The 40,696-nt window shown below is 61.9% G+C and carries 33 protein-coding genes and 2 pseudogenes; 12 read left to right on the top strand and 23 right to left on the bottom strand.

Translation table 11 applies throughout. The features are described from left to right. The first annotated feature begins 287 nt into the window (after positions 1–287). Positions 288–1,175, top strand: coding sequence for a restriction endonuclease (locus tag J8I35_RS32445; protein WP_209929092.1), 888 nt, complete (start codon positions 288–290; stop codon positions 1,173–1,175). Between the two features lie 465 nt (positions 1,176–1,640). Next, a complete protein-coding gene (locus J8I35_RS32440) occupies positions 1,641–2,594 on the top strand; it encodes a tyrosine-type recombinase/integrase (RefSeq protein ID WP_124617256.1) in 954 nt (317 codons plus the stop codon). A gap of 13 nt (positions 2,595–2,607) precedes the next feature. Here the strand turns inward: J8I35_RS32440 and J8I35_RS32435 are convergent, their stop codons facing one another. The 8 genes and pseudogenes from J8I35_RS32435 to J8I35_RS32400 all read right to left on the bottom strand — a co-directional run bounded on the left by J8I35_RS32435 (position 2,608) and on the right by J8I35_RS32400 (position 12,966). Continuing rightward, on the bottom strand, positions 2,608–3,525 hold the full coding sequence (locus tag J8I35_RS32435) for a hypothetical protein (RefSeq protein ID WP_209929090.1): 918 nt from the start codon (positions 3,523–3,525) through the stop codon (positions 2,608–2,610). A 227-nt stretch (positions 3,526–3,752) separates the two neighbouring features. Continuing rightward, positions 3,753–5,012 carry a hypothetical protein gene (locus J8I35_RS32430; protein WP_209929088.1) on the bottom strand — a complete coding sequence of 420 codons (1,260 nt, stop codon included), beginning with the start codon at positions 5,010–5,012 and terminating at the stop codon, positions 3,753–3,755. Between the two features lie 115 nt (positions 5,013–5,127). Beyond that, a pseudogene (locus tag J8I35_RS32425) lies at positions 5,128–5,627 on the bottom strand (transposase); the annotation flags it as partial. A gap of 546 nt (positions 5,628–6,173) precedes the next feature. Then, positions 6,174–6,836, bottom strand: coding sequence for a hypothetical protein (locus J8I35_RS32420; RefSeq protein ID WP_124617262.1), 663 nt, complete (start codon positions 6,834–6,836; stop codon positions 6,174–6,176). A gap of 136 nt (positions 6,837–6,972) precedes the next feature. Then, the gene (locus tag J8I35_RS32415) at positions 6,973–10,821 is read right to left on the bottom strand and encodes a hypothetical protein (protein ID WP_209929086.1); all 3,849 of its coding nucleotides are present in this window, start codon (positions 10,819–10,821) and stop codon (positions 6,973–6,975) included. Positions 10,822–11,462: 641 nt separating this feature from the next. Next, positions 11,463–11,687, bottom strand: coding sequence for a transcriptional regulator (locus tag J8I35_RS32410; protein WP_209929085.1), 225 nt, complete (start codon positions 11,685–11,687; stop codon positions 11,463–11,465). Positions 11,688–11,765: 78 nt separating this feature from the next. Continuing rightward, on the bottom strand, positions 11,766–12,272 hold the full coding sequence (locus tag J8I35_RS32405; RefSeq protein ID WP_209929083.1) for a hypothetical protein: 507 nt from the start codon (positions 12,270–12,272) through the stop codon (positions 11,766–11,768). Positions 12,273–12,381: 109 nt separating this feature from the next. After that, on the bottom strand, positions 12,382–12,966 hold the full coding sequence (locus J8I35_RS32400) for a recombinase family protein (RefSeq protein WP_209929079.1): 585 nt from the start codon (positions 12,964–12,966) through the stop codon (positions 12,382–12,384). A 203-nt stretch (positions 12,967–13,169) separates the two neighbouring features. On the opposite strand from J8I35_RS32400, the gene J8I35_RS32395 reads away from it, so the two are divergent. Then, the gene (locus J8I35_RS32395) at positions 13,170–13,721 is read left to right on the top strand and encodes a DUF4145 domain-containing protein (RefSeq protein ID WP_245170524.1); all 552 of its coding nucleotides are present in this window, start codon (positions 13,170–13,172) and stop codon (positions 13,719–13,721) included. A 633-nt stretch (positions 13,722–14,354) separates the two neighbouring features. After that, positions 14,355–15,626 (top strand): antiviral reverse transcriptase Drt2, encoded by a 1,272-nt coding sequence (gene drt2 / locus J8I35_RS32390; RefSeq protein WP_209929074.1) that lies wholly within the window; start codon positions 14,355–14,357, stop codon positions 15,624–15,626. Between the two features lie 292 nt (positions 15,627–15,918). On the opposite strand, the gene J8I35_RS32385 is transcribed toward drt2, so the two are convergent. Then, complete coding sequence (locus J8I35_RS32385; protein WP_050015532.1) at positions 15,919–17,511, bottom strand: ABC-F family ATPase; 1,593 nt, start codon at positions 17,509–17,511, stop codon at positions 15,919–15,921. A 170-nt stretch (positions 17,512–17,681) separates the two neighbouring features. Between J8I35_RS32385 and J8I35_RS32380 the strand changes: the two genes are divergently transcribed. Further along, a complete protein-coding gene (locus J8I35_RS32380) occupies positions 17,682–18,134 on the top strand; it encodes a lipocalin-like domain-containing protein (protein WP_050015533.1) in 453 nt (150 codons plus the stop codon). A gap of 93 nt (positions 18,135–18,227) precedes the next feature. Here the strand turns inward: J8I35_RS32380 and J8I35_RS32375 are convergent, their stop codons facing one another. Further along, positions 18,228–20,537: an AsmA family protein gene (locus J8I35_RS32375; RefSeq protein ID WP_209929072.1), complete on the bottom strand. Its 2,310-nt coding sequence runs from the start codon at positions 20,535–20,537 to the stop codon at positions 18,228–18,230. A 152-nt stretch (positions 20,538–20,689) separates the two neighbouring features. Here J8I35_RS32375 and J8I35_RS32370 point away from each other — a divergent pair, with 152 nt between their 5' ends. Next, the gene (locus J8I35_RS32370) at positions 20,690–21,391 is read left to right on the top strand and encodes an ATP-binding cassette domain-containing protein (protein WP_089488474.1); all 702 of its coding nucleotides are present in this window, start codon (positions 20,690–20,692) and stop codon (positions 21,389–21,391) included. Next, on the top strand, positions 21,388–22,191 hold the full coding sequence (gene fetB / locus J8I35_RS32365; protein ID WP_050015539.1) for an iron export ABC transporter permease subunit FetB: 804 nt from the start codon (positions 21,388–21,390) through the stop codon (positions 22,189–22,191). The genes J8I35_RS32370 and fetB overlap by 4 nt, the downstream gene beginning before the upstream one ends. Before the next feature lie 34 nt (positions 22,192–22,225). Here fetB and J8I35_RS32360 read toward each other — a convergent pair whose 3' ends face one another. The 3 genes from J8I35_RS32360 to J8I35_RS32350 form a co-directional block, all read right to left on the bottom strand. Further along, positions 22,226–22,699, bottom strand: coding sequence for a PliI family lysozyme inhibitor of I-type lysozyme (locus J8I35_RS32360; protein ID WP_209929070.1), 474 nt, complete (start codon positions 22,697–22,699; stop codon positions 22,226–22,228). A gap of 224 nt (positions 22,700–22,923) precedes the next feature. Beyond that, entirely contained in the window at positions 22,924–23,475 is a 552-nt protein-coding gene (locus J8I35_RS32355; protein WP_209929066.1) for a DUF6013 family protein, read from the bottom strand. Between the two features lie 159 nt (positions 23,476–23,634). Then, entirely contained in the window at positions 23,635–24,651 is a 1,017-nt protein-coding gene (locus J8I35_RS32350) for a zinc-binding alcohol dehydrogenase family protein (RefSeq protein ID WP_089488477.1), read from the bottom strand. A 124-nt stretch (positions 24,652–24,775) separates the two neighbouring features. Between J8I35_RS32350 and J8I35_RS32345 the strand changes: the two genes are divergently transcribed. Next, positions 24,776–25,726, top strand: coding sequence for a LysR family transcriptional regulator (locus J8I35_RS32345; protein WP_050015545.1), 951 nt, complete (start codon positions 24,776–24,778; stop codon positions 25,724–25,726). Positions 25,727–25,895: 169 nt separating this feature from the next. Then, positions 25,896–26,741 carry a phosphoserine phosphatase SerB gene (gene serB / locus J8I35_RS32340; protein WP_050015547.1) on the top strand — a complete coding sequence of 282 codons (846 nt, stop codon included), beginning with the start codon at positions 25,896–25,898 and terminating at the stop codon, positions 26,739–26,741. Positions 26,742–26,828: 87 nt separating this feature from the next. On the opposite strand, the gene J8I35_RS32335 is transcribed toward serB, so the two are convergent. From J8I35_RS32335 to rimO, 4 genes are all read right to left on the bottom strand, one after another. Continuing rightward, complete coding sequence (locus J8I35_RS32335; protein ID WP_209929065.1) at positions 26,829–28,010, bottom strand: cystathionine beta-lyase; 1,182 nt, start codon at positions 28,008–28,010, stop codon at positions 26,829–26,831. 113 nt (positions 28,011–28,123) lie between these two features. Then, positions 28,124–28,666 (bottom strand): hypothetical protein, encoded by a 543-nt coding sequence (locus J8I35_RS32330; RefSeq protein WP_209929064.1) that lies wholly within the window; start codon positions 28,664–28,666, stop codon positions 28,124–28,126. A 119-nt stretch (positions 28,667–28,785) separates the two neighbouring features. Further along, entirely contained in the window at positions 28,786–29,712 is a 927-nt protein-coding gene (locus J8I35_RS32325; RefSeq protein ID WP_050015553.1) for a sugar kinase, read from the bottom strand. 3 nt (positions 29,713–29,715) lie between these two features. After that, on the bottom strand, positions 29,716–31,077 hold the full coding sequence (rimO, locus tag J8I35_RS32320; protein WP_050015555.1) for a 30S ribosomal protein S12 methylthiotransferase RimO: 1,362 nt from the start codon (positions 31,075–31,077) through the stop codon (positions 29,716–29,718). Here rimO and J8I35_RS34760 point away from each other — a divergent pair. Further along, positions 31,004–31,345: pseudogene (locus J8I35_RS34760) on the top strand (hypothetical protein); the annotation flags it as partial. The gene rimO and the pseudogene J8I35_RS34760 sit on opposite strands and share 74 nt — an antisense overlap. A 243-nt stretch (positions 31,346–31,588) precedes the next feature. On the opposite strand, the gene J8I35_RS32315 reads toward J8I35_RS34760, so the two are convergent. Genes J8I35_RS32315 through J8I35_RS32305 form a run of 3 tightly spaced genes read right to left on the bottom strand, consistent with a single transcriptional unit; the run spans position 31,589 to position 36,955 of the window. After that, positions 31,589–32,614: a pentapeptide repeat-containing protein gene (locus tag J8I35_RS32315; protein WP_209929063.1), complete on the bottom strand. Its 1,026-nt coding sequence runs from the start codon at positions 32,612–32,614 to the stop codon at positions 31,589–31,591. 25 nt (positions 32,615–32,639) lie between these two features. Then, a complete protein-coding gene (locus J8I35_RS32310; protein ID WP_124680948.1) occupies positions 32,640–34,148 on the bottom strand; it encodes a hypothetical protein in 1,509 nt (502 codons plus the stop codon). Beyond that, positions 34,145–36,955 carry a type VI secretion system Vgr family protein gene (locus J8I35_RS32305; protein WP_209929062.1) on the bottom strand — a complete coding sequence of 937 codons (2,811 nt, stop codon included), beginning with the start codon at positions 36,953–36,955 and terminating at the stop codon, positions 34,145–34,147. The genes J8I35_RS32310 and J8I35_RS32305 overlap by 4 nt, the downstream gene beginning before the upstream one ends. A 432-nt stretch (positions 36,956–37,387) precedes the next feature. On the opposite strand from J8I35_RS32305, the gene J8I35_RS32300 reads away from it, so the two are divergent. Beyond that, on the top strand, positions 37,388–37,624 hold the full coding sequence (locus tag J8I35_RS32300) for a hypothetical protein (RefSeq protein WP_209929059.1): 237 nt from the start codon (positions 37,388–37,390) through the stop codon (positions 37,622–37,624). 163 nt (positions 37,625–37,787) lie between these two features. Here the strand turns inward: J8I35_RS32300 and J8I35_RS32295 are convergent, their stop codons facing one another. Further along, positions 37,788–38,171, bottom strand: a complete 384-nt coding sequence (locus J8I35_RS32295; protein WP_209929057.1) for a hypothetical protein — start codon at positions 38,169–38,171, stop codon at positions 37,788–37,790. Between the two features lie 340 nt (positions 38,172–38,511). On the opposite strand from J8I35_RS32295, the gene J8I35_RS32290 reads away from it, so the two are divergent. Then, positions 38,512–38,787 carry a hypothetical protein gene (locus J8I35_RS32290; RefSeq protein ID WP_050014909.1) on the top strand — a complete coding sequence of 92 codons (276 nt, stop codon included), beginning with the start codon at positions 38,512–38,514 and terminating at the stop codon, positions 38,785–38,787. Positions 38,788–39,051: 264 nt separating this feature from the next. On the opposite strand, the gene phaR is transcribed toward J8I35_RS32290, so the two are convergent. Next, a complete protein-coding gene (gene phaR, locus J8I35_RS32285; protein WP_011549704.1) occupies positions 39,052–39,618 on the bottom strand; it encodes a polyhydroxyalkanoate synthesis repressor PhaR in 567 nt (188 codons plus the stop codon). 119 nt (positions 39,619–39,737) lie between these two features. Then, on the bottom strand, positions 39,738–40,478 hold the full coding sequence (locus J8I35_RS32280) for a 3-ketoacyl-ACP reductase (protein WP_006491801.1): 741 nt from the start codon (positions 40,476–40,478) through the stop codon (positions 39,738–39,740). Positions 40,479–40,696 lie beyond the last annotated feature (218 nt).

Below are 40,696 nucleotides of genomic sequence, written 5' to 3'. Positions count from 1 at the left end.
CATCACTTGAAGTAACGGACATCACTTTGGACACCGGCTGCAGCTCTGTCCATGCGGCCACGAAATGACGCTTACGAACAAGTGAAAGCACTCGGCGCATGAGTCCCGGCATACGATGGCTGACCATCTACGTGACGTTGGATGCCCTACGGAGGTACGCCATTCGATTGATGGATGGGCAACCAAGAGTGAAGCTGTGGGGTACGGAAAGAGGTACAGCCTTCCCATCAAGCACGAGTAGCCAGGCAAGGCGGTAGCTCCAAACAATTCAGATTCGGGGACTACACATGGCTAAAAAGGAATGGCGAGAATTCGAACAGCTAGTGGCTCGGATTCAGCAAGGCCTAGCACCGGATGCGAGAGTGGAGCACGACGTAGTGCTTATGGGAGAGGTGACTGGTGAACGTCGTCAGGTGGATGTACTGCTGACCCAGAATATTGGTCAGTACACGATGCGGGTCGCCATCGACTGCAAGGACTACAAGACTCCGGTGGACGTGAAGGGAGTCGAAGAGTTCAGCGGACTCATAGACGATATAGGCGTCAACAAGGGAGTGCTAGTCTGCCCCGCCGGTTTCACGGCAACAGCGAAGAAGCGCGCGAAGGGTCTCCGGATAGCTCTATACCGCCCCTTGGACACTGGAGACCACAAATGGCGTTCGGTCATTGCCCTCCCCGCCGTGTGTGATTTCTTCAGCGCTGGCATCAGCATCTCGATTTCATCTATCGCAGCGAAGCCCTTCCGTATAGGTGAGCATCCCGGCAATATGCGAGTGCTGAGCCCCCAAGGGGATAAGCTACCAACCGCATTCCAAATGGCCATTGAAAAGTGGAACGCTGGAGAGTTTCCGGTGGCCCCGGGCGAGCATCACGACTTGCCCCTCTATGAGCATGCGACCGTTCAAGTCTCGAATGGCTACGATGATCTTATCGACGTTCAATTGACAGCCTCGATACTTGTCGAGCGCACACGGTACTTCGGCCAAGTAGGCATCAAGCAGCTAAGCGGCTTTGTGGATGAGCACACTGGCCTTGTCCACACGAACGCGTTTACTACCGGCGCCGTTGGGCCGGAAGAAATTCAAAACTCGTGGATTAAGCTTGCCGAAGGCGAAGAACCGCCCAGAAAACCTGTCTTGGCGATACAGGGCCTGGTGGGCTGGGAGTCTGCCTGATTGCCGTCCCAAACCGCGCTCGCGTACTGGACATCTGTTCCTGCCGTGTTTCACTAGGGAATCACAACCTGTAGTGGAGCGCTAACGGGCTAACGCTGCTTCTCCACTATACCCCACGGGCTTACGCAAGCCCCCGTCCCATTGTTACCGTGTGCCCGTTACCACCTACGGAAAGGGGCACCAGTGCCGAGCATTCGACAACTCCCTAGCGGGCGATTCCAAGCCCGCGTATGGCTTCCCAACGGGAAGTCGAAGCCTCGGACCTTTGACACTCAAGGGGAGGCAGAGCAATGGGCACAAGGTCACCTCCAGGTACGGCCAAGGCGGGATGCCCTTCTGAGACTCGCGGCCGGCCGGGTCGAGCTCGGTACATCTGCTGACCTGGATGCCGACGCAGCTAAGCATCTCGTAAATGCCGCTATCGACCTGCTCAGGGCTGCATCCAGTCGCTCACCCCGTGTCGCGATGTTGGACCTGCTCCATGTGGACGAATTGCCGGATACGGAACGCCTCAGCGATGTTCTGAAGTTCTACCTCCATGCAAATCCAAACCGCTACAACCGGCGCTTTCAATACCACGCAACGCGGGCATTCGATTACCTCATTGCGGTGACAGGCGATTTACCCGTGAGCCGCGTGGGGCGCAGCAATGCTCGCACATTCGTTGAACAGCTCCTTACGGTAGGTCTGCGGTCCTCCAGTATCAGGCGGATACTGAGTCAAATCGCGGCGGCCATGTCGCTCTACTTCACGGAGCATGAGGTCGAGCGGGCCAACCCGTTCCGTCGGGTGCGCATTCCTAACGAGAATGAAGACACAGCGCAGCGTGAGCCATTCACCCAGGCGGAACTTGGAAAACTCATGCACCTTTGCCGGGTCGTCGACGATGATATTCGTTGGCTTGTCGCCATGCTCGCTGACACCGGGGCGCGGCTCGCTGAGGTAGCGGGACTGACCTTAGAAGACATAAGGCTAGACGCGACCATTCCCTACATTAGCATCCGTCACCGCTCCTGCCGTTCAGTGAAGAATGGCAAGCGAAGCAGTAGCGAACGCGACATTCCGCTAACGGGATTCGCCTTCTGGGCGACAAAACGGATCAAGAACTCGGCCAAACCGGGGCAGCAGTACGCCTTCCCCCGCTACGCTTCAACTCTCGGATGTAACGCAAACTCGGCCTCAGCCGCCATCGGGAAATGGATGAGGGCCAGCGGCATCAACCACACAGCTCACGAGCTGCGACATACGATGGCCGACCGGCTACGCGACGCGCGCTGCCCCGATGAGGTACGTAAAGCAATTGGCGGATGGTCTATCGATGGCGAAGCGGCCAAATACGGTAACGGCTACTCACTAGCCGTTAAGTTCGAATGGCTCGATAGAGTTACTCGCGGTCAGGCCAGCGAGCCTGACTTGTAGCCCCTGATGAACGCTACAGATTCGCAAGGGGGTCTTCTCCCTCTTGCGGCAACGCGCGCCTGTCAGTCGGCATTCTGGCATCCACTGCTAACGCGTAGCGGGTGGCAAAAGCAACCGCAAAAATTGCATCGTCAGCGGTGGGCGCGGCGCTGCTGTGTGTTCGCTGATGCCGAACAAAGTTGCCACCGCACATTTTATGCACGCTCGGCACAAGCATCCTAAACCTAACCAAATCGTTCATGTTCAATGACAAAGCGAGCGTAAGGGACGCCCTATTTGCCCGCTCGAACTGATCCCCGATATATCGCTTGAATTCGGATTCCCCGTCCCACCCAAGGATATTCTTCAACGACTTTGGCAAGAATCCTGCCTCACGTGGCTGTAAACGGCTCAACAATGCAAGCGCAGAAAGTTCCACCGCTTCCGCAGACGCCCCCAGCGCTTCCGATATATCACCCTCCCTCTCAGCCAGCTCAGCAGCCTTCACCTTCTGCCGCACTTCTGGTGATGTAATCAAATCCGCTAGCGAAATGTTGGCGAACTCGCACTGAAAGAACTGAGGCGTGCCAGTCTCAAAGAACTGCGCAGCGTATCCAAGCAACCGAGCCGCGTCCACCTCGTTGGGAACCAGTCCGTAATGCTTGAAATTCACACGCGCTTTGTTCAGCTCGGACATCCGTGCTCGAAACGGAACACGGGATGCGTCCCTTCCAGAAGCAGCCATATCGATGTAGTCCATGCACTTAATGAACTCTTCCGGCGGCTTTTGACCGTTGCTAGGTAGTTGCTTGATAACCGCCCTCAGGAAGAGCTCTACAGCATCCTGCGCTACGGAAACAGCAAGCCCATATGCGACGCTTTCTTTCCTCGATAGGAAACCTTCTGCCTCGTTGTAGAGCTGCTTGCACAAAACAAGTTGGTTTAGTTCCATTGGCCGTATCCTCGCGTCTGTATTCCCACGCCCTTACGGACCCCTCTTATGGAGCCCCGGATCAATATACTTATGATGTATGAGTGCTAGGGTACCGCCGAGCATGAGATGAATCCCATGTACCCCCCCAACATCTGCGCCTGCTTGAGAATCCGTCAGCAGCGGAATCAGTAGCCTCATTGCGTGTGAACAGGTGTCTCACCGACAAACTCCCGCCTACTCGCTAACTATTCCTTGCTGATGGTCACGCTGCCGCCCGTGTGTTGCGTGAAGACTGAACACATGACATTCTCCGCCAATTCAGCCTCATCCTCCCTGACCAAGACAGCATCATGGATAGGAAGACCTACAATCCCAAGTGCCCTTAGTTGCAGCACGACGCCCACGATAATATCGCTCTCGGTCCTCATTGCCTCCATCCCCGACCGGCAATAGAAGCGATGAGCAATCGGAGCATGGTAAGCCTCGATGTCCCGACAGACCCGCGATAGGCTTGCTCCAGCAGGCAAGGCTCCGGCCTCCAGGTCATTGAGTCGATTGAACCTATTCCCCGTGTGGGTCATTGCACCAAAAACCTTCTTGATTCCCGCGCGGTGGAATTCATACCCTGGTACGGCATAGGCATCGCCAGAGAAAGGAATCCCCTCAAGACCATAGTGGATAGATGGCCCCATCTGCTTGTAGTCGAGAGTCACCGTAGGCCCCCCATCGAGATGGATGCCCTTGCGCTGCCTCTTGGTCATCTTCTGCCAAAAACCGCCGCTGAGCCGCCCGCCATGCGCAAATGTCCCGTTGTTGAAACTGCGGGTCATCTTCCGGTCATGGACAGAAACCCCGGATACATCGCACTCCAACTCGATGTCTGCGTCGCTCAGCCATTCATTGATGGTGTGAACCTGCTCGCGTAAACGTTGCGTTGCTTCATCGTCGGAGTATTGAATCCAGCCAGTCAGCCCCTTCTTCTTCGCCCCCTTGAGAAGGATGACCTCTTCAGCGTCACCTCTCCCGAAGTCAGCGTAGGACAACCCCAATCCAGATGCCCACCGAATTAGATGCTCGGTTGCCCGGAACGTAGTCTGAGGGCTCTCACCACCGAACGGATTGACCATCCCCAAAGAAACCTCCAGCAAGGCCATTTCCGGGCTGCTCAGCAGGTCCATAACATCAGGCAAGGTGTTCCCCATCACCTGAGACTGATAGCGATTTCGATGGCCCAGAATCCGCTTTGAGCGAGTGACGGTAACCCATCCTCCGCTCACATGCATCTCCCGATGCAGCGCCTCGCATACCAAGCATTCCACCTGACGCTCAAATACAATTTGATCATTCGGCCTCCGTTTCCGTTGCCTCAAACCAGATGCATTTTCATGCGCTTCGAGCGCCTGCACGATAGACCACACAAGGGCCTGAAGCCCTGCGCCCTGGGCCACGCGATGGCTGTTCAAATGCACATCCCGCGGCTCTCCGGCATTCTCGCCGCCATCCATTCTTTCCTCCTCCATAAAACAAAAGCCCCCACCCAAAGTGGAGGCCCCAAGCGCTGTCTTTCATTGCAGCTGCATCGCCCATCAAACCTTTCGCAGAATTGCCCCATTGCCTGTTACGACTGGCGCGGTGAATGGCGGCAACCTCGGCGTCCAGCGCGGTATTGGCCTGAGCTCGCCGACTCGGGCCCCGACTACGCCATTGGCAATAGCCGCTGCGTGATACCCCCAGAACCCGGCAAAGCCGGCTGACACTGTAGCGGTCGCGATGCTGATCGATCCATGCATACTTCATCGCGACCCCTTCGCGAAGTATGCCGTCGCCTTTCGAAGGATCTCGATGTCCAGCTTCGCGCTGGCCAGTTCCTTGCGCAGCCTGCTGACCTCGGCTTCCAGATCGTTGACCGGACGACGGCTGGACACCGGCGTGCTGGCAGCCGGTCCAGTTGCCGTGTCCGTGTTGCTGCTGCGCTGATCACGGCACCAGTTCCCCAGTGTGGCTACCGGCACGCCCAGCCTGCGAGCAGCCTCATGCTGACCGACGCTCTCGGCCAGCCGTACCGCTTCCATCTTGAATTCCGGCGTGTATTGCCTTCTCGGTACCCGTTTCTCTGACATGCTTCCCTCCGTACACACAAAAAGTTATCAAACTTCTTGCTGTACGTGGATTCGAGGCAGGGTCACCTAACGTCGCCGTCAGGCTTCCCCAGAGCTTGCCTCTTCGAATATTGCTGATGGTCATGGCCGATACGTCATAGCGGGCAGCAAGTGCCGCACCCGTGTCAGCAGACCTCCAGATTTCTGCCACCTGAACCTCAGTAAGCTTGGTTTTTCTCTCGCCCCTCATAGTTGCATTGCTGTGTCTACCAGCGGTTCGTTCCGCCTGAACGCGTGCGCCCCTCCTTGCATCTGCTCGCTTTACATTCTGGAGCCGCATGGGTAGTTCCCCCATCGGCGTCCGGATACCAGTCAAGACCCTAGCCAATACTTGCGTACATTCGGCTTCTACATCGGCCCACGTGCGCTCCCTGCGGTGCAACGGTGGCTTCGCGCGAACGTTGGGGCAGATGGCCCCGTGTGCTTCGCCTGCCTTACGTGCTGCCTCGCGCGCTTCAGCCAGCAAGTCAGGACCCTCGCAGGGCGGGACGCTTTGGAAGCCAGAGTTCATACCAATGCCCCGAGAGCATCATTCAGCTCCGCCGCCCGCGCGGCAGCCCGATCCATCGCCGCAGTTTCCAACCCGGCAATGTACAAACCTGCACGGCCATACACCTCGACCAACCAGCGCCCCACTAGCCGAGTTACTCGGGGCGGCAAATCGCGATAGACACGTACCGCCCGTCCAGTCATGGAGTTGTGCGAGACGCCGACATTGACATCCGTAAGACGCATCACGCGGCGCACGAGCTGAAACGTGAAAGCATCATCCGATGAGAAACGCATGGGGCGCTCATGCTGGAGCAGGTATAGGGCAAGAACCACGGTCGCAATCTCATCGGCCTTCACGTTGTCGGCCAGCTTAACGACCTCTTGATAGGCGCGAGCTTCGCTTCGGTTATACGGCTCGCCCTGATACATGCGCGCGTGAAACGCCCTGCTGTGGTCAACCAATGCCGACCAGTTTGCCGCGAGCATTCCCCATACGGGGCTTTGGAAATTCCGCTTGACGCAATTCGCGATGCGCTGACGATACGGCCTCAGCTCACCGGCTTCCACCCCCGTCATGAGCGGATGGCCGTGGCGCTGCTGAGCGCGCTTGTGCGAATTGCAGAGTGGCGAATAACCGCCCGCCTTCAGGCCGCAGCCCGATACAGAACATAACTTCATGATTGATTGAATTGGTCGAAAAGTAGTGCCCGTGGGCAAGGAGACAAGCGAACGCGCAAACGCGCGCAGCCGATACCAATAGGAAGCCCCCAGAACCCGCCAAGGGCTCCGGAGGTATGCATGGAAAGCTGACTGGTTACTGCTCTGGGCTTGCCCTGTACTTCGGGAAGTTGCTGCTGATGATGTCGTTGAGGTTACGCATGCCGTACAAATTGCCCCCCGGCAACGCATACAGGGCATCCCTCATGTCCTTCTGGGTCACCGTGTTGGTGCTCAGCGGATTGAGGTAGGACCCCGCGACTTGGCCGGCCGACATCACGCGCATCGCCCAATTCATGGAAGGCGTGATGAAGAGGTTGCGGTTGTCCGTGTTGGCCGTACCGTTCGTGAAGAGAGTCTGGCCACCGCTGATTGGGCTGTATGCGGTTTCCATGAGGCTCGGCAACAGACCCAGCACCGCCATGCGTGAGATGGCTCCCATAGCAATTGCGTCAGGCGAGAGCTTCTCCTTCAGTTTCTCCGGGTCGTGGGCGAAGTTGATCGCGTTCTGGAAGGAGTATTCCAGCGTCGCGCCCACAAACGAGAATGCCCACTGAACGAACGTCGTTTGGTCCCGGTAGTAGAGGCTCTTCAGGAATTTCTTCGCATGGCCTGCAATCACGAACGTCTTCAGCTCCGTGAAGATTTTCCCCACGGTCGTGTGCATGAACGGGATGGACTCCCCGATGTCGTGGTCCTGAATCGCGTCCCGCACTTCGCGAGACAGCAGGAGTTGGAACCGGCTGTAGTTCTCCGGCTGCTCCACGCTCCAGCGCTCCCAATCGATGGCCTGAGCTGCACCCGTCTTCGGGTCCATCGTGGTGTACTTCTTGAGCGCCGTGTGAAGGTCGAACTGGTCATCGTAGGAAACCCCCTGATGCACCATGCGCTCACGCTGCTTCTCCGACATCTTCGTTCGCTCAGTCGCGAAGTCCAGATGCTTCTGCACCATCAGCCGCGCGGTGAATGCGCGGGAGCCAGCGGTGATATGCGAGTTACCGGACATGTGGTCCACCGCGTGCGAGAGCGTGTTGCTGATGTTCTCGTACCGGGAGATTCCACGGTCGTAGGTGTAGTCCGTGATTTCGTGCTGACGCGAGTAGGACGCGACATGCTCGCGCCCGAAGCCGGTAATCATCTCCACGTCACGGACCAGACCGAGAGTCGGCCGGTGTCCGGCGCGGAAGCTGCGGATGATGCCCGCGAATGTCGGCATATGCAGACGAAGGGCACGCATGCTTGTGAGTGCTAGAGCATTCCCCATTTCAATAGTTGCCTGGATACCCAACTGGCCCAGCATCGCTGACCGAGTGATACCGCGCGTGGCGGTCAGGAAGCGGTCAGCGCGGTTGAAGCTCTGGGTGGACATCGGCCGGCCGGTGATGTTGTCGTAGAGGTCCTGAGCGAACTGCTTGTTGCGGTTGAACTTCTCCGCGCTCTGCGTCATCGCCGTGTTGTCCGCATGCCACTCCTCCGCGTCGCGCATTCGCTGCATGAACTCAGCACGGGACCGAATGCCGACCTCAGCGAGCGAGAGGTGTCCGCCCATCGAGTTCATGTAGCGGTCGATCAGCACGCGCGAGTCATTCTCGAAGAGGTCCGCGAGTTTGAACGTGGTGCCATCGGGCATGCGCTCCATGTGGTTCTCGTCCAGTGCGAACCGGTACTTGAGCGCCCCAGCCTGTCCCGCGTCGCCACCGTTGCCAGCGCGCCGGTCAAACATCAGGTCCACGATGGAGTTCACCTCCGTGTCTTTCAGCCCAGCCTTACCGAGTTCATCGCGCAGCGTCACCATGTCCTTCGAGTACAGGTGGATGTCCTGCATCGCATGGCTGAACTCCAGCTTCATCACTGCATCAATGAAGCTCTTCGCTTTCGCGATGTCGCCCGTAAGCCCAGGCACGCGGATGGCATTCGCGACCGCTTGGTAGAGGTCGTCGCCATACTTCGAGAAGGCAGTCCGGATGTTGTCCTGACGCCATTGGCGATTGACGTACTGCGGGTTGTCCGGAAGGTTCTCAGCACCTTTGACCTGAGCTTGCTGGAGCTTGGTCTTCATCTCCGCGTAGAAGTCCGTCATGGCTTTGGCTGCTTGCTGGAGCTGCGGTGCAATGTCCGCATTCGCTTGGAGCACATCAGCGTCCCCACGGGCAACACGCGCGACATCCTCGTAGAACTGGCGGTGGTAGCCGATGGACTTCGATAGGGGCAGCTTGCGGGCCTTGATCGCTTCGTCGTAGGCGCGGCGCGCTTCCATGTGGAACTGCCCCGCGAGTTGGCGGCGGTAGTGAGTCTTCCGCTCCGATGCTGACCAGCCCTGCGCTTCGTGTGGGTCGATGCCGATGGCGTCCTTCACCATCTTGAAGCCGAGGAACTGGAGGTGCGGGTTCTCAGACTGGTTGAGGTGGGTGAAGAAGTCCCAGCGCGTGGGAACCTTCTTCCACCCCGTCATGGCCGTGGACTGCTCCCAGAGGCCCGAGACCGGAGCGACCTGAGCCGCGCCGATAGAGCCGCCAAGGAACCCCTCAGCAGGCTTCGGCGCGACGTAGCCGGGGGAGAGGTCGTGGAGGTCCGCTCGATTCACCGTAGTGGTCACGCCCGTTTCCGGGTGCTCCACCGTGAGGTCGCCAGTGCGGACGTTCTCATCCACAACACGCCCCTCGTTCATGCCCGAGCCGTCATCCCACCAGACCCGCTCATGCTGGAGGCCCGGTAGATCCCGCATGCCTGCGCCGTCAGCGGCCCACGGTGCGTCAATGCCGCCTGCCGAACCATCTGCTTCCGGCCTTGCGGTCAGCTCTTCAGGCTTCTTGCCGAGCGCCTTAGCGAACGCCATCTGCATCGCGTTCGGTTGAGCATCCGGGCCGTTGACTCGGTCCAGCACGGTGGCGATTCGCTGGTCCTCTGCGGCCTTCGCGATGTGGCTATCGACGGCCAGTTCACCAAGCTGCTGGTCCTTCATCGCAGCCTGCTCCGCGTCGTACTTCGCGAACGCATCTTCATACGCCTTGCGCTGGGTCGCGGTGAACTTCGGGCCGGTGGACTCAGGAGCCTGTTCGGCCACGCCAGAAGCCACCCTCGTGGCCTGTTGCAGCTTGCCCAGGTACTGCTTCAGGTTAGCGGCTTCCTCGGGCGTGAGCGCGTGACCAGCCTGCTGCTTCGCCATCGCATCGTATGCAGCTTTCTCCATCCCGGCCGTCTTCCGCAACCGGGCCTGTTCACGCATGTGAAGCCCGATGAACGGCGCAGAGAAAGCCATCGACGCGATGCTGGCCTTCAGCACGCCCATCGAGTCATCCTCGAAGTTGTACTGCTGGCGGAGTCGTTCAGCTACACCACCAAGTACGCCTGCGGTGGCGAGGCCCGTGGCGACTGGATGCATGCGGGAGGCTGCGGTGGTAGCTGCGGCAATCTTCGATGCTTGAGCTGCGCCGCGCGCAACCACTGAGGCCCCGCCTGAGGCTCCCATCGCTACGAGGTTGATCGGGTCGATGATGCCGAACGCGAAGCCAGCGGCGAACCGTCCAGCGTTCCCAGCAGTGCCGAGGTCACCCAGATGCTCAAGGTCATTCTGCTTCGAGAGGATATTGTGCTTGATCCACGCAGCCTGACCGGGCGATGCGGCCTTGGAGAACTCCCCGTGGAATTCAGGCCACACGCCATCTGTCAGGTCTTGATACGTCTTCTCGTCGTAGGGGTTGTAGTTGTCATCGGGCTGGAGCTTGCTGCCCGCCCAATGATCGATAGCGCCCGGAATCCATGAATCCTGCCGCCACATCGCGGCGAGGTAATCGGAGCGGGACCAGAGAGCGTCGCGTGCTTGCTTCGCTTGGAGCTGCTTGAACTGCTCCGGAGGGTGTGGCGTATGCTGCACCACGGGGCTGGCAGATGGGTTCGCTTGCTGGTCGTCGCGGATTGCCGCGACTGCTTCATTTAAGGTTGTCATAGAAATTATTCAAAACGCCAACTGATATAGGCGCGACCAGCCCTGCCCAGAGAGGCATGAGCACTGGCAAGTTGATGGATAGGAATTTGTGGAAAGCGCTGCGGCTCGCAAGTTCACGGTTTTTGTGCCCGTAGTTGCGAGAGTGAGGGTTTAGGCGTGCCCCTATGCGAGAGTCAGGGTTAAGAGCAGTGCCCGTGTCTACGAGAGTGGGGGTTTAGCAACTGGATTGCCCTGATATCCTTACCCCCTGCTTGGCATTCAGTCGTTTGAAAACAAAAAAGCGCCGACCGTTTCCGGAGGGCGCTGCTTTTGAAGCCGCTGGCTGACCTATCGGCCGTGCTCGGGTGCTCAGGCTGGAGAGCTGGAGACCAACCAGCGGCGCATTACCAGCACCTCCCAGCTCCGAGCTTCAGTGTCTCGGAAGGTTTCCAACAGGCGGGGCTTACGGTTGCGCTCAACGTAGTCACGGAGCAGCAGGAATTCACGGGGGCCGATGCGGAGGGACGCAGCGCCTTGGTCGATGTCGAGGGAGATATGTCGGGTGCTGATGGTGATTCGAAACATGTTTAGACCTTGTCAGGTGAAGTGGCTAAACGCACGGTGCGTTGCTCACGAGAAAGACTATACATGCATTGCATGTATTACGGAAGCCTCCCGAACGTCTCATGTTCGCCCAGCTTGATTAGCAACAGCTCCCACGCAGCGAGCGGCATGGCGCGGAACATCTTGTTGTCAGCGGGCGAGACCCACCCGTTCCAGGTGAATTTAGATACATGCAGCAGGTCAGCAGCCTCTTGCCTGCTGAGCCCGTGCTTCTTGATGAGGGCAGAGATTTGGTCGGGAGTAGGCTGCGAAATTTCGGACATGGCGCTCAGTGGTTCGGCTCATATGTGGAGCCGGAAGTTTACGCGCAGGGGTAAAACAGTGCCACGCTTTAGCACGCATCATCGATAGCCCGCTCCTTCAAAATACTCCCGGTACACGCCGAGCACAGTGCCGAACGCGTCACGCAGCCATACGGGCTCCCCGTCCACGTCGAGGATAAGGTACTCAGTACGGAGCCGATCTCCTACGCGCGAAACTCCAGCGAAAAAGCCACTCCTGATTCTTTTCGCGTATGCCGGCCTCGTTTTACCGTCCAGCGTGTGATGCTTAGCATTGTTGGCAGCACTGACAACCGCTCGGAACGCTTCGAGGCTGTGGATTTTGAGAACCAGCGCTTCCGCGGCCGAGCGCTCAGCCTCATCCTTCGCGGCAAGTTTTTCCCTAACACTTTCCTTTGTGCCATTCTTGACCAGCCAATCAAGCAAGTGGAACAGGGTCACCGAAACCAGAAACGCGTTCAGGGGTGTTTGCGCCGTATAGAACGCCCTGTACTGTTCACAGGCGAGCCCAAAGAGGTCGCGGGCCGAAAGATCAAAGAAGCCCTCAGCAGGGAAGCGTTGTTCCATGGTCGCTCATCTCGTGACGATTGCTAGTGAACCGCGATGATAGGCCGAAGGCGTAGCAAAAGAAAAAGGCCGGGGAGGGATTCCCGGCCTCTCTCGCTGAACCATTTCTTCACGCTGCCGCGTCGCTGGCCTGTTCTTGTCTGAGGTACTGATACAGCGTCTCCCGGCTAATCCCCAGGTCCCTCGCGATGGCAGCCTTAGCCTCCCCGCTGGCTGCCCGCTGGCGCAGCGAATCGACCTGCTCAGGGCTGAGTGATGGCTTACGGCCCTTGTACACCCCGTTAGCCTTCGCAATGGCGATGCCCTCACGCTGACGCTCGCGAATCAATGACCGCTCAAACTGAGCGAACGCGGCCAGCATGGTCATCATGAGTTCCTGCTGGGGGTTCCGCTTGTCGGCTGAGAACGTCATCGCATCCTTCACGAACTGGACCGTAACGCCCCGCTCGGTCAGCTCACGGACCATCCTAAGCAGGTCCTCAGTGTTGCGTGCGAGGCGGTCCATGCTATGCACCATCAGCGTATCCCCATCGCGGAGATAGTCCAGAGCTGCCTGGAGCTGAGGCCGCGCGGTGTCCTTCCCGCTCGCCTTGTCCGTGAATACCTTGTCCAGGTCCACGCCCTCAAGCTGGCGCTCAGTGCTCTGGTCTGCCGTGCTGACGCGGATATAACCGATGTGCTTGCCCTTGCTCATGACTCTCCCCGGTGGCCAATGTGTCAGGTTGAAGTCTAAGACCCTGCCAGGAGAGTGTCAAGAATTTATCGAAACCACCCTATTCTGACGCGCCGAGCCCGCCCGCCCGACCGTCAGGTTGGGGTGTACCTAAAGCTGACATATGGCGGTACGGTTGCCCTTTCTTGCACAATGGCAGTGAGACCAACGACCCCGGTTAGAACATGGCAACGATCAAAGAGAATGGGCAACTCATCGCGCTCTGTCCGACATGCGATGGTGCATTGTCGTCGTATTTGACGGCAGATGACCGGCGCGGAGAGCACGGGCAAATACACCGAGCAATAGATGAGTACACCTCTCAGGTGTACCGGCTGGTTCGATGCTCGAACTGCGGTTCGGGAGCATTGGCCACGTTCTTGTCTTTCAGGAATGATCCGGGCATGGAGTTATTGGATTTTTATCCGGAAGCCGGCGGAACTCAGCAGCCGTTACCTAAAGCCGTTCCCGAAGGGATTGCAAGAGAGTTTCGTGAAGGGGAATCCTGCGCTAACGCTGGTTGCTACCGCGCCGCTGCCGCTATGTTTCGCTCGGTCCTCGACAAGGCTCTTCGTGCCAGCGGATACAAGATCAAGAAGGGCACCCCGTTGGAACAGCAAATAGACTTAGCCGCAGCCGATGGCGTGATTACCGCTGCGCGGAAAAAGCGCGCGCATGAAGAAATTCGAACCTTAGGGAACTATGTCCTACATGAGACTTGGCGCGTGGTCTCCTAAAATGAGGTGAACACTGCCAGAGAATACGCGGCGCGGCTGCTGCATGACCTATACGATGATCGGGAGACAGTCCTGGCCGTGCTCAAGGAGAAGGGGCGCACCCCTGAAGAGGTCATGCCTGACATCGATAGCGACGACGAAGAGGCCCCAGCCTAATGAGACGCGCGCCCGCATCAGGGAACACGCGGGTTTACCTCATGCGCGTCAGAAGGGCTGCACGTGTAGAAACGGGAGGGCCACCGGGGGGGATTCTCGCGGCGGGACTTTATCAGATGCCCTCTCGAAAATTTGCCAAAAACAATTGTGCCTTTCGCTGTCCACTCTTGCGAAACTGGAGCACCTCCTTTATATTCAAGAGGCTCATCGGATTTGCCGATGAGGAAAGTGACAGGTTGTCAAGCCACGCGAATCCGCTCCATGAGCTGAGACGCAACGCGGACAACACGTAGAACAGGACTTCCGTCATACGGACCTCTACGATGATACTGCCATGATACTGCATTTCTAACATTTAGCGGCCAAAGCTCAGTTTTCGGACTGAGTGAGATAATGTGAAGAACATTGTTGTATATCCGGGGAGGCGGTTACTGGAATGCCGCCAACCATCGCCTCCCCGGTTTGCTAGGTATATCGATGAGCGAGCCAGCAGAGTGGTTTAAGCGACGAAAGTATTTGCACTTTGACTTACCAATCAGCGAACCCGCTGCGGTCGCAATCACCGGAAATCCAACTGTAGTTGCACGTCACGCCTTCTATCCGTTTATCCAATTCACGGTTAAAAGCCGAAAAGTGAAATGGGACAAACTGACTAAGCGCCTCATGACGAGCGAGAAGGAGCGTCCGGTCAGTTATGCATCGCACGTTGATAGCCATATCTACGCCTTCTACGCCTCGATATTAAGCCAACACTACGAGGATTACCTCAAAGAAGCTGGATACCAATCTTCAGTGCTCGCTTTTCGGAAACTCGGAAAGAGCAACATTGAATTTGCCAAAGACGCATTCGACGCCATTAAGAAAATGGGAGGCGCTGATGTCATCGCCGCCGACATCAGCGATTTCTTTGGAAGTCTAAATCACAAAATTCTGAAGGAAAGCTGGGCAAAAATTCTCAAGGCCAAGGAACTACCAAGCGACCATTACAACGTCTTCAAATCACTCACCCTATTTACATGGGTCAACAAGAATAATTTATACAAGTGCCTGGGGATTTCAATTCACAATCCCAGAGGCTTCGGGGCTCGCATTTGCGAACCAGATATCTTCCGCACTGTGGTTCGTAAACTTGGCCTTATCCAACGAAATGCGACAGGCAGAGGAATCCCCCAAGGATCGCCTATCAGCGCCCTGCTGTCTAACATTTACATGACCGACTTTGATCAAGCGATGTGGACTTCCATCGCATCAATGGGCGGAAAGTACTTCCGATATTGCGACGATATGCTAATCATTGCACCGGAAGGGAAAGGCAAAGAATTTATGCAACTCGCGCGAGAGCTTGCAGACCTATACGCACTACCCTTACACCCGAAGAAGACTGAGGAGAGATTCTTCACGTCAAGCTCTGGAAAGCTGTTGGCCGACAAGCCACTTCAATACCTTGGATTTGTTTTCGACGGTCAGCAGGTATCACTTCGCTCAGCGTCGCTCGCTCGTTATTCCGACCGCATGAGAAGAGGCGTGCGCCTAGCACGAGTGACCATGCATTCCCGCAACACTCTTCGCGTAGAACGCGGTGAAAGCCCAAGACCATTGTACAAAGGCAAACTGTATCGACGGTATTCGTACCTTGGACGTCGAAATTTTGTATCCTATGCGATACGCGCAGCAAATATTCTGGAAGAAAAGGCCATAAAACGGCAGGTCAAACCCCTATGGAAGCGGTTACGCAGCCAGATGAAGTGAGCTCTCGACTAGCCCATCATCACAGCCCCCACAATTTATATGCGTCGCAGATTCAGAAGAAGCTCAAGTCTCATGATTTGATTCCTAGAGTGTTTGGGCTATCCTTAATGGCGACTCGGCGCATATAAGAGAAAGGCCCACACCGACAATCTGCCGATGTGGGCCTTTCGTGTTTCTGGCGATACACCTTACGCGCCCCTTCTAGTGTCCTCTACAGAGCAACACTGTCGTTGTCCCATCGGGACAATTCCGTGGGACAATCCGGGACACATGAACGGTGGTCTTGGGACACTTACTCCTGCCCCTGACTCGTCAGGAACTCCTCGTAATTCCCGCCGAAGTCGAACAGCGTCCCGTCCGTCTTCACTTCGATGATCCGGTTCGCCAGCCCGCTCACGAACTCACGGTCGTGCGACACGAAAATCAGCGTGCCTTCGAACTGCTCGAGCGCGATCTGCAGCGACTCGATCGACTCCATGTCCATGTGGTTGGTCGGCTCGTCCATCAGCAGCACGTTGTGGCGGCCGAGCATCAGCTTGCCCCAGATCATGCGGCCCTTCTCGCCGCCCGACAGCACCTTCACCGACTTCCTGATGTCGTCCGACGAGAACAGCAGGCGGCCCAGCGTGCCGCGCACCATCGTTTCGTCGTCGCCGTCCTTGCGGTACTGGTCGATCCAGTCCATCAGCGTGATGTCGTTCGGGAATTCCTCGTACGTGTCCTGCGGCATGTAGCCGACGTTCGCGTTCTCGGACCACTTCACCGTGCCGTGATCGAGCGGCAGCGCGCCGAGCAGCGAACGCAGCAGCGTCGTCTTGCCCGCGCCGTTCTCGCCGATGATCGCGATGCGCTCGCCCGGCTGCACCGACAGGTTGAAGTTCTGGAAGATCGTGCGCTCGTACTTCTTCGTGATCTCTTCGGCGACCACCGCGACGTTGTGCAGCTTCTTCTCGAACTCGAAACGGATGAACGGATTCTGGCGCGACGACGGCTTGAATTCCTCGATCTTGATCTTGTCGATCTGCTTCGCGCGGCTGGTGGCCTGGCGCGCCTTCGACTTGTTCGCCGAGAAGCGGCGCACGAAGTCCTGCAGTTCGGCCACGCGTTCCTTCGCACGCGTATTCGCCGCGGCCTGGCGCTCGCGCGCCTGTGCCGATGCGAGCATGTAGTCGTCGTAGTTGCCCGGCCAGACCTTCAGCGTGCCGAAGTCCATGTCGGCCATGTGCGTGCATACCGAATTCAGGAAGTGACGATCGTGCGAGATGATGATCATCGTCGAGTTGTACTCGTTGAGCGTCTGCTCGAGCCAACGAATCGAGTTGATGTCGAGGTTGTTGGTCGGTTCGTCGAGCAACAGCACGTCCGGCTTCGAGAACAGCGCCTGCGCGAGCAGCACGCGCAGCTTCCAGCCCGGTGCGACGTCGGCCATCGTGCCGTTGTGGAACTTCTCCTCGATGCCGATGCCGAGCAGCAGCGCACCCGCGCGTGCTTCGGCGTCGTAGCCGCCGTATTCGGCGAACTTGCCTTCGAGCTCGGCCGCGTGCATGTAGTCGTCGTCGGTGGCGTCCGGGTTCGCGTAGATCGCGTCACGCTCGGTCATCGCGGCCCACATCTCGGTATGGCCCATCATCACGACGTCGAGCACGCGCACGTCTTCGTACGCGAACTGGTCCTGGCGCAGCTTGCCGAGGCGGACGTTCGGCTCCAGCGCGACGTTGCCGGCGCTCGGCTCGAGGTCGCCGCCGAGGATCTTCATGAAGGTCGACTTGCCACAGCCGTTCGCGCCGATCAGACCGTAGCGGTTGCCCTCGCCGAATTTGACCGAGATATTCTCGAACAAGGGCTTCGGCCCGAATTGCATCGTGATGTTGGCAGTAGAAAGCACGGCAGGTCCCGTTAAGAGAGAAATCGACGGAAAACCGTGTATTTTAGCAGGTGTCGGAGAAACTGCCGACCGCCCCGCCCCGGCAGCGTATTCCCGGCCCTCCCGCCGGCCGCCCGCCGGCCCGTCAACATGACGGCACGCGCGTCACCGCCGTCTCACCGGAATCCCGCATGCTCGCCAGCCAGCTTCGCGAACAACTCGTCGGCGCATGGCGCCTCGTGTCGTACGAAATCCGCCCGCGCGACGGCAGCACCGTCACCTATCCGCTCGGCCGCGACGCGCGCGGCTGGATCCTGTACACGCCCGACGGCTACATGTCCGCGCAACTGATGGCGGCCGGCCGCCCGCCCTACGCGGACGGCGACCTGCAAGGCGGGAGCGTCGAGGAGCGCGCGGCCGCGGCGCACGGCTACATCGCGTATTCAGGCCCCTTTAGCGTCGACGACGACGGCACGTTGACCCATGAAATGGACGTCAGCCTGTATCCGAACTGGATCGGCAACGTCCAGCAGCGTGTCGTGAGCCTGGACGGCGACCGGCTGCAGCTCGGCACCGCCGGACCGGTGCGGATCCGCGGCCGGGAGGTCGACCCGGTGCTCGTCTGGGCACGCGCCCGCCGTTGAGCGCGCTGGCCGCGCAGCACGGTCGGCGCTCAGCCAGGCGCGGCAACGACGCCGAGGCCGCACGGCGGCGCATGCCGCGCCCGTGGCCGCGCGTCACTTGCCGGCCTTCGCCGCCCCCTTCTGCGCCGCCTTGGCCTTCAGCTGCCCGAACAGTTCCGAGCACGGCACGTCGCGATTGTTGCTCGGCGCGATCAGCGGGATCAGCGCCGCGAACGGGTTGAGCAGCCCGAGCCCGACCATCGCACCGGCGCGCAGCGCGAGCGCGCCCGCATCGACGCCGACCTTCGGGTTCTTGAACGTGCCCTTCGCATACAACGGCGAGCGCAGCGAGAAGATCCGGAAGCCCTTCGTGTGCGGATGGATCTTCAGGTCGATCGATTCGTCGCGCAGGTTGATCGGGCCGTCGACGTTGATCAGCGCATCGTCGGTATCGAGCGCGAACACCTTCGGGTCGAGCATGCCGTCGGTCGCCACGAAGTCGATCGCCGCGCAGTTGATGTTGACGTCGCGGTTGCCGAACAGCTTCTCGTAGACCACGTTCGCGACGTTCAACCCCGCCGCCTCCATCAGCAAGCGGCTGATGCGGCCGTTGGTGATCAGCGCCTTCACTTCGCCGGTCGACGTCGCCGCAAGCGCGGCCGGCGAGTTGCCCGTTGCCGACAGCGACGCATCGCCGTTGATTTCGCCGAGGGCCGTCTGCATCACCTTCTGCGTCGGGAACAGCTGCTTGAGCTTCAGATGCCGCGCGGCCAGCGTGAAGCGGCCCTTCAGCGGCGTACGGCTGCCGTCGAGATGCGCATTCGTCGCGAGCGTGCCGCCCGCGACGCCGAACTGCAGCGGCTCGAGCGTCAGCACGCCGTCCTGCAGCAGGATATGCGTGTACAGGTCGGTGATCGGCAACTGCGGGCTCTTGATCAGCTTGCGGCCGGTGAACTTCACGTCCGCATCGATCGCGCTCCACCGTTCGGTGCGGAACGCCGCGACCGGCAGCACGCGGTCCGGCGGCTGGCGCGTCGTGTCGCCGCGCTTCTTCTTGCTGGCAGCCGAGTCGGCGCCGATCACCGGCGCGAGGTCGGAGAACTGCAGCAGGTTCGACACGAGCTCACCCGACAGCTTCGGACGCGGCTCGCGCTGCGCCCACGTCAGCGTGCCGTGCAGATCGCTGCCGCCGACGCGCCCGTTGAAGTTCTCGTAGCGGAACGTGCTCGCGTCCTGCTTGATGTTGCCGCTGAGGTGCCCCTCGGTCGCATACGGCGGCGTGTCGGGCAGCGTGATCCCGGTGAGCTGGTAGAGATGCGACATCGACGTGCCCTGCAGCCACAGTCGCAGGTCGAGCGCCGCCAGATGCATCGGATCGGTCAGCGTGCCGACGATCGCGAGCCGCGTGTCGCCGGCCTTCACGTCGGCCTGCAGCGGGAACGGCTGCGTCGCGTTCTCGATCGCCAGCACGCCGCCCACCTTGCCGGTGCCGGTGACCGGCACGTTCTTGTAGCGGCCGTCGAACTTCAGGCCGAACGCATAGGTCGGCCCGGACGGCTTCGCGGGCACGGTGGCGCCGGAGGTGGCCGATGCGCCGCTCGCGCCGGATGCGGACGCAACCGTCGATGCGGACGAAGCCGTATTCACCACGGACGCAGGCAGCACACCCGATGCGGACCCGGACGTCGATGCCGCGCTCGGGACCTGCGCCGCCGATGCGCGGGATGCATCCGACGCAGCCTCGGCGTTCGCCTTCGCGCTCAATTGCGCGGCGCCGCGCTTGCCGACGCGCTGGGCGGACGCCGCGCGCGACTTCTGTTCCTGCTCCTTCAGCACGTCGCCGAGCGGGATCGGCTGGCCGAGCGTATCGATCCCGATCGTCAGATCGGCCTGGGTGATCGCATCGCGATAGACGACGGTACCCTTCGCGAACCCGAAGCTGTCGAGCCGCACTTTCCACTTGTTCGGTTGCCCCGATTGCTTGAACTGGAAGGTCCACGTATTGCTGCCGTCCGCGCGCCGTTCGAGATCGACGGCAGGATTGACGACGTCGATCGAAGGGATGACGATTTCATGCGCCAGCAGCGGCAAGAGCGCGAGATCGAAGTGCGCGGCATCGAGCGTGACGAACTTGGGCGCCTGCGCCCAGTCGGGATTGCCGATCTCGAGTTGCGTGGCCGAGAAGCTCGGCCAGGGTATCCATGCACGCCAGCCGGTCTCGCCATCGGGACGGCGCCAGCCGACCTTGATGTCGCCGTTGATCGCAAACGGGCGGCCGAGCGCGGTACTCACGTGTTCGTTGACCCACGGTTTCGCGCGGTTCCAGTCGAACGTGAAAATAAAGATGCCGGCCGCCGCGATGAGCACCGCGACGATACCGACGATCCATGCAGCCGATTTGCCGATGGTTCGGGCTAGCGTCATGGCGGTTCCGTTGTTGTTCTGAAGCGTTGCCGCACGATGCCGGGCCGCTTGCGTGGACGAACGGCGCACGACAACGGCGGCTTTTCAATAGGTATTATGGCGCACGACATGGCGGCCTTTCGGCGCCATTAACGCTTTTTTTCATTTGTGACATGACCTCCCCCACCGGCCTCATCGACGCGCAGCACATCACGCGGCGCGACGCCCGCAGCGGCAAGACGCTGCTCGCTCCGACCGATTTCAGCCTCGCCGCGGGATCGCGAATTGCTATCACCGGACCATCCGGGTCGGGCAAGAGCGTGCTGCTGCGCGCGCTCGCGCTGCTCGATCCGCTCGACGGCGGCCACCTCCTGTGGCGCGGCCGCCGGATCCGGCGCAGCGCGATTCCGCGCTATCGGCGCAGCATCGCCTATGTCCGCCAGCGCCCCGCGCAGATGGACGGCACCGTCGAATCGCAGTTGCGCTACCCGTACTCGCTCGCGATCTATCGCGACGTCGCGTTCGATCGCGCCCGCGCAGAAGCGCTCGCCGCGCAGGCCGGCCGCGGCGCCGATTTTCTCGACCAGCGCGCGAGCGACCTGTCCGGCGGCGAAGCGCAGATCACCGCGCTGCTGCGCGTGCTCCAGCTCGATCCCGACGTGCTGCTGCTCGACGAGCCGACCTCCGCGCTCGATCCCGAATCGGCGCGCGCGATCGAAGCGCTCGTCGGCGCGTGGTTCGACGCGGCGCCCGACGCCCGCGCGTACATGTGGATCTCGCACGATCCGGCCCAGGCCGCGCGGATCGGCACGATGCGGCTCGTGATGCAGGCGGGCGTGCTGCACGCAGCCGACCCGACGGAGGCCGCGCAATGAGCCCGACCTTGCAGGACTTGAGCCTCGTCGACGTCGGCATCGCGGCCGCGCTCGTCGCCGTCAACGGCGCGATCTCGGCGGCGCTGTCGCTTGGCCTCGGCCGCAAGCTCGCGCTCGCGGCGGTACGCACCGTCGTGCAGTTGCTCGCGATCGGCTACGTGCTCGGCTGGGTGTTCGGCCATCCGCACTGGTACGTCGTGCTGCCGCTCACCGCGCTGATGACGCTGATCGCCGGGTTCGCCGGCGCGGGGCGCGGCAAGCGCACATACCGCGGCCAGCGGATCGACAGCATCGCGTCGATCTGGTTCAGCAGCTGGTTCGTCGCGGCGGTCGGGCTGTTCGTCGTGATCCGCATCCATCCGTGGTTCGCGCCGCAATACGCGATCCCGATTCTCGGGATGATTCTCGGCAATACGCTGACGGGCGTGTCGCTCGGCGTCGAGCGGATGATGGAAGAACTCACCGCGCGCCGCGATCGCGTCGAGACCGCGCTCGCGCTGGGCGCGACGCGCTGGGAAGCCGCGCAGCACGCCGCGCGCCAGGCCGTGCGCGCCGGCATGCTGCCGACGCTGAACCAGATGGCGGTGGTCGGCGTCGTGAGCCTGCCGGGGATGATGACGGGCCAGGTGCTGGCCGGCCAGTCGCCGCTGCAGGCCGTGCGCTACCAGATCGTGATCATGTTCCTGATTGCCGCGGCGTCCGCGCTTGGCACCGTCGGCGCGGTGCTGATGACCTATCGCCGGCTGTTCTCGGCCGATCACCGCTTTCTCGCGTCGCGGCTCGAAGAGCGAACGCACTGACGCGCGGCGGCGGCACATCGGGCGATCGGCGCGATCAATGCGCGCCGCGTCGCTTGCCGATTGCCTGCCGAAGGGCGGCCGCGATATCCGCGTCGGGCGCGAGCCCGTCGACCGATGCGACGAGCCGCACCGCACGCGGCGTCGTCACATACGCCTGCGCGCCGACGTAGCCGCCGCTGCCGGCCGAGCGCGTGGTCACGACGAGCGCCTGCGGCGCGCGTGCGCCGAGGTCGGCCGTGTACGCATCGGCGACCGTGCCGTCGCGCGCATGCAGCGTGCCGGTCACGTAATCGTCGGTATCGAAGCCCGGAGCGGCATGCGCGGTCGAATACACGCGCACCGCGTAGCTGCCGGTCGAGCACGGCTCCAGTGCGCCGCTCGACACTACCGCCACCTGCTGTCGCGACGGCAGATCGACCTTCTTCACGAAACTGCACTCGTCGGCCGCATGAGCGTGCGCGGCGACGAACGCAATGGCGGACAGCAGCGCACGCATTCGAAGTTTCATCGGGGTGTCGTGACGGAAAGGAAAGAATGCGGGCGAGCATAACGTGACATCCGCATGACGTCACGCATCGCCGTTGCACGGTCGGCGCGCCGTACCGCGAAGCAGGTTGCGGAAACGCATGGCAACGGCGACGCGGCGCGATCTGCTCGCGTGCCGCCCTGCTCGTTCCGCCAATCGAACCGGTTGCGCGCGCACCGGACGAAACGCCGGCCCACGCGCGCCGCTCAATGCTTGATCGACACCGTCACCTTGGTGCCGTCGCTCATCGTCACGGTCTTCGACCCGCCGTTGGTCGGCAGCGACACCCACTTCACCTGGCTCACCGACACGACGTCCGGACACTGCAGCGACTTGCCGCCGGCCGTCACGCTGCGCATGCCCTTCGGCGCGGCTGCCTGGAAGCTCAACTGCACGTTCGCGATACCCTTCGCATCGACCGACGGCGCGAGCCGCACCTGGGTCTGCCGCACCATCGCGCCGTTCGCGTCGCGCGGCAGGTTGTCGGCGTTCGGGCAGCCGTCCGGCATCGCGACCGCGCCGCTCGGCGGCACCGACTTCCAGTTGAAATCGTCCGTCTCGCCCGAGCGGATCTTGCGGGTCTCCTGCGTATTGCCGAAGGTCTTCGAGTCGACCTTGACGGTGTATTCGAGTTGCCCCGTCCCGCCGCCCTTCAGGCTGCCCTTGACCGGCGGCGCCGCGAATACGCTCGCGCTGGCGCACACCGCCGCGAACACGACCGACCACGATGCGGCGACCGACAAGCTGCGTTGGCTCATGCTGACCTCCTTGTCATGCGGCGGCACGCGCGTGCCGCGCGGTTTTAGATGCATGATGCGTTGCCAGTCTACCGCCAAGCGGGGCCCAATGCGCCGCGAACGCATCGGGTGTTACCCCGCTTGCGTTCGCGGCGCCGCCACCTTACGCGCGCTGCCGGCTCAGAAGCCGCTCAGCACGAGCTTGCCGATCGCGCGCCCGCCCTCGAGCATCCGGTGCGCGCGCCGCACGTTCTCGGCATTGATCGCGCCGAGCCGTTCGCCGAGCGTCGTGCGCAGCGTGCCGCCGTCGACGAGCCGCGCGACCTCGCTCAGGATCTTGTGCTGCTCGATCATGTCCGGCGTCTCGAACATCGCGCGCGTGAACATGAACTCCCAGTGAAACGCGGCGCTCTTCGCCTTCAGCAATTCGACCGGCACCGGCTTCGCGTTCTCGACGATCGTGCAAATGCCGCCCTGCGGCCGGATGACTTCCGCCGCGGCCGGGAAATGATGGTCGGTATCGTTGAAGATCAGCACGTAGTCGACGCTCGGATGCCCGGCCTCGCGCAATTGCGCCGGCAAATCGCCGAAATGGTCGACCACCGCATCCGCGCCGAGCGTGCGTACCCATTCGGCCGATGCCGGCCGCGACGCGGTCGCGATCACGTGCAGCTTGCCGAGCGTCTTCGCGAGCTGGATCGCGATCGAGCCCACGCCGCCCGCGCCGCCGATGATCAACACGGACTTGCCGGCGTCCGCGCCCTGCGGCGACACGCGCAACCGGTCGAACAGTGCTTCCCACGCGGTCAGCGCGGTGAGCGGCAGCGCGGCCGCCGCCGCGAAGTCAAGCGTGCGCGGCTTCAGCGCGGCGATCCGCTCGTCGACCGCGTGGAATTCGCTGTTCGCGCCGGGCCGCGTGATGCTGCCCGCGTAGAACACTTCGTCGCCGGGCCGGAACAGCGTGACGTCGGCGCCGACCGCGACGACCGTGCCGGCCGCATCCCAGCCGAGCACGCGCGGCGTCTCCTCGACCTGCGGCTTCGGCGCACGCACCTTGGTGTCGACCGGGTTCACGGAAATCGCATCGACTTTCACGAGCAGGTCGCGCGGGCCCGGCACGGGCTGCGGCAGTTCGACGTCGAGCAACGCTTGCGGGTCGTCGATCGGCAGATAACGGGTCAATCCAACGGCTTTCATCTCGATACTCCTTTCAGGGGATCCGGCAGGCTGCGGCGCAACCTCCATGCGTGCCATCGTAGGCAACCCGATCATTCGAGAAAACCGCTATATTTCCTGAAACATTTTCAGGAATTTCAGAATAATGTCGTCTGATCCGACGCCTGCTCCCATTCCCGCGCCCGACAAGCCGCTCGACCTGCTCGACGTCGCGCTGTTCGTGCGCGCGGCGCTGCTCGCGAACGTCAGCGCGGCCGGGCGCGAATTCGGCGTGTCGGCCGCGGTCGCGAGCGCGCGCATCGCCCAGCTCGAACGCCAGCTCGGCGCGCGACTGCTGCACCGCACCACGCGCCGCATCAGCCTCACGCAGGACGGCGAAATCTTCATGGCGCGCGCCGACGCGCTGCTCGCGGCGGCCGACGCCGCGCGCGCGTCGGTCGGCCGCGGCCGCAGCGAGCCGTACGGGCGGCTGAAGGTGTCGATGTCGTCGTCGTTCGGCCGCCAGCACGTCGCGCCGGTGATCCCGGCGTTCCTGCGCCGCTACCCGTCCGTGTCGCTCGATTTGCGCCTGTCCGACGAGATCGTCGATCTGGTCGACGACGGCTACGACGTCGCGATCCGCCTCGGCGCACTGAAGGATTCGACGCTCGTCGCCCGCAAGCTCGCCACCAACCGCCGCGTGCTGTGCTGCTCGCCCGCCTATCTCGCCGAACGCGGCATGCCGCGGCACCCGGCCGATCTGACGCAGCACGAGTGCGTGATCCTTGGCGACCAGCGCGACTGGTCGTTCGCGACGCCGCAGGGCCCGCTCACGGTGCGGGTCGGCGGCCGGCTCGTCGCGAGCAACGGCGAGGCGATCCGCGAAGCGCTCGTCGACGGCTTCGGGATCGCGATCAAATCGACCTGGGACGTCGGCCCGCTGCTCGCGAGCGGCGCGCTCGTCACCGTGCTCGACGACTATCCGTTCGCGGACGACGTCGCGATCTGGGCCGTCTATCCGAGCCGCGCGCACGTGCCGCTGAAAACGCTCGCGTTCATCGCGTTCCTGGCCGAGCATTTCGGCGATCCGCCGTACTGGGATCGCGCAAACGGGTGACCGCCGCCGTACCGCGCCCGGTTTCGCGCCGGCACCGGCCGCCACGCGCGACCAACCGGCTACAATGGCGCGTTCGCGACGCACTGGCCCGCAGCCGTACGGGGCCCGCGCGCGCAGGCGGCCACCCGTGGGCCGCGCACGTCATTCATTCGCTTCCCAACCACTCGTCATGACCCACAATCTCGTCATCCAGAGTCTTGCGCCGCTGTCGGACGCCCATCACAAACCGCTGCTCGCGCTGTCGCGCGGCACCCGCGTCGTGCAGACCGACGATCACGCGCTGCGCATCGAAAACGCGAGCCCGGCGCAACGCCTCGACATCGACGCGTACTGCGGCACGCATGCGCTCGACTTCGGCTTCGTCGAGGCCGGCCGCACGCTCGGCGATTTCGGGCTCGCGGTGATGGACATGGATTCGACGCTGATCACGATCGAATGCATCGACGAGATCGCCGATTTCTGCGGGCTGAAAACGCAGGTCGCGGAGATCACCGAAGCGGCGATGCGCGGCGAGATCCGCGATTTCAACGAAAGCCTCACGCGCCGCGTCGCGCTGCTGGCCGGGCTCGACGCGCACGCACTCGAGCGCGTGTACGAAGAACGGCTGCAACTGTCGCCGGGCGCCGAGACGATGCTGGCCGGCGTGAAGGCCGCCGGCCTGAAGACGCTGCTCGTGTCGGGCGGCTTCACGTTCTTCACCGAGCGGCTGAAAGCCCGCCTCGGCCTCGACTACGCGCATGCGAACACGCTCGAGATCGTCGACGGCAAGCTGACCGGCAAGGTGCTCGGCGAGATCGTCAATGCCGACGTGAAGGCGCGCCTGCTGCGCGACACGTGCGCGTCGCTCGGCCTCGAGCCGAGCCGCGCGATCGCGATGGGCGACGGGTCGAACGACCTGAAGATGATGGCCGAAGCCGGGCTGTCGGTCGCGTTCCACGCGAAGCCCGTCGTGCGCGATGCGGCCACCGTCGCATTCGACCATGTCGGCCTCGACGGGCTGCTGCGCCTGTTCTGATCCCGCGGCACCGTCAATGAAAAACGCCGGCGCGATGCGATATCGCGCCGGCGTTTCGCTTTTCTGCCGGACGTTGCCGGCGCGCAATCAGCCGAGCGTGGCCTGCATCGCCCGCTCGATGTCGGCGCGCAAATCCGCTTCGTCTTCCAGACCCACGTAGAAACGCACCAGCGTGCCGCGATGCGGCCAGTCCGGGCGCATCGACGCGACGTCGTAAGGCATCGCGAGGCTGCACGCGCCGCCCCAGCTCCAGCCGATCGCGAACAGCTCGAGCGACTCGACAAAACGGTCGATCTGCTCCGCGCTGTAGCGTTCATCGAACACCACCGAGAACAGCCCGCCCGCGCCCGCGAAATCGCGCACGAACGATGCGTGCCCCGGGCAATCGGCGATCTGCGGGTGCAGCACCGTCGCGATCTCCGGTCGCGCCTTCAGCCACTGCGCGAGCGCGAGCGCGCTCTTGCTGTGCGCATCGAAGCGCACCTGCATGCTCGGCAGGCTGCGCAGCACGAGCGAGCAATCGTCGACCGATACGCCGATCCCGCAGCGCATCCGCGCGAGCTTCAGCTTCGCGTGCAGTTCCGCATTCGCGGTGATCGTCGCGCCCATCAGCACGTCGCTGCCGCCCGACTGATACTTGGTCAGCGCCTGCACCGAAATGTCGACGCCATGCGCGAACGGCTTGAACGCGAGCCCCGCCGAAAAGGTGTTGTCGATCGCGGTGACGATGCCGCGCGCCTTCGCGGCGGCCGCGATCGCCTGCACGTCGGGCACCTCCATCGTCACCGAGCCCGGCGCCTCGAGCCAGATCAACCGCGTGTTCGGCTGGATCAGCTCGGCGATGCCGGCGCCGATCAACGGATCGTAACCGCGCACGGTGATGCCGAAATCGTTCGCGAGCCAGTTGCCGAAATCGGCGTTCGGGCCGTACACGTTATGCGGAATCAGCACGTCGTCGCCCGCTTTCACGATCCCGAAGTAGACGTTCATGATCGCCGCGAGGCCCGACGGTTGCAGCAGCGCATGCGTGCCGCCTTCGATCTCGGCGAGCCGCTGCGCGAGCGCGAGCGACGTCGGCGTCGCGTGCAGCCCGTAGCGCCACTGGTTGTCGTCGTGCCAGACCAGCGCGCGCATCGTCGCGAGATCGGGGAACACGACCGTCGACGCGCGCGCGACCGGCGGCACGAACGAACGGAAGCCTTCCGGAATGACGTCGTCGGGTTGAACGATGCGGGTTTGCAGCGCGCGCTTGGGAGTGGATGCAGTCATGACTGGGGGCCGGGCACGAGGCCGTTCGGTTGCGGAATATGTCGTTAGAGTAGCCAAAATCGGCGCGCTTGGCCCGGTACAATGCGCGCCGCGCGCACCGAGCCAGCACGTGCTCAGTCGTCGGTACGCAGGTTGACGACGCCGCCCACCGTCTCGATTTCCTGCACCCGGCCGTCGCGCACCTGCAGCGCCGCGCGCTTGCCCGGCGCCAGATGCAGCACGACCGGCTGCGGGTCCGATTCGTCCGAGTTCATCCGGTCGGCCTTCAGGTCGCCCGTCGCGTCGAAGCGGCCGATCCACACGCCGGTGATGTTCGTGTCGTCGTTCGACTCTTCGATCTCGAGCGTATCGCCGTCCCGGTCGCCCGCGAGCAGCACGACTTCGCCCGTGTCGGCGAACTGGTATTCGCCGTGCACGCCTTCCTCGTCCGTCTTCGGGCCGAGATGCACGACGATCGGCCGATCGCCGAGCGTGCCTTCGTAGCGCGGCAGGCCGGCGAACTCGGGATTCGGCTTCAGCGGCCGCGCGGGCGCCGGTTCATCCTGCTGCACGGCCGGTGCGACCGCCTGCGCGGCGACCACCGTCGGCATCGCGATGCCCGCTGCCAGCGCACCCGCGACGACGAGCGCCCGTTGCCATTCCGAATATCGACCCACCTTGTGTTGCTCCTTGCTTCAGATTCGCCCGACCATCGCGGACCGCGCCGGGCCGGGACCCGGTTCCTGCATGACCGCGCAAACCTGCGCCGCGAATGCGCGGGCGGGCGCGTGTCGCGTCAGCCCTGCATCAGGCGTTCCACCGCATCGCGATGCGGAATCGGCGCGACCGCACCGTAACCGGTCGTCGACAGCGCCGCCGCCGCGTTCGCATAACGCGCGGCCGCGAACGGATCGTCGCCCGCGACGATCCGCGCGACGAACGCGCCGCCGAAACAGTCGCCCGCGCCGGTCGCGTCGACGGCCTCGACCGCGAAGCCCGGCACGACGCGCCGTTCGTGCGGCGTCGCGACATACGCGCCTTCCTTGCCGAGTTTCAACGCGACGACCTGCGGCCCGTGTTCGAGCATCGCGTCGACGATCGCGTCGCGATCGTTCGCGCCCGTGAGCGCCGTGACGTCGTCCCAGCTCGGCAGGCAGATGTCCGTCTGCCGCAGCGCCTCGCGCATCACCGCACGGGCACGCGGCAGCGGCCACAGCTTCAGGCGCAGGTTCGTGTCGAAGCTGACCTTCGCGCCGCTGCGACGCGCATGGTCGATCGCCGCGAACGCCGCGTCGCACGCGGCCGTGCTGATCGCGAGACTGATGCCCGACAGGTGCACGGCCTTCGCGGCCGCGAGCGCGTCGAGCGGCAGGTCGGCCGTCGCGTAGCGGCTCGCCGCCGACCCCGCGCGCAGATAGTCGAACTGATGGCCGTCGGCGCCGTGCGTGACGAAATACACGCCGGTCGGTGCCGAGCGGTCGATCCGCACGTACGTCGTGTCGACCTGCTCCGACGCCCACATGTCGGCCAGCAGGCGGCCGAACGGATCGTCGCCGATCGCCGACACGAAGCCCGTCGATGCGCGCTGGCGCGCCGCCGCGATGCAGAAGTTCGACGTGTCGCCGCCGAAGCCCTGCAGGAATTCAGGACGCCCCGGCTGCGACTGGTTGAATTCGATCATCGCCTCGCCGAGCGCGAGGATCTCCGGGAATGCGGCGGCCATCGCTTACACCTCGCCCCACAGATCGTGGCCGTCGGCGCCCGTGATCTTCACGGACACGAAATCGCCGACCTTGTAGCGCTTCGATGCCTTCGCCGCCGGCTCGACGTAGACGACGCCGTCGATCTCCGGCGCATCGGCTGCCGTACGGCCGATGCCGCCTTCCGCGCTGACTTCGTCGATCAACACCTTGAGCGTCTTGCCGACCTTGCGCTGCATGCGCTTCGCCGACACTTCCTCCGCCACTTCCATGAAACGCGCGCGACGCTCCTCGCGAACCTCGTCCGGCAGCGCGCCATCCAGGTCGTTCGCGGTCGCGCCTTCGACCGGCGAATACGCGAAACAGCCGACGCGATCGAGTTCCGCTTCGCGGATGAAGTCGAGCAGCGTTTCGAACTGTGCTTCCGTCTCGCCGGGGAAGCCGGCGATGAAGGTGCTGCGGATCGTCAGGTCCGGGCAGATCTCGCGCCACTTCTGCACGCGCTCGAGCACCTTCTCAGCGTTCGCCGGCCGCTTCATGCGCTTCAGCACGTCCGGATGCGCGTGCTGGAACGGCACGTCGAGATACGGCAGCACGTGGCCCTTGAACGGGCCTTCGGCCATCAGCGGGATCACTTCGTCGACGCTCGGATACGGATACACGTAGTGCAGGCGCACCCACGCGCCGTACTGCGCGGCGAGTTCGCCGAGCGCGGCGACCAGGTCGGTCATCCGCGTCTTGATCGGCTTGCCGTTCCAGAAGCCGGTGCGGTACTTCACGTCGACGCCGTATGCGCTCGTGTCCTGCGAGATCACGAGCAGTTCCTTCACGCCCGACTTGAACAGGTTCTCGGCTTCCAGCATCACTTCGGCGACCGGCCGCGACACGAGGTCGCCGCGCATCGACGGGATGATGCAGAACGTGCAACGGTGGTTGCAGCCTTCGGAGATCTTCAGGTACGCGTAGTGACGCGGCGTGAGCTTGATGCCGGCCGCGGGCACGAGATCGACGAACGGGTCGTGCGGCTTCGGCAGGTGCGAATGCACGGCCTGCATCACCTCGCCCACCGCGTGGGGGCCGGTGACGGCGAGCACCTTCGGGTGGACTTCCTCGATCAGGTTCGAGCCGCTCGCGCTCGACTTCGCGCCGAGGCAGCCGGTGACGATCACCTTGCCGTTCTCGGTCAGCGCTTCGCCGATCGCGTCGAGGCTTTCCTGCACGGCTTCGTCGATGAAGCCGCAGGTGTTCACGACGACGAGGTCGGCGCCGTCGTAGCTGCCGGAGATTTCATAACCTTCGGCGCGCAGCTGCGTGATGATTTGTTCGGAATCGACGAGCGCCTTCGGGCACCCGAGGGATACGAACCCTACTTTGGGGGATTGGGACATCTGGAATGGGGGCGTGGCAGCAAAAGCGTGAGTTTACAGCGATTTAGGGTCCAGCGAGCCAAAATGAGCGGTTGGCGGCAGCACCCATCGGCAGTTCGAGCACGCTGCCCGCTGGGGGCCGACAACGAGATGGAGTTTTATATGACCCTATCACTTCGGGGAATCGGACACGAAGAGCAAGCGCGTGAAGGCGGCGATCCGCCGGCAGTGCCAGAGCTGGATCGCGGAGACGTGGCGCGCGCCGATCCGCGTCAGACGAGATCCGCATGGGGTAGAGCCGACAGTGGCGTCGGTCGCGCGCGCGAAATCCGGCCTGGGCCTTTCGCGAAGCTGCTCGGCGTGGGGTTGCGCACGTTCCAGCAGTACGAGCAGGGAGACCGCAACCTAACCGAACCTTCAGCGGTTTGATGTCTATGGGTGTCGGTGCAGTCGTCAGGGCATGGCTCCGCGCGAAATCGACAAGATCTTTCGTGCGCGGCTGCTCCGCTCGCGTCAGGCCACGCGTCAGGGCTCAACCCTGATCAGCGGGATTGTAACTCCAGATCACGAGTCCCCAATTCGTCGACTTGATGTCGGGAAATTTCTCCCCCTCCTTAAAATAGCGCCGCCCCTGTTCACTCCCGAGTGCCGGGCTAGTCCACCATCCACTCTGCGGTACCACGTCGCCGGGCCGGCCCTTCAGTCTCGACGAGGCGACCTTCTGGGCAGGCTCGCTCGAACCGATCACAACGGGACACCATTCGATGGCGCGCCCATTCTCCGCACTGCCCGCGGCAACCGCACGGCGGGCTTCCGGTATATCGTCGAACCGAGTCCGGTAGGTCGTCTCACCCTGCAGCACGTCACCGAATGTGCCACCAAGAAAGCGCACACCCGTCAGGTCCGCGCCCCTGAAGTCAACACCGCTCAGATCGCAATTCTCGAACGTGGCATCGATCAGCCGTGCGCCATCGAGCCGGGTTGCCGTCAGTCTGCACTCGACGAAACGGGCCGCCACGAAAGTGCATCGCGTCGTCGTGTTCCAGCGCCATTCGCTCTGCTCAGCGAGCATGCCGGAAAAATTGCATTCGATGAGCTCCGAAAAATTCAAACTGCTGTCGGACAGCGTCACGCCGGAGAGATCGCTATTGCTCAGCTTGGCATACTCGATGAACGATTGCCGGAATCGAGCATGGCGAAAATCAGCACCGTTTCCGTAGACCGGCAGCATCTGTGCCAAATGAAACCCGCATTCCTTGAAAGAGACACCGTCCAGGATCGCGTGTTGAAACCCTACTTCGTCGAACTGCGAGGCATCGAACACAGCAAAGCCGAGATGGCTGTAGCTCAGGTCCAGGTTCTCGAGTTTGCCGCCCGGCAACGGCGCCCCGCGCAGGTCGATCGTCGGCGAGCCATCCAGCATATGTGGCAGGGAGTCGCACAAAGGCACCCATTCATCCTCTGGCAACGCTTCCTTGATTGCGTCGAGCAGTTCTTTGTACTTCCCGATTTTCCATCGATCGCGCAATTCCCGCACGTCGGTGTCGTTCGTCAACATGCAATTTCTCCGGGCAAATATGTGATTACCGTGGCAGTTTACGCGCCATCAATCTTCCGCTTCGGCTCATCACCACTTCATACACCGCCTCCACCTGTTCCGGCTTGACTCTTCCCGGCACTGCAATTTCCACCTCGCCGTGCACGGCGTTACCGCCGAAACTGCCGTCGGGCTTACGCACCCGCCCCTCGAGTACGGCATTCACGTCGTAGCCCTTCACGTTCTTCAGTTCGATCACAAATCCGCCTTCGTCGGCCCACAAGATCGCGCCGGCCTGACCGTCGGGCGTCATCATCATGACCGTTGTGCCGCGAAACGCGCGATCGTGTGCGCCGCCCGCGTGTTCAACCAGATCGATATTGTTGCCTCGTCCCGGCAGACCTTCCGTATATATCTTTGCCGCGACCTCCTTGGCCGACAGCTGCGTATCGACGCCGAGCGTGGCTCGGTCGGCCCCGTGATACAACTTGTCGTAAAGCAGAGGCTTGATCTTGACACCGTTTACCACTGCATACTGCTCACCCGGCGTATGCACCTCCTCGATCTTCACATTCGGCTGACCAGTCGGCGGCGGCGGCACGTCCGGCTTCTCTTTGCGGGCCGGCGCGGAACCCGTCCTCGCGCTTCCATTGGTGCCGTCGGCACCGTGCGCCGCCGGATCACGAAGCGTCGCCCCTGGCGTGTCGTGGATCTCCTGCTTGGGCGGCGCGACGGCTTGTGGCTTCGTCGCTGTCACCCCTGCGGAGACCACGTGGCTGTCCTTTGGTGCCTCCTGCGCCAGCAACCGGTCGAGGCGCTGCTGCAACTCTGCCACGGCCCTCGGAATCTGCTGGATGCCTTCCTGCTGTACCGCGTAGAACCGCTGTTCCCACGTCGACAGCTTCTGGACCAGATTCTGGACCGACTCGAAATGATCCGCGATCTTGACATGAAACACTCGGGCTTCCAGAAGCTTGCCGCGTACTTCCTGCACGATGCCGATCAGCTTGCCCGTAGTCTGCTGAAGAATTTCGAGCAGCGACTTTTCATAGTTGGCAAACTTCACTCCCTTCAGAAACTCAAGAATGTTGCCTTTGATGAATTTGTTGAGAAAGCGGATCATTTCGGCTAGCTTTCCCGACTTTTCGATCAGCATCAGCATCACGGCGCGCAGCGCAGCCGCGAGTTCGTCACCCATGATGCCGGTGACCACCGCGCCGACGCCCGCGGCGACCGCACCGGCGGCGGCCATCACCAGCGGCAAGGCCAGAGCGATTAAGCACGCGCACAGCAGAATCCACTCGGACACTTCCTTGCGCCGCTCAGGGTGCGTGGAAAGACGGACTATGATGGCGACCGCATCGCGCGCGCTCGTGACGATAATGACGCCCGGCACGAAGTTCGCGAGCATTTCGGCAACGATCACGGAGAACGGTCGGTCTGGAACGAACTCGCCCAGCAGGAAATCCTTCAGCCAGTTGAAGGTGGCCGCCGCGTCGCCGAGCACTTCCTTCCAGATTGCGTCCAACAGGCCGCTGCTTGACGATTCGCTCATACTGTCCCGCTCCGATCAGGATCGTTGGAATTGCCTGCGTCGGCCACAGGCTTGGCCGTGACCTTTATCGACTGAAACAGACTCCAGTCGGAATCAGTCTTGATACCGACCTCCGACTTGGGTGGACTCTTGTCCGTCAGGTATTGGACTTTCGCGCTGGTGCCGGCAGGTACGCCACTGATCTTCGCGTAACCATCCGCATCCAGTACGCCGTGTTTGACAGAGCCGTCACTGAGCGTCGTTTTGTATTCCACGCCGGGACTGGGGCGCCCGTAGGGATCGACCAGGCGGAATTCCAAGTCGGTCGGGGCCGCTACGCCCTGGGGCAAGTGCGGCATGACGAAATTTGTGCTCGCTGGCCCCGCGAACGTATGTGACGCGCCCTTGATATCGATTTTTCCGGGAGCATGAATTTCGACATTTCCATCTTTGATCAGGATGTAGGCGCCACCGCTCGTCAGCAGAATTCCTTGGTCGGCCGCGATCTCGATCCGGTCCGTCGCCGATACAACCTTCACTGCTTTCTGCGCGGTCACCTCGATGTTGTCCGACTGCGCCTGGATCTCGACCTTGCCCTTGCCCGCAAACAGTTTTATTCCCGCGTTCTGCACGAAGAGGCTCAGTTTTTGCCCGACGCTCGCCAGTAGCGATTTGCCTATGGCGATGTGGGTACTCTGCCCGCTAACCAAGTTGACATGCTGGTCCGCACTCACGTGAACGGATTGATGTGTCGAGAGGCCGATGCTGGCCGGGCTGCCGAACAACATCACCGACTCTTTGAATGCACTCGCCGAGCCAGTGCCACCGCCCGCCGTGCGCCCGCCCGACGTTGGGCCCGACACACTGTCCTGAGTCGCATCGGTGAACGCACGCATGGCATCGCGGCCCGGTTTAAGCGATTCCGCCTGGTGCAGCTCGCTGATGCCCGACAGCGATTCGAGCAGGCTTTCCGCGTTCACAAGTTGCTGCTGCGTCTCACACACGTCGAGCGGCTGGCTCGTCGGCGATTTCGGATGCGTGGTCACGTATAGGCCACGGGTCGCGCGCACCGCACCATACGCGTCCGTGCGCAAGTCGAAGCCACTGCCGAGGTAGGCCCCGCGCGTGTTGCCCTCCTGATCGATTAGGTAACCCAGGTGCAGAATGCTGTTGCTAGAACTGCTCATCAACCGCACACGATTCTGCGAAGTGGCATCGTCCAGCGCCAGTTCGTTGAAACCGCTGCCGGCATACTCCTTCGAGCGGTACCCGGACAGAAGCCCGTTGCTGTGCCACTGCGGCTGGGTCACCCCGTTGTAAACGCGGCCCACGACCAGGGGCCGATCGCAATCACCGCCGACGTGATCGATCAGCACTTCTTCGCCGATCCGTGGGACATGGACACCCCCGTAACCGCCCCCGGTGTCGGACTGAACGACGCGCACCCAGCACGACGCGCTCTCGTCACCCTCGTTCACGCGATCCCAGACGAAGTGAACGCGGATCCGGTTCAACTCGTCGGTGTAAACCTCCTCGCCCGATGGGCCAACGACGACGGCCGTCTCCAGATGCATCTTCGGCTTCTCGTGCTCAAACAGGCTGCGGTACGGCACACTCGCGCGTTGCGCTTCGACCTCGACGAGGTAAAAGCCGACGGAGCCGTCGGCATGTGGCACCTGCAACGACGCATCGCCCGGGTGACTAGCTCGTGCGTCGGCGATATCGTCATGCAGGCTATACGGAAAATTCGACTCAAGAGTGATCGGCAGGTTGTTCTCGATCCACCAGGATGACTTGATCGTCGCGAACTCGCGCTGATCGACAGGATCGGTGTCGTGCACCGGATGGTCTGTCAGCACGAAACGCCGGCCCGCTTCAATTGCACGGAGTCCTCCTATACCGTGAAAGCGCTTCGCGCGCGACTCCCATTCCTCCATCCGAAAGCGAGATTGTGCGTCTCCGCGCTGCTGTTGCAGGTACGTGTATGCACCCGTGTATTCGTAGACTTCGAGTTGGTCCGGGACATTGCCTTGGCTCTCGATTGTCGGCACCGTCGTGCCCTTGGGGTTCGAGGGATCGGACGGGTTCTTGTAGTCGAAGGTTCGAGTAGTAAGGGTGACGCTTTGGAGCGTGCGCGTACCGGCCCACTGCGTGAACGCGTCGACCTCGGTCTTTGCGCCCCCGCGGTAAAACGAAATGCTCTTGGGCGACAGGTCCGGAAACGTATCCGGTCTATCGGTGATCACCAAGGTGTGCGATTTTCCGTCGTCGGCCTGCTCCCAGTAGCCGAACAGCCCCTCGCTCTCGAGCAGACGGTGCACGAAGTTCCAGTCGGTCTCGCTCTGCCGGGTGTATGAGCGGTTTGGTAACGACTGGGATAGCGTGAATCGAAACCGGCCACGAGCCTCGGGGTGCTGTTTCAGGACATCGGAAACGATGTCCTCGACCGTCTTGTCGATCCAGATCCTTTGGTCCCGCCGGAACTTCAGTATGTGCATCCACGCTTGCAGCGTGATTTGATACGTTGTGAGACCACCGTCGGCGCCCAGCCGGCGCGCGGTATAAACATAACCGTTGATTGGGCGATAGTCGCCACTCGCTTGCTGGATCCACAGGGTAACCGGCTGGGCGATGAGCCTCTTCAGCTCGATCGCGCTGTCAGTCGACACCACGTCCAGCGTAAAAATGTAGTCCCGGCCGACCGTCGAATGACCGATGGCCCGCTGCACCACAAGGGAGTTCGGTCCCAGAGGCGTATCGAGTTTCAACAACCGGTCCTGCTGAATCAGGCCACCGCGCAATGCAGCAGCCAAGTTCTGCACGTTCATTGTTAGCCTTTCATTATTATTACAGCGCTCTCGGATAGCGTCTGATTAATACTTGCTCAATTTTACCCGAGCCAAGGACAACCTTCATGTCGCGAGGTACGGTTGTGGGAGGGAACCAGTATCGAAGCCCATGAAATCGAGAACGGGTTAAATGCGGTCGGTTATTCCAAGCCCCGCTCGACCGCCATGAGCAGCCGATGCCAGCATACAGCCAGCGCCTCAACACTTCGCCAAACGGCCCGAGCCGCAACTCGATCACCGGCGCGCGCCGAGGCAAGCGCCAGTGCGGCCCCTTTCTCGGCAACCGGATGAAGTGACGGGGATCCAGCCGCACGCGTCGCTTCCCGACAATTCCGCCGGATCCGCCCTGTCGCTATGCGAAAATCGCAGCGTCCACTCTCTTCCATCTCTTCCATTACCCACGGGACTCGCATGACCACCCACCTCACGATCGAATTCACCGAACACGCCGCAGAAGCCATCGGAGAGCAGACCAACACCAGCTTCTCCTACGACCAGGGCGCGCATGTCCCGCAGCCGGGCGACTTCGTCGAGCTCGAAAATTCGCGGCAGACGTTTCTCGTGATCGGCCGCGTGTTTTCGCTCAAGGCCAACTACAGCGCGGTCAAGCTCGTTCTCGATCTACCCCCGTCGGATAGCGAAGACTGACTCGATCCGACGCTTAATCCGGATACGTCGCTGCCGTCGGGCACCGTTTGAACCGGACCGCATCGTCGCCATCGCCGATCGGCCACAGCTCCGTACGGAGTTGCGGCCGACCGGTTGTCGGCGCAGGCGCGTGACTATCGCTATCGCCGCCCCCCCACGCACCTCACCCAGCCTGCGCGCCATCGTCATCGCACCCGGCGCCAGCGCCTCGCAGAGCGCCATCGGGCGAATCTTCCCGCCATCGGCCACAGTCATCGCGCGATACTGACAAACGCACCGGTGGCCCAATCCTCGCTCCGGCTGCAGACACGCGCACGATGCTGCACGTGTAGCGCACCGAAACACGGATACGAAACGTGTGCGCCCCGCGCATCGCCCGGAACGAAATCGCAGCTCGCTTCGAAGCCCGCCAACGGGCCGCCCGTCTATTTCGCGAGCACTGGCGCTCGGCCCGCGCCAGCGCCAGCGCGATCAGCCCTTTGCCCGACCGATCGGCCCGCACGGCGACACGCTCGCCGATGGCCTTGCGCATTTCAGCGGTGATCATTCAAAAAATCCGGCCGCGCAAATAAAAAATAGAGAAATAAATTAAAAAAACCACAAACCAAACCACAACCAAAAATCGTCGATAAATTTATTTTGTTGCAACCATCCAATTACCACCGGCCCTTATTCGACCTCACAACACACAATTCACAAGAATAGTTTGAAACGCTCAACAATCCACAAAAATCATTTCCAAATCCGCCACCCCCATTCAACACCCGATTAATCTCCGATACATTTCACATCGATCAGACATCGGCACCTATTCGGCCAGCCAATACTGAACCGTGCATGACCCGCATCACAACCCCAGCAATCCACTCATTCACCAAGGAAAGACCATGAGAAAACTCGCGGCCACCCTCGTTTGCGCCATGACGCTTGCAGCATCCTCGTACGCGTCCGCGGAATCGCTTTGCAAGGCAGGCAAGATCGACAAGATCGAAACCGATACGAGCGGCAACCTCCTCGTATCCATCAACGATGGCATTTACTCGTTCAGCGCCAAGGAAGTTTTTCCGATCATCTACTCGGCATTTTCCGAAAACAGAAATCTCTTTATTTACGGAAATAACTGCGCGAACGGATCGGCGGCAAGCCGCTTCGCGGTTCGATAAGCCGGCCGAAAATCCGGCCATCGGCATCTTCTACAATCAGCGCTTTATCTGATATTCGGCCGACCGGGTTTTGCCGGTCGGCCTTGTGCGTTTTATTTGCGCTGAGGCGCTACGGCACGACGACGCCCATGCACGCGCGTGCGATGCCGCCGTGCGAACAATCGTTCCGCGACGCGGCCCGTTGCCGTCCCGAATGGGTCGTCCCAAACGACCGTCCGGCACGATGCCGGCGCGACACTTTGCGCGTCCACGCCGGCTCGCCGCTTACTTCTTTTCGGGCTCCGGCGCGCCCGGCTGCTTGAACGGGAACGTGCTGAACATCGACTTCGCCTGGTTCTGCATCTGCTCCTGCATCTGCACGAACATGTTCTTCGACTGCTCGATGTAGCTCGTCATCATCCCTTGCATCATCGGCGCCTGCATGTTCATGAACTGCGACCAGACTTCCGGATTCATCGCGTTACCTTCGTAGAGGTTCTTCGATTGATCCGCGAGCTTGTTCTGGATGTCGATGAATGCCTGGATGTTCTTTTCCAGGTACGTGCCCATCATGCCCTGCATCGCATGACCGTAGAAACGGATGATCTGCGACAGCATCGACGACGAGAACATCGGCACGCCACCGCTTTCCTCTTCGAGGATGATCTGCAAGAGGATGCTGCGCGTCAGGTCTTCATTGGATTTCGCATCGACGACCTTGAAATCCTCCTGCTCCAGCACGAGCTGCTTCACGTCGGTCAGCGTAATGTACGTGCTTGTCTCGGTATCGTAGAGCCGGCGGTTCGGGTATTTCTTGATGAGCCGTTCGGCCGTCTTCTTTGTAGTAGTCATGTAACGCCTTTGAGTGCAGCGTAGCGCAAGTGACGAATCCCCGCCGCCCGAATCCGGGAGGCGGGGGCCTTCGGAAAACGCCCGGCTGCGCGGCCGTCCGGCTCGCGCAGCCCGGACGCTCAGCCCATGTGCAGGCCGCCGTTCAGCGAGAAGTCGGCGCCCGTCGCGAAGCCGGAATCGTTCGACGCGAGCCACGCGACGATCGAGCCGATTTCCTCCGGCCCGCCGAGACGCCGCACCGGAATCGTCGCGACGATCTTCTCCAGCACGTCCGGACGGATCGCCTTCACCATGTCGGTGCCGATGTAGCCCGGCGACACGGTGTTGACCGTCACGCCCTTCGTCGCGACTTCCTGCGCGAGCGACATCGTGAAGCCGTGAATACCGGCCTTCGCGGTCGAGTAGTTGGTCTGGCCGAATTGCCCCTTCTGGCCGTTCACCGACGAAATGTTGATGATGCGGCCCCAGCCACGTTCGACCATCCCGTCGATCACCTGCTTCGTCACGTTGAACAGGCTCGTCAGGTTGGTGTCGATCACGGCCGTCCAGTCTTCATGCGTCATCTTGCGGAACACGACGTCGCGCGTGATGCCCGCATTGTTGACCAGCACGTCGATCTCGCCGACCTCGGCCTTGACCTTGTCGAACGCTTCCTTGGTCGAGTCCCAGTCGCCGACGTTGCCTTCCGACGCGATGAAGTCGTACCCGAGCGCCTTCTGGTCCTCGAGCCATTTCACCCGGCGCGGCGAGTTCGGGCCACAACCTGCGACCACCTTGAAGCCGTCTTTCGACAGGCGCTGGCAGATGCTGGTGCCGATGCCGCCCATCCCGCCCGTTACGTACGCAATTCGCTGAGACATAAATCTCACTCCATTTTTTGGTTTCGAGAGCTGCCGGAGCCCCCTCTGACTTCACGTGACGCCGGCCGAAGCCGCAATCGGCCGGCGCACGAATTCGGTTCGCCAGTGGCGAACGGCCGGTGACGGAGGGCCGGTTACGGACGCTCGACCGCGAGCGCGACGCCCATCCCGCCGCCGATGCACAGCGACGCCAGCCCGCGCTTCGCGTCGCGCTTGAC

It is taken from the genome of Burkholderia sp. CpTa8-5, assembly GCF_017815045.1.
Lineage (GTDB): Bacteria > Pseudomonadota > Gammaproteobacteria > Burkholderiales > Burkholderiaceae > Burkholderia > Burkholderia sola.
Note: the sequence above shows the minus strand (reverse complement) of the source record. Positions and strands in the feature narration are given on the sequence as shown.

Bases quoted from the DNA above. Each gene is read 5' to 3' on its own strand.
- J8I35_RS32315 (WP_209929063.1), bottom strand. From the start codon at position 32,614: ATGTTGACGAACGACACCGACGTGCGGGAATTGCGCGATCGATGGAAA.
- J8I35_RS32360 (WP_209929070.1), bottom strand. From the start codon at position 22,699: ATGAAACTTCGAATGCGTGCGCTGCTGTCCGCCATTGCGTTCGTCGCC.
- drt2 (WP_209929074.1), top strand. From the start codon at position 14,355: ATGAGCGAGCCAGCAGAGTGGTTTAAGCGACGAAAGTATTTGCACTTT.
- J8I35_RS32325 (WP_050015553.1), bottom strand. From the start codon at position 29,712: ATGGCCGCCGCATTCCCGGAGATCCTCGCGCTCGGCGAGGCGATGATC.
- J8I35_RS32435 (WP_209929090.1), bottom strand. From the start codon at position 3,525: ATGGAACTAAACCAACTTGTTTTGTGCAAGCAGCTCTACAACGAGGCA.
- J8I35_RS32335 (WP_209929065.1), bottom strand. From the start codon at position 28,010: ATGACTGCATCCACTCCCAAGCGCGCGCTGCAAACCCGCATCGTTCAA.
- J8I35_RS32430 (WP_209929088.1), bottom strand. From the start codon at position 5,012: ATGGATGGCGGCGAGAATGCCGGAGAGCCGCGGGATGTGCATTTGAAC.
- fetB (WP_050015539.1), top strand. From the start codon at position 21,388: ATGAGCCCGACCTTGCAGGACTTGAGCCTCGTCGACGTCGGCATCGCG.
- J8I35_RS32300 (WP_209929059.1), top strand. From the start codon at position 37,388: ATGACCACCCACCTCACGATCGAATTCACCGAACACGCCGCAGAAGCC.
- J8I35_RS32410 (WP_209929085.1), bottom strand. From the start codon at position 11,687: ATGTCCGAAATTTCGCAGCCTACTCCCGACCAAATCTCTGCCCTCATC.
- J8I35_RS32440 (WP_124617256.1), top strand. From the start codon at position 1,641: ATGTTGGACCTGCTCCATGTGGACGAATTGCCGGATACGGAACGCCTC.
- J8I35_RS32350 (WP_089488477.1), bottom strand. From the start codon at position 24,651: ATGAAAGCCGTTGGATTGACCCGTTATCTGCCGATCGACGACCCGCAA.
- J8I35_RS32345 (WP_050015545.1), top strand. From the start codon at position 24,776: ATGTCGTCTGATCCGACGCCTGCTCCCATTCCCGCGCCCGACAAGCCG.
- J8I35_RS32420 (WP_124617262.1), bottom strand. From the start codon at position 6,836: ATGAAGTTATGTTCTGTATCGGGCTGCGGCCTGAAGGCGGGCGGTTAT.
- rimO (WP_050015555.1), bottom strand. From the start codon at position 31,077: ATGTCCCAATCCCCCAAAGTAGGGTTCGTATCCCTCGGGTGCCCGAAG.
- J8I35_RS32375 (WP_209929072.1), bottom strand. From the start codon at position 20,537: ATGACGCTAGCCCGAACCATCGGCAAATCGGCTGCATGGATCGTCGGT.
- J8I35_RS32380 (WP_050015533.1), top strand. From the start codon at position 17,682: ATGCTCGCCAGCCAGCTTCGCGAACAACTCGTCGGCGCATGGCGCCTC.
- J8I35_RS32395 (WP_245170524.1), top strand. From the start codon at position 13,170: ATGGCAACGATCAAAGAGAATGGGCAACTCATCGCGCTCTGTCCGACA.
- J8I35_RS32445 (WP_209929092.1), top strand. From the start codon at position 288: ATGGCTAAAAAGGAATGGCGAGAATTCGAACAGCTAGTGGCTCGGATT.
- J8I35_RS32280 (WP_006491801.1), bottom strand. From the start codon at position 40,478: ATGTCTCAGCGAATTGCGTACGTAACGGGCGGGATGGGCGGCATCGGC.
- J8I35_RS32355 (WP_209929066.1), bottom strand. From the start codon at position 23,475: ATGAGCCAACGCAGCTTGTCGGTCGCCGCATCGTGGTCGGTCGTGTTC.
- J8I35_RS32370 (WP_089488474.1), top strand. From the start codon at position 20,690: ATGACCTCCCCCACCGGCCTCATCGACGCGCAGCACATCACGCGGCGC.
- J8I35_RS32290 (WP_050014909.1), top strand. From the start codon at position 38,512: ATGAGAAAACTCGCGGCCACCCTCGTTTGCGCCATGACGCTTGCAGCA.
- phaR (WP_011549704.1), bottom strand. From the start codon at position 39,618: ATGACTACTACAAAGAAGACGGCCGAACGGCTCATCAAGAAATACCCG.
- J8I35_RS32310 (WP_124680948.1), bottom strand. From the start codon at position 34,148: ATGAGCGAATCGTCAAGCAGCGGCCTGTTGGACGCAATCTGGAAGGAA.
- J8I35_RS32400 (WP_209929079.1), bottom strand. From the start codon at position 12,966: ATGAGCAAGGGCAAGCACATCGGTTATATCCGCGTCAGCACGGCAGAC.
- J8I35_RS32415 (WP_209929086.1), bottom strand. From the start codon at position 10,821: ATGACAACCTTAAATGAAGCAGTCGCGGCAATCCGCGACGACCAGCAA.
- serB (WP_050015547.1), top strand. From the start codon at position 25,896: ATGACCCACAATCTCGTCATCCAGAGTCTTGCGCCGCTGTCGGACGCC.
- J8I35_RS32305 (WP_209929062.1), bottom strand. From the start codon at position 36,955: ATGAACGTGCAGAACTTGGCTGCTGCATTGCGCGGTGGCCTGATTCAG.
- J8I35_RS32405 (WP_209929083.1), bottom strand. From the start codon at position 12,272: ATGGAACAACGCTTCCCTGCTGAGGGCTTCTTTGATCTTTCGGCCCGC.
- J8I35_RS32295 (WP_209929057.1), bottom strand. From the start codon at position 38,171: ATGATCACCGCTGAAATGCGCAAGGCCATCGGCGAGCGTGTCGCCGTG.